This window comes from Cytophagaceae bacterium, from assembly GCA_016722655.1.
GTDB lineage: Bacteria > Bacteroidota > Bacteroidia > Cytophagales > Spirosomataceae > Leadbetterella.
The window spans coordinates 1,557,132-1,614,802 of the sequence record JADKIR010000004.1 but is presented as its reverse complement, the minus strand read 5'-3'; the positions used below and the strand labels follow the sequence as shown (position 1 = coordinate 1,614,802).

General features: G+C 38.0%; 53 protein-coding genes and 1 pseudogene (2 of these 54 cut by a window edge). 20 read left to right on the top strand and 34 right to left on the bottom strand.

Annotated features, from left to right (window positions below):
* The 10 genes from IPP61_07430 to IPP61_07385 form a co-directional block, all read left to right on the top strand.
* A protein-coding gene (locus IPP61_07430) for a TolC family protein (protein MBL0324998.1) crosses the window boundary here: on the top strand, window positions 1–551 show its 3' portion. Its footprint begins 910 nt before the window's first position; 551 of the gene's 1,461 nt are visible here — the last part of the coding sequence; its start codon lies beyond the left edge, outside the window; it ends in the stop codon at window positions 549–551.
* Window positions 552–597: 46 nt separating this feature from the next.
* Window positions 598–1,995, top strand: coding sequence for an efflux RND transporter periplasmic adaptor subunit (locus tag IPP61_07425; protein ID MBL0324997.1), 1,398 nt, complete (start codon window positions 598–600; stop codon window positions 1,993–1,995).
* A 104-nt stretch (window positions 1,996–2,099) separates the two neighbouring features.
* The gene (locus tag IPP61_07420) at window positions 2,100–2,699 is read left to right on the top strand and encodes a Crp/Fnr family transcriptional regulator (protein MBL0324996.1); all 600 of its coding nucleotides are present in this window, start codon (window positions 2,100–2,102) and stop codon (window positions 2,697–2,699) included.
* Window positions 2,700–2,866: 167 nt separating this feature from the next.
* Window positions 2,867–4,267 carry a hypothetical protein gene (locus IPP61_07415; GenBank protein MBL0324995.1) on the top strand — a complete coding sequence of 467 codons (1,401 nt, stop codon included), beginning with the start codon at window positions 2,867–2,869 and terminating at the stop codon, window positions 4,265–4,267.
* Window positions 4,268–4,321: 54 nt separating this feature from the next.
* Complete coding sequence (locus IPP61_07410) at window positions 4,322–4,912, top strand: hypothetical protein (GenBank protein MBL0324994.1); 591 nt, start codon at window positions 4,322–4,324, stop codon at window positions 4,910–4,912.
* Between the two features lies 1 nt (window position 4,913).
* Window positions 4,914–5,390, top strand: coding sequence for a hypothetical protein (locus IPP61_07405; protein ID MBL0324993.1), 477 nt, complete (start codon window positions 4,914–4,916; stop codon window positions 5,388–5,390).
* Window positions 5,391–5,471: 81 nt separating this feature from the next.
* Window positions 5,472–5,945, top strand: a complete 474-nt coding sequence (locus IPP61_07400; protein MBL0324992.1) for a hypothetical protein — start codon at window positions 5,472–5,474, stop codon at window positions 5,943–5,945.
* A 116-nt stretch (window positions 5,946–6,061) separates the two neighbouring features.
* Window positions 6,062–9,178, top strand: a complete 3,117-nt coding sequence (locus tag IPP61_07395) for a hypothetical protein (GenBank protein MBL0324991.1) — start codon at window positions 6,062–6,064, stop codon at window positions 9,176–9,178.
* A gap of 81 nt (window positions 9,179–9,259) precedes the next feature.
* On the top strand, window positions 9,260–10,246 hold the full coding sequence (locus tag IPP61_07390) for an NAD(P)H-dependent glycerol-3-phosphate dehydrogenase (protein MBL0324990.1): 987 nt from the start codon (window positions 9,260–9,262) through the stop codon (window positions 10,244–10,246).
* A gap of 420 nt (window positions 10,247–10,666) precedes the next feature.
* Complete coding sequence (locus IPP61_07385; GenBank protein ID MBL0324989.1) at window positions 10,667–12,223, top strand: GMC family oxidoreductase; 1,557 nt, start codon at window positions 10,667–10,669, stop codon at window positions 12,221–12,223.
* A 49-nt stretch (window positions 12,224–12,272) separates the two neighbouring features.
* Here the strand turns inward: IPP61_07385 and IPP61_07380 are convergent, their stop codons facing one another.
* The 15 genes from IPP61_07380 to IPP61_07310 all read right to left on the bottom strand — a co-directional run bounded on the left by IPP61_07380 (window position 12,273) and on the right by IPP61_07310 (window position 28,702).
* Entirely contained in the window at window positions 12,273–14,573 is a 2,301-nt protein-coding gene (locus IPP61_07380; GenBank protein ID MBL0324988.1) for a glycoside hydrolase family 3 C-terminal domain-containing protein, read from the bottom strand.
* A 359-nt stretch (window positions 14,574–14,932) separates the two neighbouring features.
* Window positions 14,933–15,994 (bottom strand): membrane dipeptidase, encoded by a 1,062-nt coding sequence (locus IPP61_07375; protein MBL0324987.1) that lies wholly within the window; start codon window positions 15,992–15,994, stop codon window positions 14,933–14,935.
* A 143-nt stretch (window positions 15,995–16,137) separates the two neighbouring features.
* On the bottom strand, window positions 16,138–17,661 hold the full coding sequence (locus tag IPP61_07370) for a serine hydrolase (GenBank protein MBL0324986.1): 1,524 nt from the start codon (window positions 17,659–17,661) through the stop codon (window positions 16,138–16,140).
* Between the two features lie 109 nt (window positions 17,662–17,770).
* Window positions 17,771–18,742: an aldo/keto reductase gene (locus tag IPP61_07365; GenBank protein ID MBL0324985.1), complete on the bottom strand. Its 972-nt coding sequence runs from the start codon at window positions 18,740–18,742 to the stop codon at window positions 17,771–17,773.
* A gap of 171 nt (window positions 18,743–18,913) precedes the next feature.
* On the bottom strand, window positions 18,914–20,248 hold the full coding sequence (gene ftsZ, locus IPP61_07360) for a cell division protein FtsZ (GenBank protein MBL0324984.1): 1,335 nt from the start codon (window positions 20,246–20,248) through the stop codon (window positions 18,914–18,916).
* A gap of 27 nt (window positions 20,249–20,275) precedes the next feature.
* Entirely contained in the window at window positions 20,276–21,670 is a 1,395-nt protein-coding gene (gene ftsA / locus IPP61_07355; protein ID MBL0324983.1) for a cell division protein FtsA, read from the bottom strand.
* A gap of 56 nt (window positions 21,671–21,726) precedes the next feature.
* Window positions 21,727–22,482, bottom strand: a complete 756-nt coding sequence (locus IPP61_07350) for a hypothetical protein (protein ID MBL0324982.1) — start codon at window positions 22,480–22,482, stop codon at window positions 21,727–21,729.
* A gap of 2 nt (window positions 22,483–22,484) precedes the next feature.
* Window positions 22,485–23,261: a GNAT family N-acetyltransferase gene (locus IPP61_07345; protein ID MBL0324981.1), complete on the bottom strand. Its 777-nt coding sequence runs from the start codon at window positions 23,259–23,261 to the stop codon at window positions 22,485–22,487.
* A 1-nt stretch (window position 23,262) separates the two neighbouring features.
* Window positions 23,263–24,369: an undecaprenyldiphospho-muramoylpentapeptide beta-N-acetylglucosaminyltransferase gene (murG, locus tag IPP61_07340; GenBank protein MBL0324980.1), complete on the bottom strand. Its 1,107-nt coding sequence runs from the start codon at window positions 24,367–24,369 to the stop codon at window positions 23,263–23,265.
* Window positions 24,353–25,540 carry an FtsW/RodA/SpoVE family cell cycle protein gene (locus IPP61_07335; GenBank protein MBL0324979.1) on the bottom strand — a complete coding sequence of 396 codons (1,188 nt, stop codon included), beginning with the start codon at window positions 25,538–25,540 and terminating at the stop codon, window positions 24,353–24,355. Before IPP61_07335 ends, murG begins: the two co-directional genes overlap by 17 nt.
* 174 nt (window positions 25,541–25,714) lie before the next feature.
* On the bottom strand, window positions 25,715–26,116 hold the full coding sequence (mscL, locus tag IPP61_07330; protein ID MBL0324978.1) for a large conductance mechanosensitive channel protein MscL: 402 nt from the start codon (window positions 26,114–26,116) through the stop codon (window positions 25,715–25,717).
* Window positions 26,117–26,144: 28 nt separating this feature from the next.
* Window positions 26,145–27,062, bottom strand: coding sequence for a DUF3078 domain-containing protein (locus IPP61_07325; protein ID MBL0324977.1), 918 nt, complete (start codon window positions 27,060–27,062; stop codon window positions 26,145–26,147).
* A 23-nt stretch (window positions 27,063–27,085) separates the two neighbouring features.
* Window positions 27,086–27,916 (bottom strand): mechanosensitive ion channel, encoded by an 831-nt coding sequence (locus IPP61_07320; protein ID MBL0324976.1) that lies wholly within the window; start codon window positions 27,914–27,916, stop codon window positions 27,086–27,088.
* A complete protein-coding gene (locus IPP61_07315) occupies window positions 27,900–28,106 on the bottom strand; it encodes a hypothetical protein (GenBank protein MBL0324975.1) in 207 nt (68 codons plus the stop codon). The genes IPP61_07320 and IPP61_07315 overlap by 17 nt, the downstream gene beginning before the upstream one ends.
* The gene (locus tag IPP61_07310; GenBank protein ID MBL0324974.1) at window positions 28,103–28,702 is read right to left on the bottom strand and encodes an RNA polymerase sigma factor; all 600 of its coding nucleotides are present in this window, start codon (window positions 28,700–28,702) and stop codon (window positions 28,103–28,105) included. The genes IPP61_07315 and IPP61_07310 overlap by 4 nt, the downstream gene beginning before the upstream one ends.
* A gap of 307 nt (window positions 28,703–29,009) precedes the next feature.
* On the opposite strand from IPP61_07310, the gene IPP61_07305 reads away from it, so the two are divergent.
* Window positions 29,010–29,318 carry an SCP2 sterol-binding domain-containing protein gene (locus tag IPP61_07305; protein MBL0324973.1) on the top strand — a complete coding sequence of 103 codons (309 nt, stop codon included), beginning with the start codon at window positions 29,010–29,012 and terminating at the stop codon, window positions 29,316–29,318.
* A 374-nt stretch (window positions 29,319–29,692) separates the two neighbouring features.
* On the opposite strand, the gene IPP61_07300 is transcribed toward IPP61_07305, so the two are convergent.
* From IPP61_07300 to IPP61_07265, 8 genes are all read right to left on the bottom strand, one after another.
* A complete protein-coding gene (locus IPP61_07300) occupies window positions 29,693–30,775 on the bottom strand; it encodes a DUF3810 domain-containing protein (GenBank protein ID MBL0324972.1) in 1,083 nt (360 codons plus the stop codon).
* A gap of 101 nt (window positions 30,776–30,876) precedes the next feature.
* Window positions 30,877–32,403 carry a Do family serine endopeptidase gene (locus IPP61_07295; protein ID MBL0324971.1) on the bottom strand — a complete coding sequence of 509 codons (1,527 nt, stop codon included), beginning with the start codon at window positions 32,401–32,403 and terminating at the stop codon, window positions 30,877–30,879.
* Window positions 32,404–32,566: 163 nt separating this feature from the next.
* Entirely contained in the window at window positions 32,567–32,992 is a 426-nt protein-coding gene (locus IPP61_07290) for an Hsp20/alpha crystallin family protein (protein ID MBL0324970.1), read from the bottom strand.
* A gap of 174 nt (window positions 32,993–33,166) precedes the next feature.
* Window positions 33,167–33,565, bottom strand: a complete 399-nt coding sequence (locus tag IPP61_07285; GenBank protein MBL0324969.1) for a hypothetical protein — start codon at window positions 33,563–33,565, stop codon at window positions 33,167–33,169.
* The gene (locus IPP61_07280) at window positions 33,562–34,014 is read right to left on the bottom strand and encodes a DUF3592 domain-containing protein (protein ID MBL0324968.1); all 453 of its coding nucleotides are present in this window, start codon (window positions 34,012–34,014) and stop codon (window positions 33,562–33,564) included. Before IPP61_07280 ends, IPP61_07285 begins: the two co-directional genes overlap by 4 nt.
* A 3-nt stretch (window positions 34,015–34,017) precedes the next feature.
* Entirely contained in the window at window positions 34,018–35,043 is a 1,026-nt protein-coding gene (locus IPP61_07275; protein ID MBL0324967.1) for a hypothetical protein, read from the bottom strand.
* Window positions 35,044–35,058: 15 nt separating this feature from the next.
* Complete coding sequence (locus IPP61_07270) at window positions 35,059–36,636, bottom strand: hypothetical protein (protein MBL0324966.1); 1,578 nt, start codon at window positions 36,634–36,636, stop codon at window positions 35,059–35,061.
* Complete coding sequence (locus IPP61_07265; GenBank protein ID MBL0324965.1) at window positions 36,633–36,911, bottom strand: hypothetical protein; 279 nt, start codon at window positions 36,909–36,911, stop codon at window positions 36,633–36,635. The genes IPP61_07270 and IPP61_07265 overlap by 4 nt, the downstream gene beginning before the upstream one ends.
* A gap of 38 nt (window positions 36,912–36,949) precedes the next feature.
* Here IPP61_07265 and IPP61_07260 point away from each other — a divergent pair, with 38 nt between their 5' ends.
* From IPP61_07260 to IPP61_07245, 4 genes are all read left to right on the top strand, one after another.
* Window positions 36,950–38,389 (top strand): hypothetical protein, encoded by a 1,440-nt coding sequence (locus IPP61_07260; GenBank protein ID MBL0324964.1) that lies wholly within the window; start codon window positions 36,950–36,952, stop codon window positions 38,387–38,389.
* A 105-nt stretch (window positions 38,390–38,494) separates the two neighbouring features.
* Complete coding sequence (locus tag IPP61_07255) at window positions 38,495–39,022, top strand: DUF2975 domain-containing protein (GenBank protein MBL0324963.1); 528 nt, start codon at window positions 38,495–38,497, stop codon at window positions 39,020–39,022.
* Between the two features lies 1 nt (window position 39,023).
* Entirely contained in the window at window positions 39,024–39,233 is a 210-nt protein-coding gene (locus IPP61_07250) for a helix-turn-helix transcriptional regulator (protein ID MBL0324962.1), read from the top strand.
* Window positions 39,234–39,386: 153 nt separating this feature from the next.
* Window positions 39,387–39,815: a DUF1761 domain-containing protein gene (locus tag IPP61_07245; protein MBL0324961.1), complete on the top strand. Its 429-nt coding sequence runs from the start codon at window positions 39,387–39,389 to the stop codon at window positions 39,813–39,815.
* A gap of 72 nt (window positions 39,816–39,887) precedes the next feature.
* Here IPP61_07245 and IPP61_07240 read toward each other — a convergent pair whose 3' ends face one another.
* Together IPP61_07240 and IPP61_07235 are read right to left on the bottom strand one after the other, a co-directional pair.
* A complete protein-coding gene (locus tag IPP61_07240) occupies window positions 39,888–40,205 on the bottom strand; it encodes a LytTR family transcriptional regulator DNA-binding domain-containing protein (GenBank protein MBL0324960.1) in 318 nt (105 codons plus the stop codon).
* Window positions 40,206–40,210: 5 nt separating this feature from the next.
* Window positions 40,211–41,377, bottom strand: a complete 1,167-nt coding sequence (locus IPP61_07235; protein ID MBL0324959.1) for a hypothetical protein — start codon at window positions 41,375–41,377, stop codon at window positions 40,211–40,213.
* 214 nt (window positions 41,378–41,591) lie between these two features.
* On the opposite strand from IPP61_07235, the gene IPP61_07230 reads away from it, so the two are divergent.
* Both IPP61_07230 and IPP61_07225 read left to right on the top strand, forming a co-directional pair.
* Complete coding sequence (locus IPP61_07230) at window positions 41,592–43,574, top strand: histidine kinase (GenBank protein MBL0324958.1); 1,983 nt, start codon at window positions 41,592–41,594, stop codon at window positions 43,572–43,574.
* A gap of 3 nt (window positions 43,575–43,577) precedes the next feature.
* Window positions 43,578–44,321: a response regulator transcription factor gene (locus IPP61_07225; GenBank protein ID MBL0324957.1), complete on the top strand. Its 744-nt coding sequence runs from the start codon at window positions 43,578–43,580 to the stop codon at window positions 44,319–44,321.
* A gap of 137 nt (window positions 44,322–44,458) precedes the next feature.
* On the opposite strand, the gene IPP61_07220 is transcribed toward IPP61_07225, so the two are convergent.
* The gene (locus IPP61_07220; GenBank protein ID MBL0324956.1) at window positions 44,459–45,643 is read right to left on the bottom strand and encodes a hypothetical protein; all 1,185 of its coding nucleotides are present in this window, start codon (window positions 45,641–45,643) and stop codon (window positions 44,459–44,461) included.
* Window positions 45,644–46,104: 461 nt separating this feature from the next.
* Here IPP61_07220 and IPP61_07215 point away from each other — a divergent pair, with 461 nt between their 5' ends.
* Entirely contained in the window at window positions 46,105–49,581 is a 3,477-nt protein-coding gene (locus IPP61_07215; protein ID MBL0324955.1) for a hypothetical protein, read from the top strand.
* Window positions 49,582–49,604: 23 nt separating this feature from the next.
* Here the strand turns inward: IPP61_07215 and IPP61_07210 are convergent, their stop codons facing one another.
* The 6 genes and pseudogenes from IPP61_07210 to IPP61_07185 all read right to left on the bottom strand — a co-directional run bounded on the left by IPP61_07210 (window position 49,605) and on the right by IPP61_07185 (window position 53,869).
* Window positions 49,605–50,978, bottom strand: a complete 1,374-nt coding sequence (locus IPP61_07210; protein MBL0324954.1) for an exo-alpha-sialidase — start codon at window positions 50,976–50,978, stop codon at window positions 49,605–49,607.
* 81 nt (window positions 50,979–51,059) lie between these two features.
* Window positions 51,060–51,611 (bottom strand): collagen-like protein, encoded by a 552-nt coding sequence (locus IPP61_07205; protein MBL0324953.1) that lies wholly within the window; start codon window positions 51,609–51,611, stop codon window positions 51,060–51,062.
* A 28-nt stretch (window positions 51,612–51,639) separates the two neighbouring features.
* Window positions 51,640–52,119 carry a collagen-like protein gene (locus tag IPP61_07200; GenBank protein MBL0324952.1) on the bottom strand — a complete coding sequence of 160 codons (480 nt, stop codon included), beginning with the start codon at window positions 52,117–52,119 and terminating at the stop codon, window positions 51,640–51,642.
* A gap of 415 nt (window positions 52,120–52,534) precedes the next feature.
* A pseudogene (locus IPP61_07195) lies at window positions 52,535–52,609 on the bottom strand (collagen-like protein).
* Window positions 52,610–52,872: 263 nt separating this feature from the next.
* A complete protein-coding gene (locus IPP61_07190; protein ID MBL0324951.1) occupies window positions 52,873–53,025 on the bottom strand; it encodes a hypothetical protein in 153 nt (50 codons plus the stop codon).
* Window positions 53,026–53,038: 13 nt separating this feature from the next.
* Window positions 53,039–53,869, bottom strand: a complete 831-nt coding sequence (locus tag IPP61_07185; protein MBL0324950.1) for a hypothetical protein — start codon at window positions 53,867–53,869, stop codon at window positions 53,039–53,041.
* A gap of 154 nt (window positions 53,870–54,023) precedes the next feature.
* On the opposite strand from IPP61_07185, the gene IPP61_07180 reads away from it, so the two are divergent.
* A complete protein-coding gene (locus IPP61_07180; protein MBL0324949.1) occupies window positions 54,024–55,874 on the top strand; it encodes a hypothetical protein in 1,851 nt (616 codons plus the stop codon).
* 165 nt (window positions 55,875–56,039) lie between these two features.
* Here IPP61_07180 and IPP61_07175 read toward each other — a convergent pair whose 3' ends face one another.
* Window positions 56,040–56,675, bottom strand: a complete 636-nt coding sequence (locus IPP61_07175; protein ID MBL0324948.1) for a response regulator transcription factor — start codon at window positions 56,673–56,675, stop codon at window positions 56,040–56,042.
* A gap of 133 nt (window positions 56,676–56,808) precedes the next feature.
* Entirely contained in the window at window positions 56,809–57,402 is a 594-nt protein-coding gene (locus tag IPP61_07170) for a hypothetical protein (GenBank protein ID MBL0324947.1), read from the bottom strand.
* Window positions 57,403–57,591: 189 nt separating this feature from the next.
* Here IPP61_07170 and IPP61_07165 point away from each other — a divergent pair, with 189 nt between their 5' ends.
* Window positions 57,592–57,671, top strand: partial view of a hypothetical protein gene (locus tag IPP61_07165; GenBank protein MBL0324946.1) — the beginning only. 1,786 nt of this gene lie beyond the right edge of the window; 80 of the gene's 1,866 nt are visible here — the first part of the coding sequence; its start codon is at window positions 57,592–57,594; its stop codon lies beyond the right edge, outside the window.

Here is a 57,671-nt window from a genome sequence, read left to right as displayed (position 1 = left end):
CTGTTGCAAAAACTTTGACTCCAAGTGGTTCAACAAGCTCTCCAATTCCGGTTTCGGCTGAGTTTCAGGGACAAACCATCCCGTTTGTGATAAATTTTCCACAAACTACCTATACTTCGGAAAACATTAACTATTTCAAACAGTTAGGAAATAACCAAAACTTGAATGTGGGGTTATCGTTGAGAATACCGATATTTAATGGCTACAACCAGAAATACCAGACACAGGCGGCAACGATTCAGAAAAAACAAACGGATATTCAGAATCAAAGTACCAAATTGCAGATAAAACAAAACATTGATCAGGCTTATATCAATATGCTCAATGCTCAAAAGAGATTTTCGGCAACCCAGATTCAAGTCAATGCTCTCGAAAAATCATTCAAAGCGATAGAGACCCGCTATAGTGCTGGATCAAATAATTTTATGGATTATAATCTTGCTAAAACCAACCTGGATCGAGCAAAAAGCAACCTTGTGGTAGCCAAATACGATTATATTTTCAGGATAAAAGTATTGGATTTCTATCAAAACAGACCTTTGGAGCTATAAACCCTTTATAAAAACATTATTATTAATTTTTTAAGAAAACATACCAATGAACAAGAAGTCAAAAAAAATATGGTGGATACTTGGAGGTATTTTGGTTGCCCTCATACTTTTTATAATTATCGGAAAAAAAGCGGGTTGGATCAACAGTGAGAAACCCACAGAAGTAGAACTTACCAAAGTAGTGAAAGGTAATCTGACCGAAACGGTGTCGGCATCAGGTAAAATTCAACCCGAAGTTGAAGTAAAAATCACTCCTGATGTACCGGGTGAAATCATCGCTCTTTACGTGAAAGAAGGGGATTCTGTGCAAAAAGGACAGCTCTTGTTAAAAATCCAGCCTGAAAACTATGTGTCGGTTGTAGAAAGATTTAAAGCAGGTGTAAACCAGTCACAGGCTTCGGCAGAGCAATCAAAATCATCTATCGCCAGGGCGGAATCTCAGCTCTTGAGAACTCAGGTAGAATATAACCGTCAGAAAAAACTATTAGAAGAAAAAGTGATTTCTCAGTCGGAATTTGAGACTACCGAAACCAACATGAAGATTGCCAAACAGGATCTGGAAGCTGCAAAAGCCAATTATCAGGCTGCTCAATATGGCATAAAAAGCTCGCAGGCTGCATTGAAAGATGCCTCTGAAAACCTTAGAAAAACTAATATCTATGCACCGATGACAGGTATCGTGTCGAAACTGGCCGTAGAATTGGGAGAAAGGGTAGTTGGTACCTCGCAAATGGCCGGAACCGAAATGTTGAGAATAGCCAACCTCAACAACATGGAGGTAAGGGTAAATGTAAATGAAAACGATATTGTAAGGGTTGGTTTGACCGATACCGTAATAGTAGATGTGGATTCTTATGCCTCGTCGGGCAAGAAATTTAAAGGCATCGTGACCCAAATCGCCAATACGGCAAATGGTTCGGGTGGATCATTGACTGCAGCTGCCAGCAACTCGACTGAGTCGGTGACAGAGTTTGAAGTGAGAATCAAAATCCTTCCCAGCTCATACCGTGAGTTGATCGATTACAAAAAAGGCCGTAAGTATCCGTTTAAACCGGGAATGACTGCTACGGTGGAAATCGTGACTAACAATAAGGCCGGGGTGCTTTCGGTGCCTATCTCGGCTGTAACCACCCGGGTAGAAAACAAAAAATCAGATAAAGAAAAAGATGGCGACGAGGGAATGGGCTTAGGAGCAGTGGACAACGAGCCGGTGAAAAAAGAAGTGCCAAAAGAAATCGTGTTTGTCAACGACAAAGGCGTAGCTAAAAAACGTGAAGTAAAAACCGGAATCACCGATACTGGTGCAGGATCGATAGAAATTGTTTCAGGTCTAAAAGCCGGCGAAGAGATCATCTCGGGTCCTTTCCTTGAAGTATCGAAAAAACTCAAAGACGGTGACAAAGTAGCCCTCAAGAAAAAAGAAGAAAAGAAGAAAGAAGAATAAAATCTGAAAGCCTAAATACCAAAGCAGCGACCCAAAATCGCTGCTTTTTTTGTTTTCTGAATTTTTTTCTAAATTGCATAAATTATAAAAGGCACAATCAAAATATGCAGCTAACAGAATATCTCAAAAAACACATTGCAATTTCTTCTGAATTGTCACACATCATTGATCAATCATTTGAAATTCAAGAATTTGACATACATGAATATCTTCTAAAAACAGGCGAAGTCTCTGACAAAATATACTTTATTGAAAGCGGTGTAGTGAGAGAATTTTCGGACACAGAATCTGAATCTGGACCAGAATCTGAAAAAGTAATAACCTATTGGATACTTCCGGAAAATGAATGGATTTATCAGGTCGAAAGTTTTGAATTGCAAATAGCTTCACACAGCAATATCAGGGCAGAAACAAAGGTAAATGCACGCAGTATTAGTAAAGCACTGTTTGAGAAGTTAATAAGTCAAAACGCTGAATTATTCCCACACATTTTGAGTATCTACCGTAAATATCTTTTACAGCTCGAATATCGAAACCGTATGCATCAGCTTAGAAAAGTAGAGGACAGACTTATTTACCTCGACAACATGCACCCCGGTTTAAGCCAGAAAGTACCATTGTATATGATAGCCTCTTATCTCAACACCACGGCCACAAATCTCAGTCGTGTAAGAGGGAAGGCTATAAAAACCAAAAAAGAGTAGGAATAATGTAGCTACATACATTGCCATTTGTATATTTTTTTCTTGACAAATGACGATTTTTTTTCTCAAAAACCTTTCAGACCTTTGATACAACAAAGCCCCCAAAAATCCTGGCAGATACAGAGGGCTTTGAAAATTTAATTTTTAACAATTAAACACATAAAGTTATGAAAAAAATTGTATTGTCAATTGCCATTTTAACAAGTATTACTTTTTCTTGTAAAAATGATGACGAAAAACTTCCACAAAATTATATAAAAACAACTGATGACTTTTTGGTTCCAAGCACGGTTATTCCTTATAATCAAAAATCTTTAAGGGCTATAAATAATAATTCAGATTTTACACCGGAAATAAATATCATGTTAAATGATATTGCAAAAAATATCGCAGAAAATCTTGATAATGTTGAACTTAGACAACTTTTGAAATCAAATGCATTGCTTAAGAAGGATGGTGATTTCGATATTATTTTATCAAGTTTGGTAAGCGAAAATTCTAGGTTCTTGCAATTAATTTCAACTGACGATATATCATTCAGGGGAAGGCTTGAAAAATATATTCTAGCCTATCCCAAACTAAACATTTCAATTCCAATAAATATTGAAAAATGGGATGTTGAAAAGCATAAAATATTGGTTACCGCTTTGGACCACCATAACCAAGATTATTTAATTTGTTATGGAAAAGGTAAGATTAAAGCTTTAATTAATCACAATGTAAATCCAGACCAGCCAGTGATAGTAGTCGGTTTTAATGAAAGAATTGAATTAACTAACGACAAAAAAAAGAAAAACGCAAATGGGAGAGTTTATAACGTACCTACCGGTCTTGGTTTGCAACATACAACGCCAAATAGTTTTTATTTAACATGGCTTGATGTTACAGGTGAAAGTGCCTATGAAATATATTATAGCACAGGTTCAGCATTTACTTTGCTCTCTACTACCGCATCAAATACAAATTTTTTATATGTAACAAACTTAACTGCTGGCCAAAAATATTTTTTCAAAATTAGAAGTATAGTTTCAGGTGTAGCTTCAGCATGGAGTAGTTTAATTGCTTCAACTGCTTCTCCCAGAAAAGATGGAGACCCTCTAAAAGTTACAAGTATGAAATTCAATAATGATGATGCTTTAAAGGTGGTGGAAAAATGGGCCTCTGGTGCTCCAGAGATGAGATTAAGAGTTGTAGTTTCTCCAAATGGAACTACTGGAGTATCATATACAACACCAAAATTAGAACCTTCTACAAGAAATGCTATAACAGATAAATACTGGGTTTATACGGTTCCTCTTTTGACATCTTGGAGTTCAGCTAACACTGTTCTTAGGTTCAACTGGAGGGAGGAAGATTGGAATGATAATGGAACTTTCACAGTAAACGCAGGTTGGGAAGATAAATTAGGTTTGTCAACAAGTTCAGCTGGTACTATAAAAGCAGGCATAGGTTTTTCAATTGTAAGTGATCCGGGCAAGGATTTAATTGCAGACACTGATGTATTTTATTGGGACCCACTTGATACCATTTACGAATCTACAATTTTTAAATTTAAACTAAAAGAATAAAAAATTACGGGAGGGTTTAATACCCTCCCATTTAATTAAAAAAGAATCGAAATAATGATGAAAGTATTATATACCCTTTTAATAGTTTTGATTTTTAACCCTTTATTTTCTAATGGCCAGGAAAGAAATTTCCAATTTCAATTTGGCAAAACTTTCTTCACCTCTGGAGATTTATGGGGAAATGCCTTTGGATGTACTTACAACAGAAAAATTGCAAAAAACACTTATGGAGGTATTCAAATACAAAATTCCAGATCCTCAATAAAAACTGAAGAAGTAGTACCCAATTTTGTAAATAATGAAAATCAAATAAATTCAACCAAACTTGTATTGAATCTTAATCAATCTGTCTTTAAATCTAAAATAAATATCGGATTTGGTTATGGGCTGCAACTTTATCAAAAATACTCAAATGGTGGAATTAGACATTTAATAGACCCCAACGCTCCCACTAATTTGCAATATGCCATGGAGTCAGGAAGATTTAACAAAGAATCATCTGGTGTTTTCCATGGTGATTTGAATTTAAATCTTTGTACTACAGCCCACTTTTCTATATGGGGTAATTTTTCGATATATAAAAGTAAATTAAATACAGAACTGATAAGTTCTTTAAAGCTAACTTGTCCGATATTAAAAAATTGATATGGAAAAGGTTTTAAAAAATATAATTAAGCTTAAAATTAACAGTAGTTTGAAAAACCTTTTATATTTAATATTGCTTTTGAATATGTTTTCCTGTGAAAAAAAGGATCCAAAATTTATCAGAAATCTGGAAGAAACGACTTTTGATATTTCAAAAATTGTGATAAAAAATGGTGCTAAAAATGGAGCCGACTCAACCTTGATATTTAACAGATCAACCTTATATTTTGGAGAGAAATTAAGTCAAAATTTACCCAGACAAGGAGAATTATCGATTGATAACTTAAAAACTTATTTCTATTATAGTGTCAACAATACCCAATCGGAATATTCAAATGGTCAAAAATCGACCAATAATCTTTTTTTCAAATCAATTTTACCTGAATTCTATAATCCTGAAAAACAACTCAATTATCTGATTTATTTGGATGGGGAAGCACTATTAAATCAGGATAAAAATACGATGGTTGCGGGGTAGTTTTTACGGAAAACAATTCAGAAAAACTCTATACAATTAACTTATATTTTAAATAATTAGAAAATTTTATATCTCTGCAATATGAAAACAATTGCCAAATTTTTCCCATTACTAATTTTAATTTCTTCCTGCTCAAAATTAATTGAGCCGACATCGGAGCCAAATTTTATTTTCAACAACAATGAAAATATTGAAATTAAGGATTTTAAGATTTATATCGAGGATGTGAATCTCAATACCTTAAAAAGCAATGGAAGCCCGGTACTCGTTTTTGAGAACTTAAAAATGATAAATGTTAGTGAGCCAACCCCACTAAAAATCAAAGAAAATTCAAAAACTGGTGAAGGTACAATAAAGCTTATTGTTACGCTTTCAAACGACAAAGAATTAAATATTGGACTTGGAAACTTTAAAGACTATAAGATTTACACTGAATTTGTGCCTAAAAATTGGCAAACTTTGATTATTTATCTTGAAGGTGGAGCAAGTTCTCCCATTTTGAAATCAGAAATCGGGAAATATGAAGATGGAAAATTGGTAAAAAATGGGATCTGATAATTATTGCAAATTATTTCATTAGAAGAAAAGCAGCGACCCAAAATCGCTGCTTTTTTGGTTTTCAGGCATAACCTTATTTAAAATCCCTTATTTTTGAGGAAATCTTAAATATCATGAAAAAAATAATATTCATTGCTTTGATTTTGGGCCTCCGGATTGCCGCCAAAGCACAGTTCCCACAGATGCAGGCACTGACAGACCAGATCACCCAGCACGAAAAAATCTACACCAGAGCCGAAATGGCAAAAATGGTAAGTACTCTCAAGAAAGAAAACATACTCAACGACGAGGGAGAAAAGATAATAAACGGCTATCTGCTTGATGGACAACCCCTTGCGATATTTGATTCAAAAGTCACCCTGAAAGAAGAACAAAAAAGTATGCTGGATATTTATGGCGGCATACTTAAGTCGGTCGATAGCCTGCTCATGAACAAAACCGCCATGCTGGGTTTTCTGGGCTATCTCGATATGGCCAAAAACTTCGAAAAAGTAAACCTGAAAAAATCGCCTGAAAAGTTTAGGCTCAAGCCCATTTTTGGTGCGAAAATGAGCTTCGATGTAAATTTGCAATATGACCAGAACAACCCGCTCAAATACACCTACAACAATGAGAAAGTAAGGCCATATTATATCTCCACCATGAAAAGCCTGCAATCGGCCGGCTTGATTTCTGACCTGGTTTTGGCTGATGCCCTCCGTTGGCTCGAAAAAGATGAAGTGGACATTTACCGCGACTTCAACGTATTCTTCTATGCAGCAGCCCGAAATCTCTTTTATGAAAACTATGATAGTTTTAGAAAAAGCCAATTGTCAAAAATTGACTCGCTGCAATATGCCGGCTTGCTCTCCGGTCAAAATTCCAATAGCCTGAAAAGCCAGATAAAAGATTACAAGCTTTTGGAAAAAAGCCGCATTCTTGAGAAAATCCCCGGTAGTGTGATTTTGAAAAAGTCTGATTTCACGGGCCTGAGCAAGCTTGATTATTACAAAAAACTCGCAGCTGCTGTCAGCCAGTTGATTCCCGAGCTAAAGATTGATAAAATAAGCCTCAACACCATTCCTATCGATGATATTGTAAAAAAAGAAAAAATCAATCTTGATAAATTTATCCCCGGTTTCAACATCAATGACTTCATGACTTTCAGCCAGGATGACTTGCAAATCAAAATCGGGAATGATACTTACAAACGAACCTTCGAGGACTTCTCGGTAGTGAGCGACAACCCTACTTTCGGAAAATTTCTGGAGCAAATCTATAAAATCAAATCACACTTCTGGATTTCAGACCCTAATATCCAGCTATTTAACGACTACCTTTCCGACGTCGGCCATCCAAAACGTTTACTTCTGATAGGCAACGAAATGAGTCTTTTCCCTAAACCCTCATTTGAAGAAAAAGCCCTGATGCTATTAGACGAAGCCCAGTTTGAAGTCGTTAAAAACAAAATGGCCGGAATCAAAAAAATGGTAGGAAATACCGCCTATTTTGACCGCAGCAACAGTATCGAGACCCTCATGGGTGTCGCCGAAAATCTGCAAAGCATGGCTTATATTCCGGCAGGAGCTAACCTTAGGCAGTTAATTCTTGACAACCGCAGTGCCAAATCAAACAACTACAAAGACCTTTTAATCAGCAGGTCGCTCATGTCATCTTCTGATTACATAGGTCAGCTTCCGGCCATTACCGAAATCAAAGATTTGGTGGAGCTAAGAAACACTTTCGAAGCCATCAAACAAAAAGCCGGTGATAGTTTCCAACCCGAAGCCCTACATGACAATTTTGATCAGGCAGCAAAAGAAGAAGCCGGAAAACCTGTTCATATAGAATATGGATTCAAAGCCAATGGCGTCGAATATCTCGATTCGCTCACTTATGACCCCAACAGCTATATGGCTTTGGGTTTGTCGGGCTATCCGTCACAAATAATTGGAAATATCAATGCAGCCTGGGGTGACGCCGAGAAGAAAATCAGGATGTTTAAGGATGAAAAATTCCAGTCGCATCTGATAATGTTGTCACCGGAAAAAATATCTGAACTACAGGAAAAAGTAGGGTTTTATATCGAAACCGACGTACAACAAGCCGCAGTAGAAGTGGTAGAGCAGGCAGTTTCAAATATGCTCCAAAAAGACACCGTTTTGAATTTCCTTAAAACCAATGACCTCATTGCAGATTCAGATATAGAAAAAATCGAGGCATCAGGAATCGAATATTTCGAAAATGCCCAGCAGGTTTTCCAATACCTCAAAGACCACGTGGAGATTGACATCAAAGATTATGTAACAAAAACAGAAGAGGATTTTATCTCGGATATTCTAAAAAAATCAGTCGAAAAATTCCTGCCGGGTTCTGTTTTGAAAATTACAAGCATTGAAAAATCACCGGAAAACATTGATGATTTTATTGCCAAATTTAAAGTTGACGACGAGGAATACTATCAATATTTTTACAGCATTGGATTTACTTTCAGGCAAATAAAAGAGCAATCGGGTACTGAAGATATGTATTTCGAAAAAATATACTTTCCGCAGTCATTTATCAATGTACTTCGGGCCGACAAAGGCTTACCAGCCAATATTCAGCAGTATTACGACAATCAGTCAAAATACTTTTTTGCAGCTACTACCGATGATTTCAATGTAAAAATGGTAACGTATTCCGGCTCTACACCTGGCAAAAAAGAAATCCTGGATATGTTTAAAACTTTGTCAGTCAGTAAATTAATCAAAGCTAAAACAGAAGCAGAACTCAATGAAGCCGTAAAAATGTATAGGGCAAAAGCTCCTTCATATACTGCCAATGACATGTTTGACGAAGACACCCACGTCAGGGTTTTGTTTGAAAACGTCACAAATCAAAAAATACCCGAGTTTCTGTCTTTTCTCAGCGAGAATCAAATTCAGGTGCAGCAATACCTCGATAACATCGACAAGGTCAATACTACCAAAGACCTGGAACTTCAAAAAGAGAGCCCGGCTGAGAAAATCATCAGAAAAGGAAGTTTTATGATCTATGGCAAAAAAGTGGCTTTTGAAATACCTCTTCTGGGCGAAAACGGATACTATTGCGACTTTGATGAGTTTTTTGAAAAAATCATAAAACCTGTTAACACCGCCATTGGTACCCGTATCCCTAAAAAGCTCTATTTGGGTGAAGACCAGTTCCTGTATTTTATCACTCCGGACCAAAAAACTACCCTTGAAAGTCTGGGCTTGTATTTCAGATAAATGCAATGTAACCGGACTCAGATTATAATTATCATCGGGGAGTAAATTTCGTAAATTTGCACCCGAAAAACGATTCATCAAATGACCATAACCGTTATCGGGGGAGGCAGCTGGGCTACCGCTCTCATCAAAATACTTACCGACAATAACCATAAAATCAAATGGTGGCTCCGCAATACCGAGGCCATCAACCATATCAAAAAGCACCATCATAACCCCGAATACCTCAGTGGCATAGAGCTGCACCCCTCAAAGGTTAAGCCCTATCACAGCCTCAAAGATGCTCTCAAAGGCACCGAATGGGCAGTTTTGGCCATCCCGGCGGCATTTGTAGAGTCGGCGTTGGCCGAGCTCGGTCCCGAAAACTTCATGGGTAAAAAGGTCGTATCGGGGGTTAAAGGGATAGTTCCCGGAAAAAATTTACTGGTCACAGACTGGCTTTCGGCTCAATTCCAAATCGACAAAAAAAACCTTGCTGCCATCGCCGGACCATGCCACGCCGAGGAGATCGCTCTCGAAAAACAGTCATATCTCACCATTGCCTCCGAAGGCATCGACACCGCCCAAGCTTTTGCCGTCATGATGGCCAACCGCTACGTCAAAACCTCCCCTTCTACCGATATCGACGGGGTCGAATACGCCGCCGTCATGAAAAACATCGTGGCCCTTGCCTGCGGTATCACGCATGGATTGGGTGCCGGCGACAACTTCCAGGCCGTGATGGTTTCCAACGCCATGCTCGAAATCGAGCGTTTTGTGGACAAAATCTCACCGTTCCAACGCCAAATCAACGCCTCCGCCTACCTCGGCGACCTGCTCGTTACGGCTTACTCGCAGTTTAGCCGCAACCGCACCTTTGGCAACATGATAGGCCGCGGTTACTCAGTTTCCACCGCCCAAATGGAGATGAAAATGATAGCCGAGGGGTATTTTGCAACAAAAAGCATTCAGGAAATCAACAAAAACCTGGGCGTAAACATGCCCATTCTTGATTTTTCATATCAGATTTTATACAAAAAAGCCCCATTGCTCAAAGCCTTCGAGAGTCTGAAAGATAAGCTTATTTAAGGTTTGTTTTGGCGTGCCCACCAGCTGCCGGCTTATCAGCCATCAGCAGGTGGTCGGGTGTTCGCTACTCGCCTCCTCCCACGCTTGGGGCGTGGTGCGGGGGCTCAAACATGCCGCTCACCCCCTCACGTGGGCATTTTCGTCCAAGAAAAATAATATCGTTGCAAAAATTTGGCTAAAGCCAATGATAATCTTGTTTCAAATTTTTATAAATGGGCTGAAGCCCATTTCTATTGAATATATTCTTCAAATTTCCCATCTAATTCAATTCCCTCCAGCTTTAGCTGGAGATTATATTTAAACTCAACCAAAATCCCGGCTTTAGCCGAATTTTTGCATCACGAAAAATAATTTGAAAAAATTAAAATCTACATTCCGGGATTTTTATCTAAATTTCAAATAAATATCTTTCAATCTTAAATGGAATATGACTACATCATTATCGGCAGCGGTTTTGGGGGCTCGGTTTCCGCATTACGACTTTCCCAAAAAGGCTATAATGTGCTGGTAATCGAGCAAGGAAAATGGTTTAACAAACCCGATGACTTCCCTAAAACCAACTGGAATCTCAGAAAATGGCTCTGGATGCCCGCTTTAGGACTAAGAGGAATTTTCAAACTCTCGTTTTTCCGCCATGTGACCGTACTCAGTGGCACTGGTGTAGGTGGTGGCTCGTTGGTATATGCCAACACCCTCCCCATTCCCAAAAATGAATATTTCAACACAGGATCTTGGGCCAAACTCACCGACTGGAAGTCAGAACTCACTCCGTTTTATGCATTAGGAAAGAAAATGCTGGGTGCAGTGCCTCACCCCTACATGAGCCGGAGCGACAAAGCCATGCAACAGCTCGCCACTGAAATCGGAAAGCCCGGGTCTTTCGAAAAAACCGATGTGGCTGTGTATTTTGGAAAACCCGAAGTCACCGTACCTGACCCATATTTTGATGGCCAGGGACCCGACCGCACCGGTTGCTGCCTTTGCGGTGGTTGTATGGTAGGCTGCAGGTTCAATGCCAAAAATACCCTGGATAAAAATTACCTGCATCTGGCACAAAAAGCCGGAGCAAAAATTTTGGCCGAAAGCCGTGTTTTTGATGTAAAACCAATAGGAACACATGGTGAAAACGGTTATGAAGTATTTTACAAACCTACTTTTCCCACTTTCGGAAAAACGCAAAAAATAACAGCCAAAGGGGTAATTTTTGCCGGAGGAGTGATGGGAACTGTTAAACTACTTTTAAATTTAAAACGCACAAGTCTGCCCAATCTTTCTGATAAACTCGGGCATGATGTCAGAACCAACTCTGAGAGCCTTATCGGTGTTACCACTTTTCAAAAAGTGGATATGACCGAGGGAATCGCTATAGGTTCAATAATCCAGCTGGACGAGAGCCGCCATGTAGAACCCGTAAAATACTCTGCCGGCTCCGGATTCTGGAGGTTGTTTTTTGCACCCATGGTCTCAGGCAACTCCATGATTTCTAGGGCTATAAAAGCCGTTTCCAAGCTTTTCACCGAACCCAGGAGCCATTTGAAAGCTTTTGCCATTGACGATTGGAGCAAACGCACCCTCATCATGCTCTATATGGAAAGTATTGATTCTACACTACGATTTTCAAAAGGTCTTCTCGGAAATATGACCTCCCGACTCAGCAGTGGTCCACCTCCCGAAGGCAATAATCCCAAAGCTCAGGAGCTGGCCCGAAAAATGGAGAAAATCATTGATGGTAAAGCCATGGTAATGAACATCGAAACCATACTGGGTATTCCTACTACGGCACACATTCTGGGTGGAGCGGTGATGGGAAAAGATGAAACAGAAGGCGTTATAAACCGGGATAATCAGGTTTTTGGTTACGAAAATATGATGATTTGTGATGGAAGTATGATTTCTGCAAACATTGGTGTTAACCCCAGTCTTAGCATTACAGCAATAACCGAACGGGCAATGAGCCTTATTCCTGACAAAAAATAAGCCGCCGGAAAATTTATTCCCGACGGCCATTTTTATTGAAATCAAGCAATTACTTCATCTTCAGCACATCGTTCACTTTTTCTACTACCAAGGTTTTAGGTAATGTAAAATCTTTTTGCAAAAGAATATTTCTGCTCGATGCACCTATTTTTACGGTATATTTTCCTCCTTCTGCCACCCATGCCGAAGTTGTATCGTCAAATGAGCAAAGGTCTTTGGCATCAAGGGTAAATGTAAGCGTTTGTGATTCTCCAGGAGCCAATAGTTTTGTTTTTGCAAAACCTTTTAACTCTTTTTCAGGTTTTTCAATATTACCAACAGGAGCAGTCAAATACAATTGGGCTATTTCTTTACCCGCTACTTTTCCGGTATTTTTTACAGTTACAGTTGCCACTATGTTTTTACCAAAAGTAGGGCTGCTGAGTTTTAATCCTGAGTATTGGAAAGTAGTATAGGAAAGTCCGTAACCAAACTCATACGCGGGCACAATATTTTTCTTATCAAAACCTCTGTATCCAACATAAATACCCTCGAGGTATTCTATTTCGGCAGGCTTACTACGCATCATGCCACCCAAAGTATGGCCTACCTGGTCTTCCAGTTCTTTTCCGGGAAATCCCGGAGCGGCTGGTTCATCTTCGTATTTGATCGAGAAGGTAGTAGCAAGTTTTCCTGAAGGATTAACTTTCCCACTCAAAATATCAGCAATAGCATTACCGGCTTCTTGTCCTGGCTGCCAGGTGAGAAGAATACCGTCTACAAGACTTTTCCAGCTTGCTGTTTCCATTGGTCCTCCTACATTAAGAATAACCACCACTTTTTTGCCCTGAGCACGAAATTTTTCTGAAACTGCTGCTATCAAAGCTTTTTCTGCATCGGTAAGATTAAGGTCATTTTCAACTTTTCTGTCAATAAATTCACCAGAAATCCTTCCGATAGTAATAATCGCCAAATCAGCCGTAAGTGCTTCATTCATATCCAGTTGTGCTACCGGCAATTCGTTTATAACTGGTGGCGGCATAAATGGCGACCTGTTTTTCGGTTGTTTGTCTTTTTCTTCTTTCAGATATTTCTCATAAGCACCCTGGATACTTTTATTCAACCCAAAACCTGCGTTCTCCAGACCCTGAATGAGTGAAATCGTGTAGGCTTCGTTGACATCACCACTTCCTGTTCCACCTGAAACCAGATTATATGCGAAGTTTCCGAAAGCTGCAATTTTCTTGCCTATGGTTATCGGTAAAGCTGCATTATCATTTTTTAATAATACCATACCTTCGGTAGCCGCATTTCTAACTATGGCCTGATGGGCCACCAAATCGGGATTATTGGAATATTTATATCCTGCATAAGAAGGCGATATTTTCATAATATCCAGAATACGTTCAACGTTGGTATCAAGCACTTTCTCGTCTAATTTACCTTCTTTCACTGCTTTTACGATAGTTTCATATTGTTTGATGGTACCCGGCATTATCAAGTCGTTTCCGGCTTTCATTTGTTCCACAGGATTATCTCCTCCAAACCAGTCGGTCATCACAAATCCTTTGTATTTCCAGTCCCCACGAAGTACATCGGTCAGCAGTTCACGGCTTTGAGAAGTATAAGTCCCATTAAGTTTATTGTAAGAAGACATCACTGTCCATGGTTTACCTTCTTTTATAGCAATCTCAAATCCTTTCAAATAAATCTCTCTTATGGCTCTTTGACTTGCTTTTACATTGATTGTATTGCGGTTGGTTTCGTGATTGTTCATCGCAAAGTGCTTCAATGAAGTACCTACACCCTGACTTTGGATTCCTCGAATAATGGCAGCACTCATTTTTCCAGCCAAATATGGATCTTCCGACATATACTCAAAATTCCTACCTCCCAGCGGGTTACGGTGAATGTTAATAGCAGGCCCCAAAATCACATCCACTCCGTACTCTTTCACTTCATTTCCCATGGCTTTTCCCACCTGATCAATTAATTGGGTATTCCAAGAACATGCCAGTAAAGATGAAATCGGGAAAGCCGTAGCGAAATACTTTTTAGTCTCGTTTGGTCTGTCGGGCATAATTCTTAAACCAGCAGGGCCATCAGCTACTACCATACCTTTGATGCCTACTCTGGCATTTTCGGCGGTTGTACCAGCTGCTCCGGGCACACGTGTTTGTGTCTGACCAACCACCGGGCCACCATTCATTTCGGCTGGTAATGTAATTCCTGGCATATTCATACCCATACCTACCACCAAACGGGCTTTTTCTTCCATAGTCATGGAGACCACAATCGCCTTGCTGGTTTTTATCTGAGCTGATGCTGCAACAGCAACAAAGCACAGGACCGTCAATAGTTTTACTTTCATATTTTTAAAATTTATTTTGAAAAATCTTATTGTATCACTTTGATAAAATAAGAACAAATGTATCATGCTTTGTAGGAAAGAAATATGGAATTGGTCAGTTTTTTTCCTGAGAAAGTAAAAAAAATAGTTTTAATCAGGAAATAACTAAAGAATTAAGGCAGGATTTGATTATTTATTTGTCTGAAAAAAAGAAAATAAAGCTGAATCAACTAGAAAGACAGGGTATTGATTTTGAGGAGTTTAAATGTGAACTATATATGTATTTATATTGATAGAAGGATTTGCTTTCACATTGTTCGATATGATTTTTAAAAAAGATAAACTTTTGGTATAAAAATGATTACAAATAACCTTCTATACTATTCAGGTAAGTATTTCCTCAAAAAATTAAGAAAATTTCCACTCATTATTTTCTCAATATCCGAAGCTAAATATCCTCTTTTTTCAAGCAGGACGCTTAATTTCTGAAGATCAGCGATGGTTTTCAGATCATAAGGACATTGTTCTCTTCCAAAAGCCCCGTCAAGATCAGAGCCAATGCCAGCATGGTTGGCATTCCCTGCCAACTGGCAGACATGATCAATGTTGTCAACCACCTGTTCCAGACTACAGCCTGTATTTTCCGGAGTCGAAACGCCCCGTATCCAGTCAGGTACCAGCATCCAGGCATCAAGGGTAGCACCTATCACACCACCTCTTTCGATTATGGCAAGTATCTGCTCATCAGAATATTGGCGGTTATGATTCACAAACTTTCTGGCATTGTTATGACTAGCCCACAATGGCCCGGAATAGTTTTCAATGGCTTGCCAGAAGGCATCATCACACAGGTGGGTCATGTCGAGAATGATCCCCAGACGTTCAATTTCCTTTAATAATTCCAAACCATTTTGATTCATTCTTCCCGTGGAATTGGTGCCATTGGCATATCTGCCTTCCCTGTAGTGAGCAGGGCCAATCGCCCTTAGTCCGCTTTCCCAGGCTTTTTCAAGATACGAAACCTCCACTATGGAATCGGCACCTTCAAGGCTCAAAATATATCCAATTGTGTGTTTATCTGTATTCCAGGCATTCAAATGGGCTTCCAGATCTGTCTTCGTTTTAATCATTCTCATCTCACCGGCCTCTTCCATGGCTTTGTACCATGCCAGCTGGCCCTGAGTCTGTGCCCAGGCCTGAGCAGGAGAATTCCAGCCGGGTAAATCACTCTCCTGTTTCACATAGCGGGCGATTTGGGTTGCAACCACCAGTCCGATATTGCCTTTTCTCAATTCAGGAAGTGAAACTGTTGCCTTTCCCCGGTCGGGCTTATCGGTTAAGTTTTCCTCCCGATTATTAATCTCCGATAAAGGTCTGGTAAGGTCACGATTCCATTCCAGAGCGTTCATAGAAAGATCAAGGTGGGCATCTAAAACAAACATATCTTAATGAATAACAGTCTTTTTATTTAACATTCCAACCCATAAAATTCCTCCAATGTCAAATTTTCTAAAGACATTGGAGGTGAACCACACCACAAGTCCAAAATTATATTTGCTGACAGATCCAGTCAGGAGCAATTTCCTTATCGCAAGACTCCTTCCAAAGGCACACGATCCTGTTTTTGATTCCAGATATTAATGACATCCATTTTTACTGCATCACCATCAAATTTGCAAATAACTGTTTCGGTATGCGGGCTTTCAATGTATCTGAGGGTAAATTCAAGGGTGTTTTCATCAACCCAGGTGAAGCTCCCTGTCACATCAAATGCTGGAAGGCCCTTCCTGTTGGCCATTGCTCTGGCCACAAGATATGGCCCAAACTTGGTGGTTTTCTGATAATTCCATTGTTCTCTTCCAAAACTTATCAAATGGTCAATAGAGTCGGTTCTGAGTTTAAGTAAGCAGCTTTGGCTGTCAAAACTAAAGCTTGCCGAAATTACTTTTTTCGCAACTTCTCCCTTGAAAATCACCTCTTTACCACTCAGATATTTTTCCATTTTACTTGAGTTGATCTTGTCAGGAGCACCCAATTTAAGGGCTTTAAGTTTGTCATTTAATCGCGTCAATTCTTCCTGATTAGGCTTTAGAGGCTTGGGACCCATTGCCGGTAAAATATTCTCCCACATAAGGTTGATTTCGCTCTGCATATCAGTAGTTTCGGCTGTGAAAATCACCACTGCGTCTTTCTCTGGTAACATGATGATAAACTGACCATTGGCACCGTCGCCACGGTAACCATTGTTACGGCATCTCCACATCTGGTAGCAATAGCCTTGAAGCCAGTCACTTTTGGCCAGTTCGTCGGCCGATGCATCAGGTTTTTGCATAATTTTCATGGTCGAGGCTTCATTGACCCATGCTTCGGGAAGTATCTGCTTGCCATTCCACTTGCCTTTTTGTAAAAACAATTGACCAAACTTGGCCATATCTTCGGTCTTAAGTCTAAGTCCCCAGCCGCCCACATTGATATCATTTGGGTCCACTTCCCAGTCTATATTTTTGATTCCCAGAGGCTCAAATAATCTTGGAGTTAAATAGTCTATAATCTTTTGACCTGTAACTTTCTGAACAATGGCAGAGAGCATGTAAGTAGCCGCAGAATTATAGAGAAATTTAGTACCGGGTTTATTTTCGATTGGCCAGGCAAGAAAGCTTTTAATCCAATCATTTCCACCCATGATATGGCCGGGCTCTTTTTCCATACCTACGCTCATGCTCAGCAGATCTTTTACTTCCAAAGCTGCCAGGTTATCACTTATTTTTTCCGGTAATTTATCAGGAAAAAAACTAATTACTTTGTCGGTCACTTTTAATTTTCCTTCACTAACCGCCAACCCAACTGCTGTGGCAGTAAAGCTTTTGGAGCAAGAGTACATGGTATGTCTGAGGTCTGACCGATAAGGATTCCACCAGCCCTCTGCCACTACTTTTCCATGCCTTACAATCATCATACTATGAAACTCCACATTGGATTTTTCGGCAGCCTCAAGGAATTTTATGATAGCTGATGATGGAATACCTTCAGCTTCGGGGGTACTTCGGGGAAGTGAGCCCTGAGCCCACACGGAGCAGGAGATCAATAGGAAGAAGAATATTTTTTTCATTTTGTTTATAAAATTTAAGGTAAAAATAAATGCATTGTATAAAGTCCAAGTTAAGTTGGGGTTGAGTTCTTTTCTATTAAATTCAAATCATTTCTAAGGAATTATAATGTCACATACTCCACTCTGTAGGAACACGATCCCAACGATGCTTTTTGAGCTCAGAAAGTAAGTCAGCATCAAGACCAAGACCATCACTACAGCCCATATTGATTTCCACGTTTTTGATACGCCGCATACCGGGAATGATAGTAGAAATGTCGGGATTGGCCAGAATAAACCTGAGAGCCATTTGGGCCATCGACATATCCTGAGGGATCAATGGCTTGAGGGCATCGGCATGTTCTACGCTAGAAATGAGGTTTTCGGGCACAAAATATTTTGAACGCCAATCATTTTCAGGAAAAGTAGTTTCTTTGGTGAAAGTTCCAGTAAGTGTGCCTTCGTCAAATGGAACACGGGCAATCACAGCAATATCCTTTTCCCGACAAAGTGGCAAAAGGTTGTCTCCAGGTGCCTGATCAAAAATGTTGTAAATCACTTGTACTGAGTCAATAAGTCCGGTTTTTATGGTTTCGAGTGAATTATCCGGCTCCCAACGGTTTACACTTATCCCCCAGGCTTTAACTTTACCTTCCCTGGTGAGTTTTTCTATAGTGTTTTTCCATTCGTCCTGAGAGGCCCATTCGTCTTCCCACACATGAAACTGCTGCAAATCGATGCATTCCACTCCCAGGTTTCTCAGACTACTTTCTGTGTATTCGACAATGTAATCAGCAGGAAAAACGTCTGCGATATTAGAACCTCTTTTTGAGGGCCAGATACGATTCTTTGGTGGAATTTTGGTTGCCACATAAAGTTTCTTGCCTGAATTTCTTTTGAGGGTTCTATTCAGGATTTCTTCACTTTTACCATTACCATAGGCCCATGCGGTATCAAAAAAATTGCAACCGAGGTCTATTGCTCTGTCGAGGGCGGCATTGACTTCGGTTTCTTCTGAGCCTGTCCAGCCCGCCATACCCCACATACCGTAGCCCATTTCGCTTACCATCCAGCCGGTTCTTCCAAATTTTCTGTATTTCATTTTATTTTCTATTTAAGGTTTATTTAGAGCCAGTGGAAGTTTAATATTTGCAATAAAGAAATGGTTGAAAACGGGTTGAAATTACAGATAATTTTTGAGGATTGAGAAAATAAAAACAAAAAACTCCGGCAATAACCGGAGTTCAGAAATTACTATTAAGAATTAGTTTTTTCAATCAATCAATTTTTGGTTGCAAAGCTCGGTGTACATGTCAAAAAGCTCAATTTTTTCCATGTTCTCTTCCTTGATGGAATCAAAATCTATCAGGCTAACTCCGTATCTTTTATAGGCAGGCCCTTCATTGAGCTCATTGAAATCCGGGCCATATTTTACCATGTTCTGAATTCTGCTAATCAGCTTATCTTCCTGCTCAAAAAGACTGATTTGATTAGTTGATTTTGGTATTACAATTCTGGATGGCTTTTCCGGCAAAACAGCATCCAGACCTTTTCCAACTTCTGATTTAGGCAAAACAGTTTTTATGGCCGGTTTTTCATTATTCTCTTCAATCAGGTTTTCATCAAATCTTGCAGCCACAATCGTAACCCTCACTTTGTCTTTTAAAGAGCGATCAATTGCAAAACCGTGTTTGAATATTTTTGCCCTGGATTTTATCTGACTTTCTACAAAATCAGTAACTTTTGCCTGATCCGACATTTTGATTTTGTATTCGGGCAGTTCGTCAGAATAAGCTATTGATACCAGAATTCGCTTGGCTCCCTTGATGTTGTTGTTTTCTAGAAGTGGCGAATTCAAAGCAGCCTCAATGGCCAAAGAGGCACGGTCAGAACCCGCAGCTTCCGCTGAGCCCATTACAGCATGCCCTGCATCACCCAGGACAGTTTTAACATCAGCAAAGTCAAGGTTTACAATCCCGGGTCGGGTTATAAGCTCAGCTATACTTTTCACCGCATTGGCCAAAACTTCATCGGCTTTTTTGTAGGCAGACTCGATGTCGAGATCGCCATACATTTCAACCAAACGGTCATTTTTTATAACCAAAACTGTATCACAAAATTCTTTCAGTTTTGCAATACCATTGGTTGCCTGTTCAAATTTATCGTACCCTTCGTGACGGAAAGGGTCTGTTACAACTCCTATTGTTAAACGATTTTTTGCTTTGGCAAGGCGTGCTATTTCCGGAGCAGCACCAGTACCGGTTCCTCCACCCATACCGGCGGTAATAAATACCATCTCGGTGGGATCTTCGAGTATATCTGTGATTGCTTTTTCACTTTCAATGGCTGCCTGTTTACCTACTTTCCAGTCGGTTCCAGCACCCAGACCTTTGGTCAATTCGGCACCCAACTGAATTTTAATTACCTCATCGGGAAATTGTTTCAATGCTTGCTGGTCGGTATTACAGGCAACAAAGTCAACATTATGGACTCCCTGCTGGTACATATTGAGCATGGCGTTTCCACCACCACCACCAACCCCAATCACCTTAATGATTTTGGGCATTTCGGCTTTAAATTCCAACTCGTAGCTAGGTTCAGTAATCATAAAAAAATCTTTTAATTAAGCACAAGGTTAATAAATATCATTCATTGGGTCTTTTTCATCGGTCAACATTACTTTGATTCTTTCAAACAATGGCCTTTTAGGTGGTTTGATATCTTTATCTTTTTTGGCACTATTGGTTTCAGGTTTTTCAAATTTTTCAACCTGAGGCTCAACAACGGTTGCGTGTTTTAGAATGTGATTGCTCATGCGGCTGTCAAATTCCTGATTTGAAGCCAGTAAAAGACCCAAAAGTGTGGAATATTTTGGCCTGCGAAGCATTTCAAAACCATTCAAATCTATTTTTGAAGATATTTTGGCTCTGCGAACACTTTTTATTTTACAAACTTCCACAAATACATCTTTCGCAATACCCATTGAAGCAGTACCCCCTGTAAGAATGATACCGTTGGTAAGTAAACCATCAAAGCCAGAGCGGGTGATTTCACTTTTGATAATGGCGGCAATTTCTTTTAAACGCCACTCCACAACCAAAGAGGCATTTTTTAATAATACCTCAATAGAAGCAAGGTCATTTTTTCTTTCAATTACAGCCACCTCATTTTCAGAAATACTGGCCGAAGGAAGATTTCCGCATATTTTCTTGAGAACTTCTGCTTCTTCATAATTGATATGAAAGGCATCACGAAGGTCCTGTGTAATGTGATTTCCGGCAATAGGAATCGCTTTGAAATATCTAAGGCCATTTTTATGAAAAATACAGATTTCTGTAAGATCAGCTCCGACATTCACAATAGCCACGCCGTTTCTTTTGTCGTCAATGGTATGATCCAAAACCGAAAAAGCATCTGCCACGGGACTCAACAATAGGTTATCTACCTCAATGTGAGGAAGTTTAGCGGCATTTGATTTTGGAGTTACATTTTTTAGGGTGTAATAATAATTGGAAAGGCTCTCATTTTTTGAGGTAAGAAAATAAAAATCACCTCCAATCTGAACTCCAAATTTTCCCACCACTTTTTCTCCGGCTTTTACGTCGTTGACATAAAAATCCTGAGGCATACAATGCAATACCACTCTGCCCGGTTGAGTTTTAAAAGTTACCCTCACATCGTTGATAAGCTTGTCGACATCGGCTTGCTGAATCTGTTTGTTGTCACCAGACTTGGTAACTTTTCCTTTGTGCGAATGACCTGAAATATCGGGATTGGCATAGTTGACATTCACTGATTCAAGGTTAAAATCAAGATTATCAGACAATTCCTGCAGAACTTCATCAATAAGCTCGGTAGTGCGTTTTGCATTTTCTATTTCACCATTTTTAATGGCTTCATCCTCGGGGAAAACAGATTTTTCATGAAAACCAACTATTTTCAAACTGCCGTCGGATTGTATTTCACCTACCGCTGCACTTACTTTAGATGCACCTATATCGAGTCCTACAACGTAATTTTCCTCTTCCATGTCAGATTTAATTTTATAAAATCCTATTATTTTATCACAAACTTATTTAAAATCACTCAATTACATACTATTTGACCCTCGTATTTTACACTTACATTAGAAAACCCGCTCCATTTCTTTTGGGGGAGTATCTGGGTGTAAAATATCATCAACTTCCTAAGTTTACTTTCTGCTTTTTCCGGTCTACCAAATTCGATAATATGATTACCTAAAAGTGGAAGCATTTTTATCTCCTTAAATCTATTGATATCCAACTGGTGAATCTGTGCTTTCCAGAATTCATCCTGATCCAAAATATTTAAAAGATACACCAGGTCCTCATTTTGTTTTTGTTTCAAATGTCTTCTTGCCTCAAAAAAATCACCACTAATCAAAAGCACATTAGGGCTAAAATGGGGAGAAACCGGGAAAATATTGCCTTTTGAATCGATAAAACGGTCAGGTTGGGCATTTCCAAGAATTCTTGCCACCGGCCGGTAAACCTCCACATCAAGATTGAGGTATCCCTGTAAATCAAAATACGCCTGACAGCTAGCAATGTAACCACTCTCCAGAATATTTTTTTCAACTTTTGCCAGATCAACTTTTTCGATAATTTTTCCCTCATAGGGGTCGTTTCCGTATTGAGTCACCCATTTTTCAATATCGGCTTTGGTAACCATTACCTGCTCAGAAGCCTCTTTTATGTTGATTTCCAAACCCTTACATCTTCTTGATGAGTTGTTTTTGGTTGCCGCAAAAACCAAAAACGCTGCCACGCCTACAAATACGGCGGCCAGAATATAGCGTATTGGTTTTTTTAAATCGGGCATTTTCATAACATCTCCAAAAATTTATTAGGTTCTGCTAAAAGTTTAAACCTGTCGGCTTCTTTAGTTTCCAGATCCGTCTGGCACCATTCTTTCAGGGTTTTATTATCCTGATTCCATTTGCTTCCATCCCAAAATTCCAGGCCTTTGTGGTCCCTGATTTTGTACAATGCAGCAGGTTTGTAGGCTGTACCCAAATAGATATACTTTTTGCCATTTTCCTTACTCCATCTGATTACTCTCCACATCATCCATTTTCCAAGTGAGTGGGTACGCATATATTCAGTGTCAAAAAACGCAAACCAATAATGCACCAGTTTGTCGTTAATAGCAGCCAAAACATATCCCAGCACTTTTTCGGAATTAGAAAACCTGAAAATATGGGTACCTGTGGTTTGTTTCAAAATATAATCCCAACGTTCCAGGCTCATGTTGTCTTCACCGATTCGCTCATTGATATATCCCGCACAAAAGTCTCTGAACTCAGGTGCATTGAGGTCAAACTTATCTTTCTCAATAACTTCCACTTTGATTTCCAAAGGCTCTACCAGTCGGTTAACACGTCGGTTTTCCGAAGTATCATCAAAGTTTTCAAGGTCAACTCTTAAGCTTCGGGCAAGGTAAAACAACTCATTTTCGATCGCGATATTGCCGGTATAAGGGAGAAATCCTTTGTCATAAATCTCAGTGAGTTCAGCCTGGGATTCTTTTACGGCATATACCGCATAGTTGAAAGTATAAGTGCCGTAGTCAACGTTATTTTCGGATAAAAATACTTTCATTTCACTTGTCGGTTATTGAGAAAATCTGGTCCACAATCTCTTTTGCAGCCAAAGGTTTTGCAAATTTCTTAATATTTTCCGACAAATCTGAGAGCTTCTCTTTATTTGCCACCAATTCGCTTACCGTATCCATTAGTTTTTCGTTTAATTCCGAATCTTTTATAAGCACTGCAGCATTTTTTGAAGATAAACTGAGGGCATTTTGGGTTTGGTGGTCTTCAGCAGCAAATGGATAAGGCACCAAAATAGCCGGTTTTGCTACTAATGAAAGCTCCGAAACAGATAATGCTCCAGCTCTTGAAATCACGATATCAGCTGCGGCATAAGCCTGATCCATTTCATAAATAAAATCAGAAACATAAACTCTGGAAGTCTGTAAATTCCCGACTTTCTCTTTTGCCTGATCAATAAAAGTTTTTCCTGTTTGCCAAATAATCTGAATATCAAGATTGAGTAATTGCTGCAAGCCTGCTGCTATGGATTTATTGACACTCAATGCCCCGAGACTTCCGCCCACAATCAAAAGCGTTTTGCGGTCAGGCTCCAGACCAAAATGCTTCCTGGCTTCACCAGAGTCGATTTTGGAATCAATCAAATCACTACGAACAGGATTTCCGGTAAAAACTATTTTTTCATTCGGAAAAAACTTACCCATATCAGGATAAGCTACACATACTTTCTGTGCTTTTTTTGATAAAATCTTATTGGTAACTCCTGCATAAGAGTTTTGCTCCTGAATGAGTGTTTTTATACCTAAAAAATTGGCCATCCTAAGGGTAGGGCCACTTGCAAACCCCCCAACTCCGATGGCCATATCCGGCTTGAAATTTTTCAGGACACTATAAGCTTTCAGAAGGCTTTTTATGAGTTTTATTGGAAATGAAAAATTTGCCAGCATGTTTGACCTGTTGAATCCGGCAATCGGAAGACCCACAATGTTGTAGCCTGCTTTGGGTACTTTTTCCATTTCCATCTTTCCCAAGGCTCCAACAAAAAGTATTTCGGTATCAGGTCGTTGACGTTTTATTTCATTGGCTATAGCAACAGCCGGAAAAATATGACCGCCGGTACCTCCTCCCGAAATGATAATTTTAAGCTGTTTTTTCATTTTTTTCCGGATTATGGTTTTTTGTAACACTCAAAACAATTCCTATTGCCACTGAAGTAAACAATGCCGATGTACCTCCCATACTGATTAAAGGGAGTGTCTGGCCCGTCACAGGGCCCAGGCCAACATTGATAAACATATGGGCAAATGCCTGCAAAACGATACTCAAAGTAAGACCCACACTCAGCAAACCGCTGAATGCCCTGGTGGTAAATTCTATATTAAAAACTCCCCGGTAAAGTAACCAGAGGTAAAGTAGCATTACCGCCATTCCGCCAATGAGGCCGTATTCTTCTATAATGATGGAATAAATAAAATCAGAAAATGCATCGGGCAGGATATTTTTCTGGCTGCTGTTTCCGGGACCAATACCAAAAACCCCACCTTTCGCAATAGCAATAAGAGCGTAATTTTTCTGGTCACTTAAACTTCCATGTTCACCTCCGGTGAGTCCGTCACCATCAAGGTCATGGTTGACAAAGCTTTCCATACGATCGATTACTGTCTGCACACGACCGATTTCGATATTGGCACCTCTTTTTGCAATTAAACCTAAAGCTAAAACCCCCACAACACCCATCACTACCACTGCCACCATTCTGAACAAAAACCTTTTAGGAACACGACCTATCCACATTATCAAAAAACATGTAATTCCTAAAATGACAGAAGTAGAAAAACTGGAAATTGAAAGTAGCCCAACTGTAAGACCAATCCAGGTAATCATATACCAAAGGTCGCTTGCTTTATACTCTACGTGTTGTCTGCGTGCAAGCATTGCGGAAAGGTTGGTTATAAGCACCAACCTCACAAAATCTGAAGTTTGAAAAGACAAACCTAATATTGAAACCCATCGGCGGGCCCCACCCACGCTTACACCGAAGAGTAAAGTATATATTATTAAAAATGGGGTAATCCATAAAAAAATAGTGGCAAGACCTGAATATTGGGTAAAATCAAACCGGTGAATTACATAGGTTACAAACAATCCCAATCCCAAAAAAAACGAATGTTTAAGTAAAAAAAACTCGGTATTACCATCGGTTTTACGATAAGCAAGTGCACTTACAGAGCTGTAAACCACCAAAATACTGATTACAGATAAAAGAACAAGAATGAACCAAATCTGCCTGTCACCATGCAGATGGCGTTTAAGTTTAAATGAGGTCATTTCGGATTAAGAATTATTATTTAAGCACGTATAGAAACTAATGATGTTTCGGTAATCAAAATTAATAATATATTCCAAAAAAATTAGCAATGGTTTTGAAATTAATTTATAAGAAAACAAAAAAGGGGAAAAGTCTCTCGATTTCCCCTTTTTAGTATTTAGTTTACCCAAATATTATTTTTTAAGGGCATCTCTTATCTCTGTCAAAAGATCAATCTCGCTTGGTCCGGCAGGTGCTGGGGCTTCCACAGGTTTTTTGGTTTTATTATATGCTTTTACAATAATAAACAACACTATACCAACCATTACCAAATTGATGATGGTGTTGAGCCAGGAACCATAGTTGATCGAGTTTTCTGGAGTTACTACTTTCCCCGTTGCATCAATTACAGCCTCATCAAGCACTATTTTGAGCTGGGCAAAATCAACTCCTCCCACAAAATGACCAACAAAAGGCATCGCGATTTCTTTCACAAAACCGTTTATTACGGCATTTAAAGCGGCACCAAGAATAACTGCAACAGACAAATCGATAACATTGCCTGTCATGATGAAATTTTTGAATTCTTTTAACATGCTTTTTTTATTTAAGTTAAAAATATAGTTACAATTGTACTGCGAAGCCAAGGTTAGCTCCACCATTTATTTGCCAGGGTTTCAGGCCTTTGGGGCCGGTTTGATCCCAGTCATAAATTCCCAGCACTGTGGCATTGAGATTAACGTACTTATTGAGTTTATAAGACGCCAAAGCCGACAAGTTATGGTCAAAAGCTTTAAATGTATAAGGGGTAAATGTTTGCCATCTCCATTTGAGATTGATTTTTTCAGTCAGGTTTTTGTCAAATGAAGCCACTGCCTGAAAACCACCTTCAAGTCTAAGTTTTTTACCTCTTTCTACGCCATAAATTTTTTCGGCTCCTTTATAATATTCAGAATCCCAAACTTTTTGATTGGCTACTATAGTCTGACGTAAGGTAGCACCTCCCAATGATATGAAAAAAAATGATTTTGGTTTGTACTCAAGACCTATTCCCTGAGTCAAAAATGCCGGAGCAAATAAATTGGAAATTATCGGAAGTTTCTCATTGGAATAATCATAGCCTTTGATCATCTGTGATAATAAAGTAGCTCCAGCAAACCAATTTAATTTTGGATTAATTTTCTTCGCGTACTTAGATTCTGCAAAAAGTCGGTCCAGGTTTTTACGGGTTTCTTTAGGTTTGTCTTTCGAATAATTGGAAAGGGTACCTAATTGTAACTGTATGTCGTTTGTCCAAACACCAGTACCTTTAAAGAAATCTGATTTATTACCAAAAACTCCACCTAAAACAATATTGTTAACACCACCACCTTGCCAGTTTTGACTGAAAGCCGAGCCGCTAAGATTGGCAGCCAATTGGGTGTTTCTTGTCCACCAGCCGTATTTCAAGGAATCTTCCTTGTTAAGAAGCTGAGGTTTTTGTGCATAAGGAACTGATAATGATAAGATTAAGAATAATCCCAGAAGTGTACTTTTTTTCATTTTTATAGAATTAAGTTATAAATTTATTTTTTATAAACAACCAGTTTTTCGTTTTGTAAAACTTTCAAAGGAAAAATAGTTTCTCCTTCTTCTGTATCTAAAACGATACTTGTGTTGTCCATTTTCTGGATTGTACCTTTTACTCCGCTGATTTCAACTATCTGACCCTCAGTATATTTGTTTTTTGAATAAAAGGAGCTTACAATATTTAGCAGGATGTCTTTAGATGCAAAACCATAACCGATACTGAAAGCCAGCACTATTCCTGCTATCAAAATATTAAAACTTGACTCCAGTAAAGATGTATTGATACCAGCCTGGCCAAGTGCTAATATTACCGAAATAAATAGTACAAAGAAAAACACACCAAGACCTATGAGTTTTCCTGATGCAATATTGAAAGATTTGGTAAGCGAATTGACGAAATTTTTTGCCAAATCAGAGACAAAAAGACCAATTAAAAGCATTACCGAGGCCACAATCAGCTTAGGAATAAAGTTTACCAGCATCAAGAACATATTGCTAATAGCCGGTACTCCAAGCGTGTCGGCTGCCGAAACCGACAGAAATAGCATGACAAAAATATAAACTACAGTTGCCAAAATTTTACTAAGTTTAAAATCAAGGTTAAACTTTTTGATGGCATCAATTTCTTTTATTTTGTCCCCAACTTTATCAATTCCAACTTTGGAAAGCACATTTCTGATTAGAATTGAAACCGTTTTTGCAATTATCCATCCTACTAATAAAATCACAACCGCACTGACCAGGTTAGAAAAGAAAGTTGAAAATTGGTCAATGAGTTTGGTAAAAGTATTGATGAGTATGTCTTTAATGTTAGGAAGTCTGTTCATTATTGTCGTTAATTTTATTTGGTTCTAATTCTTGCAACATCTTAAACCCTGCTTTGAGGTTTTCGCCAAAAAACATATTTACAATTGAAAGTGTGTCCCGAATGATTTCAATCTCAGACACGAGCATCTCCTTGAGGGCTTCTTTGGCCATCATGGTGTCGTCATCCTCGAAATCATCAAAATTGCTCATTTTCGCAATAAATATATAATTTTTAAAATTATCAGAGCAAATACAGCCATGTTTTCCAAATATAGCTTTCTGAGTTTATCCTTACTCCTTAAAAGCCTCATTTTCACTGCACTTTCCGAAATTTTCAGTGTCTCCGATATTTCTTTAATACTAAAATCGTCCTGATATTTCATCAAAAGCAAGGCTTTTTCATCACTCGGCATTTTTTCCAGAGACTTATGCAGTCCCTGACTTTGTAATTCAACTAAACCCGAATCATCCGAATCTTCAATATCGTAGTTTTCGTCTAGAGCATATTCTTTTTGTTTCTTTTTGACTCTGATCTGATCCATACAATAATTATATGTAATCGAATACAGCCAGGTCGAAAACTTGGAGGTTTCTTTGAACGTCCCGATTTTCACAATCAATTTCAGAAAAATATCATGGGTAAAATCCTGAGCTTTTTCCTGATCGTAAACAAAAGAATAACACTTTCGATATACTTTATTGGCGTAGCGGTCGTATAACTCTTCGAAATAAGTATTCCTTTGAGTGTCAACATACAAGGCTACCAGTTCCTCGTCTTTTAGATGTTTGAGTTTAGAGTTCTTCAATTTTGACCGATTTTTTTAAAAAAGTAACTTTTTGGTTTAAATTTTCACTCATGGCTATTGCAGAAATTTCATATTAAGGGACGGTACAAATTTAGGCTATTTTTTATAACAGAGTGACGAAATTGCTTATTTTATGGTTATTAACCTTACACATTTATGTTTTTATAAAATTAACAATTTATACTAATAGCTTTAAAATTAATACTTTACATTAGATTTAAAAAACATTTTGCATATAAATCGCCTATTTATACCAAATCGTTTTCGGCGGAACTATTTAAATATTAATTTTGAAAAAAAACAAAAGATGACACTTCAGGAATATTTCGAAAAACTTAGTTCAAAAGTCAATCCCGACGAAATTGAGGGTATTGATACCAAAATAAATTTTGACCTTAAAGGCAAAGAAGTTCATATCATAGTGAAAGACAAAACTATTACTCAAGCCGAAGGCCTCGCTCCTGATGCTGAGGTTAGTATCACTGCAAAAGAGGACGACCTGTTGTCAATCATTAAAGGTGACACCAACCCCATGATGGCCATGATGATGGGTAAAATAAAAATTTCAAATCCGGGAGCAATGATGAAATACGCCAAATTACTGGGTTTGATGTAATTTGTTTTTTGCCAAAAAAAGTTAACCTTAAAAAAATTTAAACACAATAATGAGATTTAAGAATCCAATCATTTTATGGTTGGATTTTTCTCAATTCTTCATTTTGAATACCTGGCAAAGTCATATTTTATGTATTAAAAAAAATTGCTTTGTACTTATTTGAAGTTAAAAGCGGCCAAATTCTAAATATCTTTCATAAAAGACTTAAATAAATTTTGTGAATAATGGATAAGAAATTTAGATGAAAATACCACTACTAACCTCAAAATCAAACACTTGAAAGAAAAAATAATGAATAAAATGCTAAGGAAATTGGAGGTTAAGGAAAGTTTTCTAAGGCAAGAAAGCATGAATGACCCTTAAAACAGGTTAAATTATTTTTTCCCATTAATCTGTTTCCTCCTCTCAGCAACCAAAAGCTCAACCACCAGATCATAAGAACGGGAACCCTGCTCCACGCCATTGGAGCGGAGGAAAAGATCATAAAAAGGTGAAACAATATACCGCTGGATTGGATTTTGGAACTGTTTCCAGTGATTTTTTTCTTTTTCATAATCTCCTCGCACCTGCGGGATAAGCAAATTATAAAGTCTTTTGGAATAAACACTGTCTATTTCCCAGACTTTTCCCAATGCCCTGAAGGTAGTTCCATAATAGGCTGAATATCTGAACAGTGGGTCGGGGTGATTTTTACAGGCCAAATAGGCCAAATAATTGGCTTCGTCTTCTGATGCAAAACCCAGTTGATGGGCCATTTCGTGCGTGGTAACAAATGGCAAATCATAAATCATTCCCAAATCGTTGACGTTGGCTTCACCCGTTGGAAACATATAAACACCACTTGTGCTCATATATGAAAGCAAGGTGCTTCCAGCTGCTTTTTTTATAGAAGGATTTTTATAAGTTAAAAATGGATACCTGATTGCCAAATTTTCGTAAGCCTCGGGTGCTTTGTCAAATACCGTTTCGATGGAAGTTTTTTCAATATCATTTTCATGTAACCGTTTTCTCGCAATATTCACGGAATCAATCAGAGCTTCACAAAGGTTAATCACTTCCTGGTTGCTAATATTTTCACGGTTAAGGTTCATTAATTTTTCTATTGGCATCTTATGGTATGCAAGTCCCCAGCTAAGCATAAAAAACAAATACAAAGGAGAAAAATATGCCAAAATATTGATAAACAACCGCTTAAAAGTCCTTTTTTTGTTTCTAATCAATATTAAAAACCTCAAAAAACCCAATATTAGTAGTCCCGAAAAAAAATATACCAACATCAAACCCAACGAAAAATCAAAATTTGACATGGCTTTTCGCAATAAACCAGAGAAAATTCTGAAAAATCCGCGGGTGTAATTATACTCTATCCACTGGTGATTTGAGGCAACTATTTTGAATATCAACCATTGAACAGGAATAAGAATTATGCTGATGATTTTCCAGCCACGAAATTTCATTTTCTTTTGAGTTTTTGGGAAAAGTAAAATTAGAAAAAATATAAACAAAAATGCCCGAAGAAACAGCTTTTCTCCGGGCAGGGATGTATTTGGAAATTGTATTATTCTAAAGGAATTCCGATACAACTGGTGCGGTTAGGGCGGTCTTCGTATATACCGCATATGAGCACCCCTTCGTCACCATTTTTTTGTGCCTGATTGATGAGGTCCCGCACTTCTTTGGCAGAGCTCACACGCACATTACCTACACGGGTGATGATGAAGCCTTCTTCAATGTTGGCATTTTGTGCCAAAAGCCCATCAGGATCAACTTCCGCTACTCTTACTCCGTATTTTGTGCCTAATTTATCTTTGTCTTTTGAAGAAAGCTCTTCCAGTTTGATTCCCATTTTTCCGAAAGCTGTTGATAGCTCAGGGTCTTTTTTCACCAAGCCTTCGCCTCCCTGATTATTTTTCAAAGTAACGGAATAGTCTTTTACTGCCCCGTCGCGGTTAATGGTTAAAACTACTTTTTCACCCGGACGCTTCCTTCCGATCAATTCTCTGAATTTTGGCTCAGATTTAGTGTCAATTCCGTCCACTTTGGTGATAACATCGCCTTTTTTGATACCAGCTTTTTTAGCAGCACCTTCTTCGGTTACTTCTGCGACATAAATACCTTCATCAATATCCACATCAAATTCTTTGGCGTTTTTGTTGTTTAGTTCCACAGGCCCGATTCCTACAAAACCACGCTGAACATTGCCAAATTTTATCAGGTCAGTCGAAACTTTTTTCACGATACTTGATGGCACCGCAAATGCATAACCTGCATAAGCACCATTGGGCGAAGCGATGGCAGTATTAATTCCAATCAAATGTCCGTTAAGGTTTACCAAAGCCCCACCACTGTTTCCCGGATTTACGGCAGCGTCGGTTTGGATAAATGACTCAATAGGAGAATCTGATTTTTTATCGGAGTTCTGACCTCTCTGGTTTTGCCCTAAAATATTGATATTTCGTCCGATAGCACTAATAATACCTGCAGTCACTGTTGATTCAAGGTTAAAAGGATTACCCACAGCCAATACCCATTCTCCGATTTTCACTTCGTCGGAGTTGCCAAATGTTATGGTCGGAAGCCTTTTTTCTTCAATTTTTATCACTGCAATATCTGTTGAAGGGTCGGTACCTACTACCGTTGCCTCATAAGATTTTTTATTGTAGGTGATTACCTCTAGTTCGGAAGATCCATCTACTACGTGATTGTTAGTCACGATATAGCCATCTTCAGAGATGATAACACCCGAGCCCGAAGACTCCTGATTTTGGGTTCGCGGACCACCGAAGAAGTCTTCATCCATTCCAAAAAACTGATCAAAGATTGAAGGCATCTGTCTAACAGTACGTGTTGACTTGGCCTTGATGTGTACTACGGCGGGTGCTGAGGCACCGGCAGCATAAGTAAAATCACCGGGCTGACCGGCGGGCATATTTGCAAAATTTACTAAAGAGCCATTTCTACCCGAACCTGCCTCGTTGATTATCACATCGTTACGGTATCCATCTATGGCTTTGTATCCGGCTATGGTGGCTACGCTTGCTGCCACTGCAATGAGGGCTGTTTTCCAAGAGTTGCTTAAATTCATAATTTTCAGATTGATGTTTTTACAAAATTATTTTTTGATATAGCAATAACGCAATTCTTTGAAAGAAAATTTACGTATGAATAAAGTTCTTAACAAAAATTAACTAAAAAGCACCCCACCAGAAATCCGGCGAGGTGCAAAACTATTCTCCCTTAAACATCTGTTAATTTATCGAAATCAATTTTGGTTCTTTTGGCTTGGCCTCTTCTTTTTTAGGAATCACCAAATTTAACACGCCGTCTTCATACACCGCCTCAATTTTATCGGTATCGACAGTTTGCGGCAACCTGAAAGATCTCTTGAACGAACCGAAGCTATATTCTTTTCTGATGTAGTTTTCGGTTTTTTCTTCGTTTTCGGTTTTTTCTTCTGCCGAAATGGTGAGGTTACGCTCATTCACTTCTACCTTGAAGGCATCTTTTTTGTACCCCGGAGCGGCCAGTTCTATTTTGAAGTTGTCTTCAGTTTCTTTAATGTTGGCTGATGGTACCTCAGGGTTCCATTTACTTAAAGCAGGTTCACCGAAAAATTCGTTGAACAAAGCAGGGAATGAGTTGAGATTGTCGAAATTTCTTACTAACGTTTTCATAATATTGTTTTGTTTTAATGTTTTACAAAATTTGTTTGATTGGCATTGAACAAAACTTATTCCATATGATTTTTCAGGACAAAATGGCCGATTTTTTTATATTTATCCTAAACTTGTAATGACAAAATGGCTGATATTTTGTTTTTCAATATGTCATTTTTACATAAAATTTAATCAAAACTCCTCCTCCATTTTTACATCAAAAGCAAGCCCATGCAGGACCCATTTGGTAGAAGGTTTATAAAACTCAAATGTAAACCTGATGGGCTGGCGGTCAAAACGACCCATTACGATATACATCATGTAGCTCTCGCCCAGTTTCTTTTCTTTAACAATCTCATGACCGTAAAAATTTCCAAAAGTGTCGGGTGTAAGTGTAGCCATCTGATCCTGAAGGTTTTTGATTGCATCCTGATTTTGGGCCATCCATTTATTTGAGGAAAAAGCCTCGGTAATTGCTTCATCGGTTCCAATAGAAACAATGTCTTTGAAAAATTTATCGACACTGCTTTTGGGGGTGACTATCTGGCCAAACGATGCCAGGGAGAATAATAATAATACGATAGTTTTCATGAGCTAAAAAATTTTTGAAAAATTATTCCGAAAAAAGTAAATACTATACCTAAGCCTAAAAGCACAAAAATGAATAACCAGGAAAAACCCATGCTGGCATCTTGGGGGTCTTTTTTATTGTAATATATGGACACTTTTTGACCGATTTCAAATCTGGGTGGACGGCTAAATTCTGTTGAATAAAACAACCTTGCTTTTCCTGTAGCATCAATATACTGAACAACCGGAGCATATCCTTGTCGGTAATTTCCACCATCAAGTCTGATCACTTCACCAATTGTTTTTGTGGCTTTTTGCATAAAATTGTAATTATGGATGGCCGTAAAACAGGCCAAAGCCAGTAATAATAAGCCCAAACCCCAAAATGCCTTTGGGAAGTTTTTATCCCAAAATGAGGGCTTACGGTATCTTTCGCCCTGAAGCCGGACTTTTAATTCTTCTTTGGTCATGGCTTACCAGGGTCTGCGTTGATAATAGGTTACATAAGCATCCCCATCGATTATTATCATAGGGTCACCATTTTTGGGATGGTTTCTTTTTTCGAAACTATATACTTTTTGGCCTTCATTTCGGGAGTTGACATAGATGCGGTTTCCGGCGAGCCGCCAGGTTCCACTGTCAGCCGATTGACTCGAGCTGCCACCATAGTAGCCACCTCCGTAACCCGAAATGGAGCTTTCGGCCTGATAAGTATAGGTGCCGTTGGCATTGATATTGATGCATCGGCTTGAGCTACTGCTTGCGTTGGGATTGGTAAGAGAACTTACATAACACCATTTACCGGCAATACTTTGGTCAACTGTTCCTGGATTGGAATTACCAGCAGAAGTGGCATTTTGCCCCGAACTCTTGTAACCTGCATGACCACGTACAAAGGTGGCATTTACCCCCTCGCCCGTCACAGATAGGGCTTTTCCCACAAACATCACATAGAATTGATGCTCGCCGGTCTGGTCGCGACTTGTAAGGGTATTGCCATTTAAAGTGTAGGTAAAAGGGCTGCCATTGTACATTCCTTTTCCGTTGGCTTTAAACTCCAGATCTGCACCTTCGGTGGTCCATTGACCCAGTAGTTTTTCAATTTTAGTACTTTCTGTTTTAGAACCGGACGCTGTTTTAGGATTCTCTGTAGGTACAGCAGCGGTTTTCGGGCTGGGCCTCGTTGATGATTTTGTAAAAGTGATGGCATCGTCCAGGTCTCCTCCACTTAAGGTAAGGTTATTTCCAGAGAGTTTATAGGTGTAAGATTCATTGGTGTCCGGCCCTTTGATCAGGAGTTTATTTCCGCTAATTGTATAAGATATCGCCTCTTCATCAAAGACGCCCTTTCCACCGGCTTTGAGGCTAAGCTTCATTTCGTAGCCAAACTGGGTGTTGACCCATTCTCCCAGAACTCCACCTGAAGAATTTGAATTTACTTTGGCACCAATCTGTGCAAAGGTGGCCATTGAAACCAGAATTAATAATATAGTTTTCATATTTAGAAATAAGATTTATTCTCTGTAGGTTATAAATATTCTTACGTATTTCCCGAGTATATTTTCTGAATTGGTAGGGTGATTTTTGATTTCAATAGTATTCCCATTTAACACATAATCAAACTGATAACCGTTGGTGGCAGAATAAGAAGGTGGCACCAAGTCATCAGATCTAAGGGCAGTCAAAGGCTGGCTACCATAATCCACAAAAATATTCACGGCCAAAATTCTGGTAGAAGAAATACCCAGATCATATAATTCCACACCACCTTCATTTACTGAGGTTCTTAATATGGCTGGCATCAGGGCGTTTTCTTCATAAAATTTGGTTTTTATTTTTGGAGCATCAGACCCTAACATAGTGTAACCGTCAACTTCTAATTTCGTATCCGGCTCTGAGTCTCCTATTCCTACATTTGAGCCGGTAAGTTTAATCCTGTTTACATCGTGAATCTGCAAGCCTACACTATGGGTACTTTTTATATAGTGATTTAAATCGCCAAAGGCCATCAAAGCAACCGATTGTGCCTGCCAGTTTGTTGGTATTATTCTAATGCTTGAATAGTATTCGGTAGAGGCATCATAAACAACAAGGGCATGATCTAAGGTGTTGACACCACTGGGTACATTTAAGCCGATTCTTAAGGTTGTGGGAAATATTGTAAGCCTGTCAAGCGTATTGGTTTTTAAGGAAAATCGTCCGGAAGTTTGGTTTATTGAAGATTCGGAGAAAGCCGCCGAAAATTCCATTCCACCACCTGCGTTATCGATAAACATATTGGTATTAGGGTTGTTGGATCTGATATGTAAATTGTAATTAGGAGCCACTCCAATTCCTACCAAAGGATTTGAGCCGTTTCTAATAAATAATTTTCTGCCAACCCCAAATTCATCAAAATAGGTGTAATTGTTGGTTTCATCATAATTCCACTCCCAGTTTTTATTGTCAGAAGTGTTTCTGAGCCTGATTCCTCCGTTGTCAATCTGAAGTTTTTGTTGTGGGTCTTTGGTATTTATCCCGACGTTTCCGTGAAAAGCCAATTTTTTATCCCAAAAATCTCCCCAAATGAGAGGATCTGGTGTATCATTATTTGAAATGTATAACTTGTTGCTTCCCGGCTCATTTTTTCCAGCCTGATAGCCGATATACACTCCTGAGGAATCGGGACTATCAATAGTGCCATATCCTGCCTGATAACCAATTGCGGTATTTTTACTTCCGTAAGTTATTCCCAGAGCTGAATTTCCAACGGCAGTGTTATAACTGCCCGCCGTAGCACTATTCAAAATACCCCCTCCAATACCAACATTAAATTTACCGGAGTTTCCATATAAACTTGAGCTTCCAATCGCAATATTAAATGTGCCGCCAGTTCCATTGGCCATGGCACTATTTCCAAATGCTATATTATAGCCCTGAGTGTTGTTTTTGAGAGCATCAAAGCCGAGTCTAAGGTTTTCGGGTGAATTTGATTTACTGCTCAAAATACCTTCGGGGGTAATAGTAAAGCTAGTATTATTGCTTTGCAAAACTTGATTCTGGCCATAAATCAATACCGGAAATAGCATTATTGATAATAATAGTTTCTTCATATTTTAAAACCATTTATTTTGAAAATCATCCATAACATTAATCTTTCGAAAAGTTTTGGTCTTTTTACTAAACTCAACATATGGTGTTGTCTGAAATACATCCATGCCAAAGTTTTTCTTTTTAGTTTTTCGTTGGGTTTTATATTTTTTAACCGAAAAAAATCCTGAATTTCAAAAGCAGCAGCTTTAACAATTGGCATGGTAAAAGATTCTTCATAAAATTCTATTCCAAGGCCGTAAAATAAATCATTGGGACTGTCTGCTTGATTATTCATTGGGTTTTTAGAAATTAGCCAAAACTATTGACCCGAAATTGATACCTAAAAGCATAAAAAGTCAATACCTCAATTGTGGTATTTTAGTGTTTTCTAAGTTTAATGTGTTGTTTTTCAGTTTTTTACTGATCTTTTTTAATGTCAATTCCCAGTCCATTGATAAGGGTACCCGATATGCTGTTTACCAGGATTATGACTTCAAAAAACATCCTGAGGAACTTACGACAAAGAACTTTTCTCTTTCTGAAGGAATTATTCCGAACCTTGGATGGGGAAAGTTTAAGGCTTGGGTAATTTTGAAACCTGAATCTTTGAAAGGAAAAAAATATTTGCTGATTCAGAATCCAGTTTTCGATGAAATAAAAATCTACAAGGATTCGTCAAAAATTAACACAATCAAACCGGGGACTTTGTTTTCTGAAAGAGAAGTGTCATTTAGGTTTCCAACATTTAATATTGAGAATATTGGGCAAAAGGAAATATACATTTCGGGAATTACTAGTCTGAATCCGGCTAAATTTCCCATCAGGTTGTTTGATGAAGCCGGCCTGACAGCGTTCAGAGAAAATCAGGCCTTGTTAAATGGATTGATTTTTGGTTTTATCGCGATTTTAGTTTTGCTCAATCTTATTATTTTTGGTGTTTTCAAGCTTAGGCCATTCGGCGTATTTGCGGTTTCGGCAGCATTATTTGCTACATTATATTTTTTTCTGGAAGGTTACTTTTTTGGAAAATCCTATTCCACTTTTTTTTTCCAAAACAATTATCTCAACTTCCATTATTTAATCTATTTTGGATTTCAGCTGAGCAATTACCGGATATTCAGTTCTGTTTTTCAGCTGGAAATAACAAAAAACGAACGTCTTTTTACAATCTTCAGAATCCTGTTTTTGGTCGGAATCATCGAAGGAATAATAATGTTTTTCTCGCCACTTTGGTATGGTTACATTGATAATTTGACTGTAAAGACAATAGGTATGACCATCAGAATAGGTGCAATGCTCATGAATATTGTGATGCTGTTGATTTTACTTAAAATAGGAAAAGAGAATAAGCTCGCCAGATGGTTTTTAGTGGCGATGATTCCGGGTTGGCTGGTTTATCTGGCACCCAGGTTCTTATCGTTTTTATTTAATGATTTCTGGTTTACCATGCCCCAATTATATTCGGTTTCAATGGTTTGGTACATTGCAGTGGTAAGCTTTGGCCTGGCAACAGAAGTTTATAAAAACCTTCAATTTGATGATTCAGGTGCCAAAGAATCCGAGAATAAGAAAACTCTGAAATCAGATATACTCTCAAAACGAGAGACTGAAATTTTATTGGCATTTACCAACGGGTTCAGCTATACCGATATTTCCGATGCCATGTTTATAAGTCCTCATACCGTAAGAACACACTTAAAAAATATTTACAGCAAAATTGGAGTCAACTCTAAAGCTGAGGCTGTAAGGTGGGTGCTCGGAGAGGAAAAATAAAATAATCCATTCATCCTGATTTTTCTTTCTTTTAAATAAATATTTATTGTTTTTCAATAAAATATTATTGTTATTTGCATCATCAAAATTAAAAAAAGCAAATTTATGGAAAAGCATTCTAGAACATTTTTAAAACTGATGGAGGTATTTGCAGGTATAGCCATGGTGGGCTATGCCATTGAAGCCGGCAGCAAGATTATCGCAACTATTGTGAGTATGTACAACCCCGTGGGTGCACACAACTTGTACATCGGGCTAGATATGAGTCCGGTTTATGCTTATAGTAAATCCTATTTCGTTATGGCGATGAGTATGCTTATAGCAATTCCGATGCTTAAATCGGCCATCTGGTGGGCAGTGATTGTGATGCTCAGGAAGCTGGATCTGGACAATCCTTTTTCACAAGACTTTACATCAGGTTTCGGAAAAGTGGTCAATTTGTTAAGCGGAATTGTGATTTTGAGTGTAATTGCCAATATTTGGTTAAAATGGCTCGAAAAGACAGTTGGGCATTTTGATTTTCCCCGATTGGCTGTGGAAGAATACCTCTTTATGACGGCCCTGGTATTTATCCTGACCCAGATATTCAAAAAAGGACACGAACTCAAACAAGAAACCGACCTTACGATCTGAAATGGCCATAATAGTAAATCTTGATGTAATGATGGCCCGCCGCAAAATGAGCCTCAACGAACTCTCGGAAAAGGTTGACCTCACGTTGGCCAACCTCTCTATACTGAAAACCGGCAAAGCCAAAGCAATACGGTTCAGCACACTAGACGCCATCTGCCGAGCCCTCGACTGCCAGCCGGGAGATATTTTGGAGTGGAGGGAGAGTAATTAATTATTAAAAATCAGTTTATTACTAAATAAGAAAGACATTGGGTAGGCCGTAATATTTTAAGCTAAAAATATTAGTAACACTTTAATAGAATTTGTGACTTTCCGAATTTTTCTTACATTTGAATATATTTCAAACCCTAATACACTGTTAATCATGGATTTAAAAATTAATTATTTGGCGATTGGCATTGCAGTCATTGCCAATTTTGTACTTGGATTTTTATGGTACACCCCGTTGTTTGGAAAAATCTGGGCCAAAGAACTCAAAATGGACACTACCCAGACTCCTGACCCCAAAGTGATGATGAAAGGCATGGCTTTTAATCTGATCGGAAATTTCTTTTTTGCGTATGTGTTTGCACACAACAATGCCGCCTGGAGCTACGTGCCGGGAATGGACCAAATGGGCAAAGTGGGTACAATCCTCAATTCATCTATTTTCACATGGTTAGGATTTTATGTGCCGTATCACCTGGGTGCTATCGTATGGGAGAGCCGCTCATGGAAATTGTTTTTTATCAATACAGGGTACGCCCTTGCTAGCCTTCTGTTGGTAGCTAGTATTTTGACTTTTATGGGATAAAATTTAAAATCCGAAATTAAAAAACCTCACCAAATTCAAATGGTGAGGTTTAATCATTATAAAATATTTGGGCTACTGAACAATTATTCTTTTTAGATTCTCCCGTCTCCTTCTTGACACTTTGAATTGAATTTTATTTTTAAGCTTTAAATTTTCAAATTGATTACCGGTTTTTGCTACGAACTCCATATTTACAATTACTGACCTGCTAATTCTAACAAATCCAAATTGCTCATAGTCTTCCTGAAATCTCTTTAATGTTTTGGCCAATATAAATTTTTTACCATTTTGAAGATGAATTTCTGTATAGTTGATATTGGCTTTCAGAAAGATAATATCACTTGAGTTTACTTTATGGTTTCTGTCTATTTTTAATAAGGGGATGTTCATGGTTATCAATTGTTTACCTGGTAATTGTATCTTACTTCTGCCCCTAAAAATTTCAAATCAGCATCAAAAGGCATAGCAAATACCAGTCTGTAAAAATTTATTTGGTTGTTAATCACAATATTTGAATTTATACCTTGAGTTCGAATACCGAAAGGGTCATTTACATTGGGTATAGTCCCTGAAAATATATTGGAATATGCCTGTGGAACAACAGTATGGTCAAATTTTTGAATAGCCCATGATGTCATTCCTAAAGTGGCATCTCCATCTATATAATAAAACAAAATTTGTGTTACAGTAGCACCATTTGGGAGCGTCAAGGGTGCATGTACAGAGCCTGCTCCCGAGGAGCCAGTGAACACAATTCCTTGGTTATCATGGGTTATTGAATTAGTAGATATATGAGCTACAAATGCAGCAGCTGGGATTTTTATAACTTCAGTACGGGTAATATTTGACCAGGAAGCCGTTCCTAAATTGTCCCCCGATCTTAAAAACCTTCCTGCTGCGGCATTTTGTCCTTCAAACCTTAGCGAACCTGCCGTTCTCAATGCAATACCGCCTGCTACCGTATTTTCGAATACCCCCGCCCGGGCATTTATATTATTTGCCAAACCATACACAGCATCACCGCTGGTAGCTGTGTGGCCATAAACTCCTTTGCCGATGTTGGTTGTGCCATAGACGCCTGCCCCGCCACCGTCGTGCTTGCCATAAACCCCATAACCATTGGCATTCAATGAGTTATTTATACCGGCTACACCTGCAGTATTTCCAGATGGAGCGGTTTCAAATGCATTCCCTAAAACCCCGTTTGCTCCATTTATGGCTGACATGGTCATACCCTGAATACCCGCAGAGTTTAAGCCTCCTCCTGTATTTAAGATTGACAACCCCGCCGCTGAGAAGGCCCCACTTCCACTATAAGGTAAGGTCAATGATCCACCGCCTCCAGTTGAAGTTTCAACAGCCACCCACCCACTGCCACTACAAACATGTGCTTTGTTGTTAGAGGTCAGAAATACCACTTTGCCATAATCGGCAGCAGTACATCCGGGTAGGTTTGTGACTTTGGGTAAATCTAAACTTTGGGGATTTATGCTGACCGACTGTGCAAATGAACCAAAGTTTGCCAGTATGAGTACTGCTCCTACAATTCTTATTATTTTCATAAATTTTTTGTTAAATTTTTACTTTTAAACAGAAGCAAAATTGATTCGAAAAAAAAATTAATAATTCTTCAATTATCATGAAGCATTGTTGGCTGTACCAATTGTAAGATTTTCTTATCCAGTGGTAAAAGCTCGATTTTTTCAAAATTTGCCAGTTTGGAATTGTAAAAAAAAGGGGGCTATTTTAGGGTAAATTTTATTACCGAGAACTCAAATGAAAGGTTTTTTAATCCTTGTTTTTGTCTTTACAACGTGGGAGACTTTAGGTCAAACCCAGACCATGTTGTTGTACAAGTGCGAGAATTATTACTTAGCCGGGCAACAAGATTCTGTAAGAAAATACGCCAAAGTAGCTCTGGATTTCGTTCAAAAAAATAGTGAAAACCATAGTAGCTTCCAGTATTATTTGGCAAATTCCAACATGCGATCTTATCCGGATAGTTCTTTTAAAGTTTTAAGTGCAGTTTACAAAGATTTCCAAAAACGAAGCGACACCAAATTTCTATCATTTATTCATACTTCATTTGGAGGATATTACCGCAAAATCGGAAACTTTAAAGAGGCCATTGCCAATTATCAAAAAGCCATAACTTTTGCTGAAAAGCATTTTGGTACTTCAGACCCACAAAAACTCAACCAAATAGTGGCCGCACAGTATAACAGTATAGCTATTGTTAACTTCGAAATGTCTGATTATGAGCTGTCTACACAAAATGCTCTAAAAGCCTTGAAAATGGCCAATCAGTACAATTTGCCTCAGATAGAGCTGGCCTCCAGTATAATTTTGGGCAACATTCAGATGCATTTTAAGCAATTGGATCAGGCTGAGAAGAGCTTTTTTTCGGCAAAAAATTTATCATCAAAAATCAATGATCAGTATCGCCATGGGGTGGCTTTAGCCAATTTGGGAATTATAAATCTGTTGCGGGTTGAGAACTCTGCACAAAATAAAAAGGCCTATTCAGCCTCAAAAAAGTATTTCCTTGAAGCACTTAATATGGCTAAAACTCAGAAAGATTATACGGCTATTACGGCAAGGTATTCTAATTTGGCCAACGTAGAAAATGCCGTTAAAAACTTCAAGGGTGCAAATGCTTACCTGCAGGAAGCTTTGAAAAATGCGGAGCTTTCCAATTCGAAACTCTTGAAAATGCAGGTTACGACTTCTCTCGCCAGAAATCATTTGGAACTAAATGACACTCCAAAGGCTATTGAATTGGCCAATATTGCCCTTGAAATGTCGAAGCAACTAAGCAACGAAAAAGAGTTGCCCAATTTGTACAATATTTTACAGGAAGCATATACCAAAGAAAAGGATTTTTCAAAAGCCCTGAAATACCAAAAAGCCCAAATGGCTGCTAAAGACAGTCTTTATACCACTAATACTACCGCCAAAATCACAGAGTTGCAAACCAAATATGAAACCGAAAAGAAACAAAAAGAAATAGAAGTACTCACCCTTCAAAATCAAACCAAAGAAGCCCAACTCAAACAAAAAAACTATCTTATTTTGGCTGCTGCTTTGGGTATTTTTTCGCTTTTGGGAGGTTTTTATTTTTGGAATAAACAACGAAAACTGAAGAATGTAAAAGAGGCAGCCGAAATGAAACAGAGGCTTTTGAGGGCACAGCTTAATCCGCATTTTTTGTTTAATTCTTTAAATTCTATTCAAAGACTTTATGTAGAAGGTAAAACCCACATTGCCAATGATTTCATTGCCGATTTTGCACAACTGATGCGGGATATTTTGGAAAAAACGGGCAGGACACAGATTCCAGTTTATGAAGAAATGGATTTCATTGAAGCCTACCTTTCGCTTGAAAAAAGACGGCTGGGCGATAAGTTTGATTATGAAATATTGCTGAGTGATGAGGTCAGAAACGGTGATTATAACATTCCATCTTTTATAGTTCAGCCATTGGTCGAAAATGCACTTCTGCATGGTATCTTACCTAAAAATGAAAGAGGAAAAATAGAGGTAAAAGTTGAAACACTATCAAACGCCAGTCTTGAAATAAGTGTGAAAGACAATGGAGTCGGGTACTATTCAGGCAAGAAAAATCCAAACCACAAATCTAAAGCTATGGAATTGATTAAGAATCGTTTAGGGAAAAGTGGGGCTATTCAAATTAAAGAATTGAAGGACACAAATGGGCAAGTTGATGGTACAGAAATAAAGCTAATTTTAGAATATTAGGCCATGTTAAAAATCATTATTATTGACGACGAAGAGGATTCACGGTTTCTTTTGAAGCGAGCCATAGAAGACCATTTCGGAGAAATTACGAAGGTGGTGGGTGAGGCAGAAAATTGTAAAAAAGGCCTCGATTTGATACAAAATACCGTATTTGATTTGCTTTTTCTCGACATCAAAATGCCCGATGGAACCGGATTTGATTTGCTCAGCAAATTGGATTCTAAAGACTTTTCCGTGGTTTTTGTGACGGCATTTGATCATTTTGCCATCAAAGCTTTTGAGTTTTCGGCGGTGGGATATTTGGTAAAGCCATTTAAGTCTTCGGATTTGAGAAAGACGATTGACAGAATACTGGAGTCAAAAACCGAAACCAATGCCCAACAAACACCTTTCAAGATTCTTCTGGAAAACTACGAGCAGACCCAAATCCGGAAAATAGTCCTGCCCAACAACGATGGCTTTGTGGTGGTGAAACTTGAGGAAATAATTTATGTCAACAGTGTCCGAAATTACTCGGAATTCCATCTGATTTCAGGACAAAAAGTACTCACCTCCAAGCCGCTTATTACTTACGAAAACCTGCTGACCGACCAGGGTTTTTTTAGGATACATCATTCTTACTTAATAAACCTGAGTCATCTAAAGGCCTTTGTAAGGTCAGAGGGCGGAGCCGTAAAAATGCACAACGGCGATCTTTTGCCAGTCTCTCGACAAAAAAAGGGCGAGTTGATGGATAGGTTTTTGTGAAAAATTTCAAGCCGAAAACTTATTAGATCCAAAATCACTGATTGAACCCGTCTTTATTGTGAGCTTACTGAGTTTTCCAATTTTTAATAATTGGGGTTTTGAATATTTTTTATAAAAAAAAGTCAAGGTCTTCATTCTTAAAATGCTTTTTTTATTTTTGTGGTAACCTCAACTCCGGTTTTTGTAAGGAATCTTAGAAAAATGATTTCCGATTTTATCTCCGAAATATCAATTCGGTTCTCAATTATCCCTGGTTTTGAGATTTCATTTCCTTTAAGGTCTATAATTGCAAAGTCTGAAATATTTTTCGCGAAACTTTCTTCTAATATCAAATGATCATAGGCTGGATTTGGAAAAACTTTCAATTTCAGGTTATTGATGAAATCCGTAGCGATAATTTTGGAAAATGTAAAATCCCCGCTCCAGTCTTTTTGCTTAAGTCTATAGTAATTTAGTCCCAGGAGCGGACTCCCATCTTCATATTGATAAAGGATATTTTCCGAAGATGGGTGTGCTGAGGGTAAAAATCCCAACGATTCAAAGTTCACTGCATCAGAACTTCTTTCAATTTCAAAACCCATGTTATTGATTTCTTTTGAAGTCTCCCATTCCAGAGTGATTTTGCCAATGGTTTGTTTCGCTTCAAATCGTACCAATTTGACAGGGAATGCCCCGTTTAATGGCTCGGGCTCAAATTGAAAATCATTGAAATTGTTGTTGGTATCAGTATTATTCGGTCTCCAAATCGGACCATTGGGTGCTGGGGATGGTGCATTACCGAGATTTCCCTCAGAGAAATCGGCACCACCGAACCCTACAAAATCAATGAGGTCAGCCAAGCCATTAGGGTCAAATACTCCTGTAGGAATAAGATTGGTTGTGCTCATTAAAACCAATTTACCACTATTATCTAAGCCATTAAATCTGAACAGAGGTGCATTAAAGTCTGGATTGGCAATGGGGGCAGTGTTGGGTTGATTTGTGCCAAATACTGGTATCCTGATTAAATAAAAAGTTGATGCGAGCATTGAATAATTTGGCAAATTAAACTTAGCCCATGAATCAGAACCACTAGTAGCAAATTGAACACTCCATCCACTGAGCGACTGGGCTACGGGACCAGAGTTATATAAGACCATATAATCATCATTGTAAATAGCACCAGTTTGTCTGCTCCCAGCATAAATTTCGTAGATATAAACCAAACCTGAAGAGTTGTAGTGTAAAAATTGAAGAAAAAATACAACGATCAATGATTTTAGATAATTAAACCTGAATGGCTTTAAAAAACCATTTGGAAAGGATTTAAAAGAAAATTTCATATTTTACTAATTTTGGATATACTTCGTCCAATATTAGTACCGGAAAGATTTCGAAATTGTATTACTTATCAGGCTGTCTATTAATGCTGACAATAGTGAATAATTAATTATCCATTAGAATCTAAACTCTCTAAAGGATTTGACTTGAAGGGTCGAGTTTTTCATCATTTTAAATATTTAGTGCTAGCTTTCTAAGTCCTTCTGAGCTTTTTGAATATAACATTCCTAAGAATATAATTCTCTCAATTTAGTTCATTAGTCTTTTCGCAAAAAATCAAAAGAAGTATTTTCTACTCTACCGCAAAATAAAATTTTGTCAAAGTCTTCATTTACATTACGTTAATTTGTAAATATCCGTATTTCCCCTATGGTTTTTCAAAAAATGTTAATCGATATTTGTTGCAGCCTGTAAACTCAGGATTTCAAAATTAATCATATTTAAGAAAATGATTTATTGAGCCATGACCCATAAATATTTCCATCCTGAAAAATTTCTGATTTTTTTTATTTTAATATTTTTCAATTTAATCTCACCTACATTTGCTCAGTTTGACCGTTACTGGGATGGTGGCGGAGGTGCAGATAAAGATTGGAACAACCCCCTCAACTGGGACGGAAACACCCTTCCTCAACCCTCTCAGCGGGTCAATTGCTCTGGCGACACCATCGATATTTCAGGGGTTTCGGTTGCCAATTGCATTAACTTTTATTATGTGTTTCTCAGGATTAAAGAGGGGGGAGAGTTGAAGTTAGGATATGGAGTAGCCACCCCACCTGATACAACTATTTCTCTAAAGAATTCTTTAGCCTACAATTTCGGAAAAGTGAAAATTATCGGTGGAGAAGATCCTATAAACATAAATTTAAAAAATAGTTTTTGGATTAATGGCAAAGCAAGCGGAGATGCAGATTCGTTGGTTATTGAAAACTTCCAAATTAGTGGAATCTACCAAAGTTCGATAGTGGTGGATCCCACGAGTGTTTTCACCAATCTAAAAACAGGAGTCGTAAAAATTAAAGATCATTATGGCTCTTTGGTCGAAAATAACAACCGGATTATTAATAACGGGAGTATGATGTTTGAAAACACCAAGGGGGGATTTGTGAACAACGACACCCTTCAAAACACAGGGAAAATCAGGTTTCTAACCACCAATACCAATGATTGCCTTATTAATAATGGTTTCTTTTCCAATACCGACTCCCTGGTGTTTAACCACTGTATCCTTACCCATATTCGCAATCTGGGTTTTTTTATCAATAATCCTGCTGGTAATATTATATCTGGTGTGGGGTCAGGTGCAGGTACCAAAGGGATTTGGAATACCGGCCGATTTGAAAATCAGGGCAAAATCAGGATGGACAGTGTTGGCTATATTTTTCTACAAAATGACAATTATTTTCTCAATCAAAATGAGATAAAAAACCTTAAAAGTGGAATAATTATCAATACAGATACCCTAAGAAATTTAGGAATCCTGACCATGAACGAAGTTTTAGATTCAACCTTTATTTCAAACAAGGGTTTTCTTGAAAACTCAGGGACAATTCTACTTAATCACGGAAAGGCCAGTGGTATAAAAAACTATGGATATTTGCTCAATAACCCTTCAGGTGTGATTCAAACCGACTCTTTACATCCTAACGATAGTGTAAGTCCCATTGGGATTTTTAACAAAAAGAAAATCAGAAACCTGGGAAATATTACCGTGGGTTATACTTTTGGTACGGCTATTTTAAATAACGCTCCAAATGACTCAATCATAAATTATGGGACGCTCACTGCCAATTGGTTTGGCATAAACGGCCTTATTAATGAGAATTCAAGAGTTTTTAATGGAAATACAGGGATTTTGAATATTTACGGAACCGGAAATTTTGACCTTTCAAATACCCAAAACTTTGGCTTTCAAAATAAAACCGGTAGCTGGCTGGAAAGTCAGGGAAGTATGAATATCTGGAAAATGACCGGCGTAGCAATAAAAAATGAAAATGCCACAATCAAGCTCAATGGACTGGTACAAATTGACAGTTCTCTACAGGAAAGTATTCACAACGCAACGGGCAAAATATTTCTTCAACCCGCTGCTAATCTGAAAATTACACGCCATTTATACATAAACCGGGATATAATAAAGAATGAAGATTTTATGCAAAATGAAGGAATCGTTGAGATTGGCACCGACCTCCCCTCCGATGCTCCCAATCAATTTGCTATCAGAAATCTTGACTCTCTTATAAATTTGGGACAAATAAGAGTTTACAAAGCCCGTGATATCAATGGAATTCAGAACACCAATTATATGAGCAATTCGGGTAGTATTGATTTAAGGAAATCTTTAAGATATGGTATTCAAAATTCCGGAAGATTTAACAATCAACCCAATGCTATCATTACAATTGATAGTATGGATTATTCGGGATTGCATCTGGCAGCAATTAGTACAACGACAAAATTTGAAAACAGGGGAATTGTTACTTTGAAACATCTGACTCAGAGCGGATTACAAAACCTCAACAATACGCAGGGCTTTGATAATTATGGCCAGCTCAGAGTCTTCCGGCATGTGCAGTTGGGCCTGATTAATACTGGAAACGCAAGTCTTTTTGATAATAAAAGTACTGGATTGGTGTGGATTGACAGTTCTGCTACCCAGAGTGTGTTCAGAGGGGAAGGATTGTATCTGGATCAGGCATCCTCTTTTATCAATAATAATCTGGTGAAAATAAAAACCACCCTCAGCAGCCCGATTCAATTTTTTAACAATGCCGCCTATACCAACAATGACAGTACGATTCTGTTCAATGGCCTGAATGGCTATGTTTTCAGCAATCAAAACGCCAATTTTCAAAATAACAATAATGCTTATCTTGAGCTGAATGGTAACAATTCCACTGTTGGGGCTCAATTTCATATCAATCAGACATTTACAAATAATGGCAGGATACGGATGCAGGATTTTACAAAGAGAGCCATGTACATGCAGGCAAATTTTACCAATAGCACCACCGGAAAACTTCATTTCAAAAATGGAAGCTCAAAAACTGAATATGCGATTGAGTCTGATTTCGGAATTGTGAATAATGGTGAAATAACCACCGAAAACGTACGGCTGGGAATCGTATTTTTCAACGGAAGCCTCTACAATACAGGTCTTTTTGATTTCAGTGGGGTGGATTCCATGGCAATTTACAGTTATTCACCAGACTCTGTTGCCAATAGTGTTTGCGGAAAAATGATTCTGAACGGAAAGCTTTTCATGAGCGATTTTAGAAATCGGGGTTACGCAGATCTGAGATTTACGGGAATAAGCAATATTGCTAATTCGGGATTATTTATCAATAACGGAATAATGGTTGATCGCTACAATAGTCTGGCAGATGAAGGTATTTTTCGCCCGGGAGCGACCGTGAAAGATATTACAAATAACGGAATATTTCTGGAGTCATTTTTGGGTCCTTTAAGCAATGGAATCAAAGAAACCGCCAATATAGTAGCCGGAGCGTCAGCACCTTCAGTAGCCGGAAACTGGTATCTCGATCCGGCACTAACTCAGTTGGCTGGCACTTATAGCACCGGGTATTTTTTACCCAATAGCCTGGCAAATGCTGCCACAAATTTTTATTTTACTACCAATTTCCCGGGTTGCCCGAAAGTGATAGAAGTGCCACACATCCAAAATCCGGTTTGCAGACCAAAAGTATTTATTTTCAACAATTTTTTGGGTGACAATAACTGGACCAAGCACCAAAACTGGTCTACGGGGCGGCAACCCGACTATTGTGACAAGGTTTTAATGTTAAATTCCAACCTTAAATTAACAGTACCTACGGGTTATAAAATTAAAGCTAATTCTATAGATACTGATGCGTTTCCATTTGGTTTTGTTTTGGATATACAAAATGGTGCCATAGCCGATTTCCCTAATAATCGCTGAATAAAATGATTATTGATTTTAAATTAATCAATCTTTGAAAAATACACCGAGGGACTATTTGTACTAAAACCCTGACCCACAAAATAAACCGAGACGGTCATGACCATATTTTTCTTACCGGCAGCATCCCAGGCGACATCGATAAAATTAGTGAAGTTTTTGGTACTGGAAGTGATGGCTGTAATATACCCATCGTAGTATAAATCGCCAGAGCTTGCGAAAGTATCTTTTGAGGCGTTTTGAGATAATCCCTTGGCAACCCATTTGCCATTTTTGTAAAACAACCCAAAAGCTTCGTTGCTCTCAGACAAACCACCAGTCTGGATCATTACCGCCATTTCACCATTTGGCCCCTGATTTGCCTGGAAACTTTGAATTTTTACCCCCTCTTTTTGGATAGAAGCCAAAATACTGGTTTTTCGGGCTGACACATCAAAATCCCAGATTTGCTCACTTTCTAAAGTAGATGCCGGAGGTCTGATGATAATGTGATCATCGCCTTTTTCATCATAAAGAAGTTGGGCAGGGTTGTTAAATGTATTTCCCTCTTGATACAGCGGATATTGATATGCAATTTCTGCCTTTGTTCCATTGTAGAGAAAAAGGGTTTTGACTCCAGACTCGGCAACAAATTCACCAATAAAATGCAGTTTGTTTTGCTTATCATAATAACCGCTAAGATTTTGAAATCCCAAATTAGGAGGTGCGCCGCCCGGATATTTAGGTTTACCCGGAGTGGAGTAATCTTTAAAGTTTCCAAAACTCCCCCCGTTTAAAGTGGCTTCTGTGATTAAATCGGCATAATACCAATAACTATTCCAGTGGTTTTTCAAGGTTTCGTCACTCACTTGCGACCATACCACATGTACTTTGCCAGCGTTGTCGAGGGTTGGAAACCATGAAACTTGCATAAGCTCATCACTAGCCAGCATGATAGGTTTTCCAAAAGCATTGCCATTTAAAACAGCATAGAACAAAGTGCCAATATTATAGCCACCAGTGCCTTCCAGTGTTGTTTCTGCCACAGGATACTGTGACTTGTCGCTACTACCGAAGCGTTTCCAGATAGCATAAATTGTTCCTCCACCGTCTTGAATCAGTTTAGGAATGGATGATCCGTTTCCGGTACCGTCATTGCTGATGGTCACAGGTGTGCTCCAGGTTTTTCCTTTATTGGAAGACGAAGAATAATACACAAATACCGGTTTTCCAAAATCGGGTTTTTCAAGAAAAACCGCATGATAGGTTCCGTCTTTGGCTATCATCAAATCACAATAGCTGGCTTTTTCAAATTGGGAGAGTTTTACTTCTTCAGTTTTGGGGTTTGCGTCAGTTGGAAAAAGTTTGCAGCCAGAGAAAGAAATTAAGAGGAATATAAATGCAATCAAATTTTTCATTTTTTTATCTTTTGGAATTAATACTTTGAAATTTTTATAAATCGATTGGTTTCGACTTGAGTAGTTCCATGTCTATTTTTTTTAATCAGTTAGGTCTAAATATTTCTTAACTGATTCGTAGTTTAACATATCTACCTCTGCAGCCCTTCGAGCCCCAGCAGGAATAATAACCATTCTGAATTTATAACCCGTGGTTAATTTTGTACCTCCCAATGCCGGATTAATGCTATAGGTGAATTGAACAAGTTGCTTATTATTTGTATTTAATAAGTAACCAAAAAACTTTGTTCCGTTGGTTTGTGAATAGGGCAATGGATATACAAAACTTTCTCCAAAAGGCTGCATATAGAAATATACATTGCCTTTGTTGGCGATATCAGCTGTTAATGCTGATAAACCCAATATTGCCCCAAAAGAGGTAGCACTGAGTGCTCCCCAGGCATCTGCGTTTACTGCATACCAGGAAGTAACCAACATTCCTTTTGAATTGGTGATGCCCACCTCCCCTTTGTCTCCCGTTGCACCCTTTGATCCTTGAGCACCAACAGGACCAACCTCTCCTTGCTCGCCTTTTTGACAAGCAAAAACTAATGACACTATCGTAAGAATCAATATTTTTCGTAAAGTTTTCATATCAACATTTTTTTAATTTTAGTCCCATTTAGTTTATTACCCACCGAAAAGTCATGTCTGAAGTAGGTTTAGCAGGTACATTTAAGTTATTTCCAGGCAATATATTAATCTTTATTCTCCCCCCATTCTCAGAGTAGAATGCGGGTAAAATTCTATCTAAATTTCTATCTAAAGGCAATTGAAACTGTTGAGTTGTCGAAGAAACCCACCAAATACTGAATATTCCCTTATCTATTACTTCTATTGTGATGGCACTTACGGGAACCTCTGCATAATATTCATTATACTCAGTACTATTTGAAAGACGTTTCCAATCGGCAACTTTAATCGTAAAACTACCTGTTTGGGTTTTGGGAAATACACCGCTCACTCCAGGGTCGCCTTTTGCACCTTTTTCACCTTGTTGTCCAGCTAAACCTTGTGGTCCTATAGCCCCCTTTTCGCCTGTACAATTCATGAACAAAACTGCGAAAATGCTCAGTATTCCTATTATTGTTCTTGTTTTCATGGTTCTAATCATTGAGGTTTAGAGCTTTTTTTACTTCGTTATAATCTTTCCAGTTTACATTTGCTAACCGCCCTGATTTTGCGGCAGGTACTATGACGTATCTTACTTTAATTTGCCAAAATAGAAATATAGAGGGGCTCACAGGTTCAGATTGTTTAAAAAATAACTCATAATCCATCGAACCAACATTTGCTTTGAAAGTAAATAAGAATTCGTTTGTCTCATCGGGCATGGGAAAAACCGCAGTATTATCTAAAAAAGGAGCATTTCGGCGGTAATAGGCCAAAATCAAGCCTTGATCAAGGACGGCTTGGGTGAGCTGAGCTTCTGTTTGAGTAACAACTGCCTTAAAGCCAGTGAGTTTCCAATTTGGAACATCAATAACTCTCCAATCAGAAGCATATCCACTAAAAGCCCCCTTGTCGCCAGTTGGGCCTTTGTCGCCTTTTTCTCCTGCTATACCGGCAGCTCCCTGTGGCCCAACATCTCCTGCAGGTGCCTCGCATCCAGAAATACCAAGTAAAGCCGATAGAATGAGGGCGTTTAATAATTGAATTTTCATGGCTAAAAAGATTGATTTACAGTACAAAGCTCTATTAAATCTCAAAGAAGAAAATCAACCTAAAATGGTATTTTATAAACTACCACAAAAGGTGTAGTTTTAAACAAAATCCACAGAAAAAAAGCACTAAATCATGAAAATTTAGTGCTCTGTGAAAGTTTATTTTCGACAAAAAAGTGTTCTAACAGCTGCTACCTTCTAATTTTTTGAGGTGGCTTAGGGGCTATTGCTTTACCGCTGGCTGTTCTGGCACCTTTATATTTTTTATAAATTGGGTGCGGTCCAGCAGAAAGTGTAGAAATCAAAAAGATATTGCAAAGAATGAAAATTAGTGTCTTTTTCATGATTATAAAGATTTTAGTTACAATTTGAGTAAGAATATGTTTTGGTAAAGGTTTTCTTTTCAATGGCATCAGCAGAGGCTCTTTCTATTACAAAATTATTGGCGTTGAACTTTCGAGTTGCTTTATAGTCATAATACACACGTGTTTTGTCTGTTAACTCTGTCCAATCTTCGTTATATTGAGTAGAGAATGTTCCGGAGAGAGGAAATATATTAACTGACAAAAGGTAAAGTGGGTCGGAGTAAATCATATCGTAGATAAATTGTGCAGGCTCAAAAGAGTGCCCCTTAAAAACCATTCTGTAAGATTTTCTTGTATTATCTTGTTCGTAACTATTTACTACGTTACGATCAATAAGCTTGCCTTGCCACATTACCTCACTTTTTGAAAACGAACCATTTGGGCCATTGTATTCGTAAGTGGCAGTTGATCCGTCTGATTTTACAACAAGTTTGGTTATGCGTTTCTGAGCATCTGTTGTGAACGTAAACTGGTCGTAAAGTTCTCCTTTATCATCTTTATAATCCATTCTGGAAGGTGCTCCATTGGCATCATAAAACCAATTCTGGCTCCAACCAAAATTATCCGTTGTTTTAATTAAATTTCCGGCGGTGTTGTATTCATGAGTGGAAACCAAATCCACTAGTTTTCCCTCATCATCATAATTAAAAGTGCTCTCAACCAACCTTTGATTGCCATCAAATTTATAGAGTTCATAATAACCGTCATCATACGTTATTTTTTGTATTTGGCATACAGTTTCGACTTGTGCCGCATCCTCCGTGGGTTTTTCGCAAGAAAAAGTTAAATAGGCAATGATTAAAAGCAAAAAGTGTTTTTTCATGGTTCTAAGTTTTAATTTAAAATATTTTTACAAATTTCACACTTTCTATAATGCTGAAAATCAACCAAAAAGAGTATATTGACAACTACCACAAAAGGGGTAGTTTTTTTGTGATTAAAAAGGGGTATTTTTGGGAGTTTATTATTCTTTTGTAATGAGAAAAACACTTCTACTTTTTCTTTTGATTTCCTTTGTTTCTAAAGCTCAACTTAGAAAAAGCGAGGTATCCTTTTATATTGATACTACATCAATAAAGGAACTAAAAGATATAACAGGCAACCAACAATTTATAAAAGCAAGAAACAACATTCCTAGTGTAGGAATAAATCGTTTTCCTGTTTGGACTAAGATGACCGTTAAAAATGTTTCTAAAGATCCACAAAATCTGTATGCCCAAATTTTGGTTCCAATCATGGATTCAGTACAATATTTTGTAGTAAAAAATAATACTCTGCTCTCCAAATCTGATAAAATGGGTTGGTGGGCTGTTTTAAAAAACAAAAAATCTCCCAATCCGAATAATTCATATGTTTTTAGCATAAAAGGATTGGAAACGATTGAAATTTATGCAAAAATCTTAAAGACTCATGGCACAGTAAGAATACCTCTTCAAATCGAAATAGAAAAAGAACATTTCAAAGAAATGACCAAAAAAAGTGAGTTTTGGGGGTGGTTTCTTGGAATGGGCTTTGTGGTCATTTTCTTGAATTTATTTCTTTACTCTTTAGTAAAAGAAAAGGTCTATCTGTTCTATTCATTCTATGTTTTTTGTCAGATTTTCAATCTAGACAGCAGTGAAGGCGTACATTCGAGTTTATATATGAACGGCCTTTTAAGCATTTCTGGTAGAAGTGTTTATTATTTTTCAATGACCTTATTGATTATTTCAAGTATTTTATTCCTTAAATCTTATCTCAAAATAAAAGAACTACAACCCAAAATATTCTCTTTAGTATTATATTTTTTGATTATTGTAGGTCTCATTTATGTGCTATTATTGGCCACTCCTGAATCAATAATGGAATTAATTACTACCAAAAAAGTCTTTATCTGGGTTTTCTTTGCTTGGTTTTTTGTGTCTATCGCTTTCGGAATTTTTGTGCTTTTTTACGCTATCATTAAGAATTTAGAACGCAATGCTGCCTATTTGTATTTAGTAGCTGGGGTGCCTCTATTTTTGGTCGGAATTTCACAAATGCTGGGAAACATCACAGTTTTGCCGGTTGAATCGTCAACACAAAGAAGTTACATTTTAATACCTGCCATAGTTTTTGAGATACTTGTGCTTTGCTGGTGGTTGGCAATTAGATTTAAAATGTATTCTGATGATCGTAAAAATCTTTTACTTGAACGGAATAAACATCAACAAATAGTACTAGAAACCGGGACTAAATTTCAGAACCAAGAGAGAAATAGAATGGCAAAAGAACTGCATGATGGAGTCGGAATTGATATTTCTATTATTAAAATGAAATTAGAGGCTATAAATTTAGATTTACTAAAAAAAGGCCTTAACACTGAAACACATGAAATTGAAGATACCATTAAAAGCATTGATAATGTCGTAACCGAAATCAGAAATTTTTCGCATAATCTTGTCCCTCCGGATTTAGAAAACAATGGTTTAGTGCATGTTTTACAAAATTTAATTCAAAACCTCCAAAAAGTGATTCGAGTGGTTGAAATAAATTTTACAACCAATATTAAAGCTAAAATACCAATCGAAATGTCACACAATTTGTTTTTTATAGCAAAAGAGCTTATTAATAATGCAATTAACCACGCAAGCTCCTCAATAATAGACATTGAGTTAATGGAATATCAATCGCGAGTCGAGCTGTGTGTCTCAGATAATGGCAAGCAATATGATTTCAATACAGCAATAAAAAAAGGGGGACTTGGTCTAAGAAGTATTCAATCCAGAGTCGAACTATTAAATGGGACGTTTGAAGTAATTGCAAAAAAGCCAATGGGTAGTTTTCATCAAATAATTATTCCAAAATAGAGGTATTTTCGCATTACCCCTATATGTTTCCATTTTGAAATTCTACTGCTTAAAAACCAAATTTTTCAATTATTAATTCAAACAAAAATTCTTTTAAGAAGGATGTAATATTTCCTTTCTAAGGAATTTTTTATTTAAATGTTAAACCCTACTTTTTTAACACTTTTAAAGTAATATCTCAGGATAATCGCCACAATATTTTACAAGCATTGCGGTATTTTTGAGATTAAGTTTTGACAATACGTTTTTGCGGTGTGTGCTTACGGTCAGCGGACTCAAAAACAGTTTTTCAGCTATTAAATCGTTGGTCAAACCATCAATTATTAATTTAATGACTTCTTTTTCACGCTTTGTCAGATCAGGTACATATGCCTGATTCGGTTTTCGTCCGGCCACTCCCAAAGCTAAAATTGTAGTGATTTCGGGACTCATGTAAATCTGCCCATTCATAACCGTTTCGATGGCATTTTGTAATTCTGCAATTCCCAGGTTTTTCACCACATAACCGTCCATGCCGCTTCTGAGGGCTTTTTTGATGGTGTTGTAGTCATTGAGCATCGTCACGGCAATTATTTTGATGTTTGGAAAATCTCGTTTGATAATTTCAGTGGCTTCAATGCCGCCCATTTGGGGCATCTCCAAATCCATCAGAATCAAATCTACCTTTTGATTTTGGCAGAGTTCTATTACTTCTTTGCCATTTTTGGCATCGCCGACGATGTGCACGTCTTCTATTCTCGAAACGAGCATAGTGAGCCCTTCGATAAATAAAGTATGGTCGTCGGCGATGAGGAGGTTCATATCAATTTTTTTATTTTAATATTTCAGTTTGAAAAATCATCCGGAAGGTTGACTTTCGTTCCAATATTAAAAATACACTTTCTATTTCAAAAATAGTAAACATTAAATCCAAAAACATTGGTTTGGATAAGGATTAATCTTTAAGCCCCAAGTATGCTTTTACCGCTTTGTAATCTCTCAAGTCAAGGCCTTTCAGTCTTCCACCAGCTACCGCTGGAATAATGATGACGCGATACCACATATTTCCTCCGGTTATTTCTGAATAGAATTTTTGTGGGTCAACATTTTTGGCAAATGTAGTATAAAGATTGACATAACTTTTATCAGATTTTGAAGCTCCATAAGAAAACCAGACATGGTTATCATCAAAAACGTAGTCATAAGGTAATGCGTTTATTACCGATTTGTCTTCTTCATAGGTATCATACACTAACACAATACCTTTATTGAGGTCGGCCTGAGATATTTTTTCGATCCCACCATCTGTTAGTGATCCTCCCGTGGTTAATGTTGCTGGGTCATAATTTTTTATCAAGATGTTGTTGTCTGATTTAATCCATTCAGTGGCAATAAAATTAATTTTTCCTGCGGGGCCAGCGGGGCCGGCGGGTCCTTGTGTGCCAGCTGCCCCTGGTGTACCAGCGGGACCGGGCTCGCCTTGAGGGCCTTCACAAGAACTAATAATAAATACAAATAGAATTAGAAATGAAGAAAGAATAGTTTTCATGGTAATTGTTTTTTAGTTATATGCAAAATTCTGACTTTCAACATTGTCAAAAATCATCCAAAAACAGTATATTAAAAAATACCCCAAAAGGTGTAGTTGATTACATTTTCGAAATCGTAAATTTGGTTTTTAGTCACTGATGGTTTGTTGACTAAAAGAATTAGTGTAAAACAACCCGGCCATAAATTAATGAAGTCTTTCGCCCGTAAACTGGTTTTTCTGTTTTTTGCTTTTCATTCTCTCTTTGCCCAAAAAAGCCAAAGCATTGA

What these genes read in the sequence shown, in the direction of transcription:
- IPP61_07425 (MBL0324997.1), top strand. Translation starts at nt 598, where the DNA reads ATGAACAAGAAGTCAAAAAAAATATGGTGGATACTTGGAGGTATTTTG.
- IPP61_07420 (MBL0324996.1), top strand. Translation starts at nt 2,100, where the DNA reads ATGCAGCTAACAGAATATCTCAAAAAACACATTGCAATTTCTTCTGAA.
- IPP61_07415 (MBL0324995.1), top strand. Translation starts at nt 2,867, where the DNA reads ATGAAAAAAATTGTATTGTCAATTGCCATTTTAACAAGTATTACTTTT.
- IPP61_07410 (MBL0324994.1), top strand. Translation starts at nt 4,322, where the DNA reads ATGATGAAAGTATTATATACCCTTTTAATAGTTTTGATTTTTAACCCT.
- IPP61_07405 (MBL0324993.1), top strand. Translation starts at nt 4,914, where the DNA reads ATGGAAAAGGTTTTAAAAAATATAATTAAGCTTAAAATTAACAGTAGT.
- IPP61_07400 (MBL0324992.1), top strand. Translation starts at nt 5,472, where the DNA reads ATGAAAACAATTGCCAAATTTTTCCCATTACTAATTTTAATTTCTTCC.
- IPP61_07395 (MBL0324991.1), top strand. Translation starts at nt 6,062, where the DNA reads ATGAAAAAAATAATATTCATTGCTTTGATTTTGGGCCTCCGGATTGCC.
- IPP61_07390 (MBL0324990.1), top strand. Translation starts at nt 9,260, where the DNA reads ATGACCATAACCGTTATCGGGGGAGGCAGCTGGGCTACCGCTCTCATC.
- IPP61_07385 (MBL0324989.1), top strand. Translation starts at nt 10,667, where the DNA reads ATGGAATATGACTACATCATTATCGGCAGCGGTTTTGGGGGCTCGGTT.
- IPP61_07380 (MBL0324988.1), bottom strand. Translation starts at nt 14,573, where the DNA reads ATGAAAGTAAAACTATTGACGGTCCTGTGCTTTGTTGCTGTTGCAGCA.
- IPP61_07375 (MBL0324987.1), bottom strand. Translation starts at nt 15,994, where the DNA reads ATGTTTGTTTTAGATGCCCACCTTGATCTTTCTATGAACGCTCTGGAA.
- IPP61_07370 (MBL0324986.1), bottom strand. Translation starts at nt 17,661, where the DNA reads ATGAAAAAAATATTCTTCTTCCTATTGATCTCCTGCTCCGTGTGGGCT.
- IPP61_07365 (MBL0324985.1), bottom strand. Translation starts at nt 18,742, where the DNA reads ATGAAATACAGAAAATTTGGAAGAACCGGCTGGATGGTAAGCGAAATG.
- ftsZ (MBL0324984.1), bottom strand. Translation starts at nt 20,248, where the DNA reads ATGATTACTGAACCTAGCTACGAGTTGGAATTTAAAGCCGAAATGCCC.
- ftsA (MBL0324983.1), bottom strand. Translation starts at nt 21,670, where the DNA reads ATGGAAGAGGAAAATTACGTTGTAGGACTCGATATAGGTGCATCTAAA.
- IPP61_07350 (MBL0324982.1), bottom strand. Translation starts at nt 22,482, where the DNA reads ATGCCCGATTTAAAAAAACCAATACGCTATATTCTGGCCGCCGTATTT.
- IPP61_07345 (MBL0324981.1), bottom strand. Translation starts at nt 23,261, where the DNA reads ATGAAAGTATTTTTATCCGAAAATAACGTTGACTACGGCACTTATACT.
- murG (MBL0324980.1), bottom strand. Translation starts at nt 24,369, where the DNA reads ATGAAAAAACAGCTTAAAATTATCATTTCGGGAGGAGGTACCGGCGGT.
- IPP61_07335 (MBL0324979.1), bottom strand. Translation starts at nt 25,540, where the DNA reads ATGACCTCATTTAAACTTAAACGCCATCTGCATGGTGACAGGCAGATT.
- mscL (MBL0324978.1), bottom strand. Translation starts at nt 26,116, where the DNA reads ATGTTAAAAGAATTCAAAAATTTCATCATGACAGGCAATGTTATCGAT.
- IPP61_07325 (MBL0324977.1), bottom strand. Translation starts at nt 27,062, where the DNA reads ATGAAAAAAAGTACACTTCTGGGATTATTCTTAATCTTATCATTATCA.
- IPP61_07320 (MBL0324976.1), bottom strand. Translation starts at nt 27,916, where the DNA reads ATGAACAGACTTCCTAACATTAAAGACATACTCATCAATACTTTTACC.
- IPP61_07315 (MBL0324975.1), bottom strand. Translation starts at nt 28,106, where the DNA reads ATGAGCAATTTTGATGATTTCGAGGATGACGACACCATGATGGCCAAA.
- IPP61_07305 (MBL0324973.1), top strand. Translation starts at nt 29,010, where the DNA reads ATGACACTTCAGGAATATTTCGAAAAACTTAGTTCAAAAGTCAATCCC.
- IPP61_07300 (MBL0324972.1), bottom strand. Translation starts at nt 30,775, where the DNA reads ATGAAATTTCGTGGCTGGAAAATCATCAGCATAATTCTTATTCCTGTT.
- IPP61_07295 (MBL0324971.1), bottom strand. Translation starts at nt 32,403, where the DNA reads ATGAATTTAAGCAACTCTTGGAAAACAGCCCTCATTGCAGTGGCAGCA.
- IPP61_07290 (MBL0324970.1), bottom strand. Translation starts at nt 32,992, where the DNA reads ATGAAAACGTTAGTAAGAAATTTCGACAATCTCAACTCATTCCCTGCT.
- IPP61_07285 (MBL0324969.1), bottom strand. Translation starts at nt 33,565, where the DNA reads ATGAAAACTATCGTATTATTATTATTCTCCCTGGCATCGTTTGGCCAG.
- IPP61_07280 (MBL0324968.1), bottom strand. Translation starts at nt 34,014, where the DNA reads ATGACCAAAGAAGAATTAAAAGTCCGGCTTCAGGGCGAAAGATACCGT.
- IPP61_07275 (MBL0324967.1), bottom strand. Translation starts at nt 35,043, where the DNA reads ATGAAAACTATATTATTAATTCTGGTTTCAATGGCCACCTTTGCACAG.
- IPP61_07270 (MBL0324966.1), bottom strand. Translation starts at nt 36,636, where the DNA reads ATGAAGAAACTATTATTATCAATAATGCTATTTCCGGTATTGATTTAT.
- IPP61_07265 (MBL0324965.1), bottom strand. Translation starts at nt 36,911, where the DNA reads ATGAATAATCAAGCAGACAGTCCCAATGATTTATTTTACGGCCTTGGA.
- IPP61_07255 (MBL0324963.1), top strand. Translation starts at nt 38,495, where the DNA reads ATGGAAAAGCATTCTAGAACATTTTTAAAACTGATGGAGGTATTTGCA.
- IPP61_07250 (MBL0324962.1), top strand. Translation starts at nt 39,024, where the DNA reads ATGGCCATAATAGTAAATCTTGATGTAATGATGGCCCGCCGCAAAATG.
- IPP61_07245 (MBL0324961.1), top strand. Translation starts at nt 39,387, where the DNA reads ATGGATTTAAAAATTAATTATTTGGCGATTGGCATTGCAGTCATTGCC.
- IPP61_07240 (MBL0324960.1), bottom strand. Translation starts at nt 40,205, where the DNA reads ATGAACATCCCCTTATTAAAAATAGACAGAAACCATAAAGTAAACTCA.
- IPP61_07235 (MBL0324959.1), bottom strand. Translation starts at nt 41,377, where the DNA reads ATGAAAATAATAAGAATTGTAGGAGCAGTACTCATACTGGCAAACTTT.
- IPP61_07230 (MBL0324958.1), top strand. Translation starts at nt 41,592, where the DNA reads ATGAAAGGTTTTTTAATCCTTGTTTTTGTCTTTACAACGTGGGAGACT.
- IPP61_07225 (MBL0324957.1), top strand. Translation starts at nt 43,578, where the DNA reads ATGTTAAAAATCATTATTATTGACGACGAAGAGGATTCACGGTTTCTT.
- IPP61_07220 (MBL0324956.1), bottom strand. Translation starts at nt 45,643, where the DNA reads ATGAAATTTTCTTTTAAATCCTTTCCAAATGGTTTTTTAAAGCCATTC.
- IPP61_07215 (MBL0324955.1), top strand. Translation starts at nt 46,105, where the DNA reads ATGACCCATAAATATTTCCATCCTGAAAAATTTCTGATTTTTTTTATT.
- IPP61_07210 (MBL0324954.1), bottom strand. Translation starts at nt 50,978, where the DNA reads ATGAAAAATTTGATTGCATTTATATTCCTCTTAATTTCTTTCTCTGGC.
- IPP61_07205 (MBL0324953.1), bottom strand. Translation starts at nt 51,611, where the DNA reads ATGAAAACTTTACGAAAAATATTGATTCTTACGATAGTGTCATTAGTT.
- IPP61_07200 (MBL0324952.1), bottom strand. Translation starts at nt 52,119, where the DNA reads ATGAAAACAAGAACAATAATAGGAATACTGAGCATTTTCGCAGTTTTG.
- IPP61_07190 (MBL0324951.1), bottom strand. Translation starts at nt 53,025, where the DNA reads ATGAAAAAGACACTAATTTTCATTCTTTGCAATATCTTTTTGATTTCT.
- IPP61_07185 (MBL0324950.1), bottom strand. Translation starts at nt 53,869, where the DNA reads ATGAAAAAACACTTTTTGCTTTTAATCATTGCCTATTTAACTTTTTCT.
- IPP61_07180 (MBL0324949.1), top strand. Translation starts at nt 54,024, where the DNA reads ATGAGAAAAACACTTCTACTTTTTCTTTTGATTTCCTTTGTTTCTAAA.
- IPP61_07175 (MBL0324948.1), bottom strand. Translation starts at nt 56,675, where the DNA reads ATGAACCTCCTCATCGCCGACGACCATACTTTATTTATCGAAGGGCTC.
- IPP61_07170 (MBL0324947.1), bottom strand. Translation starts at nt 57,402, where the DNA reads ATGAAAACTATTCTTTCTTCATTTCTAATTCTATTTGTATTTATTATT.